Origin of the sequence: Pseudogracilibacillus sp. ICA-222130, from assembly GCF_037892545.1 — a bacterium.
GTDB lineage: Bacteria > Bacillota > Bacilli > Bacillales > Amphibacillaceae > Pseudogracilibacillus.
In genome coordinates this window covers 1-44,708 of record NZ_JBBKBG010000021.1, presented here as the reverse complement: position 1 = coordinate 44,708, position 44,708 = coordinate 1, and the positions used below count along the sequence as shown (strand labels likewise).

The 44,708-nt window shown below is 36.2% G+C and carries 50 protein-coding genes; 9 read left to right on the top strand and 41 right to left on the bottom strand.

What is annotated here, in order from left to right:
- From WKT09_RS09395 to WKT09_RS09370, 6 genes are all read right to left on the bottom strand, one after another.
- The coding region (locus WKT09_RS09395) for a hypothetical protein (protein ID WP_340415777.1) at window positions 1-854 on the bottom strand (854 nt) is incomplete at its 3' end.
- A gap of 7 nt (window positions 855-861) precedes the next feature.
- Entirely contained in the window at window positions 862-1,635 is a 774-nt protein-coding gene (locus WKT09_RS09390) for a distal tail protein Dit (protein WP_340415776.1), read from the bottom strand.
- 15 nt (window positions 1,636-1,650) lie between these two features.
- The gene (locus WKT09_RS09385; protein WP_340415775.1) at window positions 1,651-4,272 is read right to left on the bottom strand and encodes a phage tail tape measure protein; all 2,622 of its coding nucleotides are present in this window, start codon (window positions 4,270-4,272) and stop codon (window positions 1,651-1,653) included.
- Window positions 4,273-4,345: 73 nt separating this feature from the next.
- Window positions 4,346-4,801 (bottom strand): hypothetical protein, encoded by a 456-nt coding sequence (locus WKT09_RS09380; protein WP_123317347.1) that lies wholly within the window; start codon window positions 4,799-4,801, stop codon window positions 4,346-4,348.
- Window positions 4,802-4,851: 50 nt separating this feature from the next.
- The gene (locus WKT09_RS09375; RefSeq protein WP_320378185.1) at window positions 4,852-5,028 is read right to left on the bottom strand and encodes a hypothetical protein; all 177 of its coding nucleotides are present in this window, start codon (window positions 5,026-5,028) and stop codon (window positions 4,852-4,854) included.
- Window positions 5,029-5,039: 11 nt separating this feature from the next.
- The gene (locus WKT09_RS09370) at window positions 5,040-5,423 is read right to left on the bottom strand and encodes a hypothetical protein (RefSeq protein ID WP_320378184.1); all 384 of its coding nucleotides are present in this window, start codon (window positions 5,421-5,423) and stop codon (window positions 5,040-5,042) included.
- Between the two features lie 224 nt (window positions 5,424-5,647).
- Here WKT09_RS09370 and WKT09_RS09360 point away from each other — a divergent pair, with 224 nt between their 5' ends.
- From WKT09_RS09360 to WKT09_RS09345, 3 genes are all read left to right on the top strand, one after another.
- Window positions 5,648-6,301 (top strand): carbohydrate ABC transporter permease, encoded by a 654-nt coding sequence (locus tag WKT09_RS09360; RefSeq protein ID WP_390188000.1) that lies wholly within the window; start codon window positions 5,648-5,650, stop codon window positions 6,299-6,301.
- A gap of 20 nt (window positions 6,302-6,321) precedes the next feature.
- Window positions 6,322-7,164, top strand: coding sequence for a carbohydrate ABC transporter permease (locus WKT09_RS09355; RefSeq protein ID WP_340415774.1), 843 nt, complete (start codon window positions 6,322-6,324; stop codon window positions 7,162-7,164).
- A 1,199-nt stretch (window positions 7,165-8,363) separates the two neighbouring features.
- Complete coding sequence (locus WKT09_RS09345; RefSeq protein WP_340415773.1) at window positions 8,364-8,861, top strand: dihydrofolate reductase; 498 nt, start codon at window positions 8,364-8,366, stop codon at window positions 8,859-8,861.
- A gap of 337 nt (window positions 8,862-9,198) precedes the next feature.
- Here the strand turns inward: WKT09_RS09345 and WKT09_RS09340 are convergent, their stop codons facing one another.
- The 10 genes from WKT09_RS09340 to WKT09_RS09295 are packed head-to-tail and all read right to left on the bottom strand — an operon-like array spanning window position 9,199 to window position 16,070.
- The gene (locus tag WKT09_RS09340; protein WP_445324013.1) at window positions 9,199-9,624 is read right to left on the bottom strand and encodes a major tail protein; all 426 of its coding nucleotides are present in this window, start codon (window positions 9,622-9,624) and stop codon (window positions 9,199-9,201) included.
- Window positions 9,625-9,627: 3 nt separating this feature from the next.
- Window positions 9,628-9,975 carry a hypothetical protein gene (locus tag WKT09_RS09335; RefSeq protein ID WP_320378181.1) on the bottom strand — a complete coding sequence of 116 codons (348 nt, stop codon included), beginning with the start codon at window positions 9,973-9,975 and terminating at the stop codon, window positions 9,628-9,630.
- Window positions 9,972-10,403 (bottom strand): HK97-gp10 family putative phage morphogenesis protein, encoded by a 432-nt coding sequence (locus tag WKT09_RS09330; protein ID WP_285615181.1) that lies wholly within the window; start codon window positions 10,401-10,403, stop codon window positions 9,972-9,974. The genes WKT09_RS09335 and WKT09_RS09330 overlap by 4 nt, the downstream gene beginning before the upstream one ends.
- Window positions 10,396-10,731 carry a head-tail adaptor protein gene (locus WKT09_RS09325; protein ID WP_320378180.1) on the bottom strand — a complete coding sequence of 112 codons (336 nt, stop codon included), beginning with the start codon at window positions 10,729-10,731 and terminating at the stop codon, window positions 10,396-10,398. Before WKT09_RS09325 ends, WKT09_RS09330 begins: the two co-directional genes overlap by 8 nt.
- 3 nt (window positions 10,732-10,734) lie before the next feature.
- Window positions 10,735-11,055, bottom strand: a complete 321-nt coding sequence (locus WKT09_RS09320) for a head-tail connector protein (protein ID WP_442962018.1) — start codon at window positions 11,053-11,055, stop codon at window positions 10,735-10,737.
- 2 nt (window positions 11,056-11,057) lie between these two features.
- Window positions 11,058-11,285: a Head fiber protein gene (locus WKT09_RS09315; protein WP_340415772.1), complete on the bottom strand. Its 228-nt coding sequence runs from the start codon at window positions 11,283-11,285 to the stop codon at window positions 11,058-11,060.
- Window positions 11,286-11,302: 17 nt separating this feature from the next.
- Window positions 11,303-12,499, bottom strand: a complete 1,197-nt coding sequence (locus WKT09_RS09310) for a phage major capsid protein (protein ID WP_061114371.1) — start codon at window positions 12,497-12,499, stop codon at window positions 11,303-11,305.
- Between the two features lie 15 nt (window positions 12,500-12,514).
- Entirely contained in the window at window positions 12,515-13,198 is a 684-nt protein-coding gene (locus tag WKT09_RS09305) for a head maturation protease, ClpP-related (RefSeq protein ID WP_320378178.1), read from the bottom strand.
- Window positions 13,167-14,450: a phage portal protein gene (locus tag WKT09_RS09300; RefSeq protein ID WP_270897764.1), complete on the bottom strand. Its 1,284-nt coding sequence runs from the start codon at window positions 14,448-14,450 to the stop codon at window positions 13,167-13,169. The genes WKT09_RS09305 and WKT09_RS09300 overlap by 32 nt, the downstream gene beginning before the upstream one ends.
- A gap of 21 nt (window positions 14,451-14,471) precedes the next feature.
- Window positions 14,472-16,070, bottom strand: coding sequence for a terminase large subunit (locus WKT09_RS09295; RefSeq protein WP_340415778.1), 1,599 nt, complete (start codon window positions 16,068-16,070; stop codon window positions 14,472-14,474).
- Window positions 16,071-16,351: 281 nt separating this feature from the next.
- On the opposite strand from WKT09_RS09295, the gene ermCL reads away from it, so the two are divergent.
- Window positions 16,352-16,411, top strand: a complete 60-nt coding sequence (ermCL, locus tag WKT09_RS09290; RefSeq protein ID WP_123317386.1) for a 23S rRNA methylase leader peptide ErmCL — start codon at window positions 16,352-16,354, stop codon at window positions 16,409-16,411.
- Window positions 16,412-16,471: 60 nt separating this feature from the next.
- The gene (erm, locus tag WKT09_RS09285; protein ID WP_070458552.1) at window positions 16,472-17,206 is read left to right on the top strand and encodes a 23S ribosomal RNA methyltransferase Erm; all 735 of its coding nucleotides are present in this window, start codon (window positions 16,472-16,474) and stop codon (window positions 17,204-17,206) included.
- Between the two features lie 115 nt (window positions 17,207-17,321).
- On the opposite strand, the gene WKT09_RS09280 is transcribed toward erm, so the two are convergent.
- From WKT09_RS09280 to WKT09_RS09180, 21 genes are all read right to left on the bottom strand, one after another.
- A complete protein-coding gene (locus WKT09_RS09280) occupies window positions 17,322-17,804 on the bottom strand; it encodes a gamma-glutamylcyclotransferase family protein (protein ID WP_234982939.1) in 483 nt (160 codons plus the stop codon).
- Between the two features lie 45 nt (window positions 17,805-17,849).
- A complete protein-coding gene (locus WKT09_RS09275) occupies window positions 17,850-18,749 on the bottom strand; it encodes an amidoligase family protein (RefSeq protein ID WP_205178025.1) in 900 nt (299 codons plus the stop codon).
- Window positions 18,750-18,852: 103 nt separating this feature from the next.
- The gene (locus tag WKT09_RS09270; RefSeq protein WP_078756217.1) at window positions 18,853-19,080 is read right to left on the bottom strand and encodes a DUF4314 domain-containing protein; all 228 of its coding nucleotides are present in this window, start codon (window positions 19,078-19,080) and stop codon (window positions 18,853-18,855) included.
- Window positions 19,077-19,727, bottom strand: coding sequence for a virulence protein (locus WKT09_RS09265; protein WP_205178027.1), 651 nt, complete (start codon window positions 19,725-19,727; stop codon window positions 19,077-19,079). Before WKT09_RS09265 ends, WKT09_RS09270 begins: the two co-directional genes overlap by 4 nt.
- Before the next feature lie 90 nt (window positions 19,728-19,817).
- Entirely contained in the window at window positions 19,818-21,317 is a 1,500-nt protein-coding gene (locus WKT09_RS09260; protein WP_205178029.1) for a DNA cytosine methyltransferase, read from the bottom strand.
- Window positions 21,310-22,548: a site-specific DNA-methyltransferase gene (locus tag WKT09_RS09255; RefSeq protein ID WP_270897765.1), complete on the bottom strand. Its 1,239-nt coding sequence runs from the start codon at window positions 22,546-22,548 to the stop codon at window positions 21,310-21,312. The genes WKT09_RS09260 and WKT09_RS09255 overlap by 8 nt, the downstream gene beginning before the upstream one ends.
- Window positions 22,529-23,704 (bottom strand): methionine adenosyltransferase, encoded by a 1,176-nt coding sequence (metK, locus tag WKT09_RS09250; RefSeq protein ID WP_270897766.1) that lies wholly within the window; start codon window positions 23,702-23,704, stop codon window positions 22,529-22,531. Before metK ends, WKT09_RS09255 begins: the two co-directional genes overlap by 20 nt.
- An 18-nt stretch (window positions 23,705-23,722) precedes the next feature.
- Window positions 23,723-24,274, bottom strand: coding sequence for a P27 family phage terminase small subunit (locus WKT09_RS09245; protein ID WP_061114380.1), 552 nt, complete (start codon window positions 24,272-24,274; stop codon window positions 23,723-23,725).
- Between the two features lie 105 nt (window positions 24,275-24,379).
- Window positions 24,380-24,745, bottom strand: a complete 366-nt coding sequence (locus tag WKT09_RS09240) for an HNH endonuclease (protein ID WP_270897767.1) — start codon at window positions 24,743-24,745, stop codon at window positions 24,380-24,382.
- 213 nt (window positions 24,746-24,958) lie between these two features.
- Window positions 24,959-25,417 carry a hypothetical protein gene (locus WKT09_RS09235; RefSeq protein ID WP_270897768.1) on the bottom strand — a complete coding sequence of 153 codons (459 nt, stop codon included), beginning with the start codon at window positions 25,415-25,417 and terminating at the stop codon, window positions 24,959-24,961.
- Window positions 25,414-26,772: a DEAD/DEAH box helicase gene (locus WKT09_RS09230; RefSeq protein ID WP_270897769.1), complete on the bottom strand. Its 1,359-nt coding sequence runs from the start codon at window positions 26,770-26,772 to the stop codon at window positions 25,414-25,416. The genes WKT09_RS09235 and WKT09_RS09230 overlap by 4 nt, the downstream gene beginning before the upstream one ends.
- Window positions 26,753-27,034, bottom strand: a complete 282-nt coding sequence (locus WKT09_RS09225) for a VRR-NUC domain-containing protein (RefSeq protein ID WP_270897770.1) — start codon at window positions 27,032-27,034, stop codon at window positions 26,753-26,755. Before WKT09_RS09225 ends, WKT09_RS09230 begins: the two co-directional genes overlap by 20 nt.
- A 259-nt stretch (window positions 27,035-27,293) precedes the next feature.
- Window positions 27,294-29,639: a virulence-associated E family protein gene (locus tag WKT09_RS09220; RefSeq protein ID WP_340415770.1), complete on the bottom strand. Its 2,346-nt coding sequence runs from the start codon at window positions 29,637-29,639 to the stop codon at window positions 27,294-27,296.
- A gap of 18 nt (window positions 29,640-29,657) precedes the next feature.
- Window positions 29,658-30,437, bottom strand: coding sequence for a phage antirepressor (locus WKT09_RS09215; protein WP_265130123.1), 780 nt, complete (start codon window positions 30,435-30,437; stop codon window positions 29,658-29,660).
- Between the two features lie 89 nt (window positions 30,438-30,526).
- A complete protein-coding gene (locus WKT09_RS09210; RefSeq protein ID WP_340415769.1) occupies window positions 30,527-32,461 on the bottom strand; it encodes a DNA polymerase in 1,935 nt (644 codons plus the stop codon).
- Window positions 32,458-33,012, bottom strand: a complete 555-nt coding sequence (locus tag WKT09_RS09205; RefSeq protein WP_340415768.1) for a DUF2815 family protein — start codon at window positions 33,010-33,012, stop codon at window positions 32,458-32,460. The genes WKT09_RS09210 and WKT09_RS09205 overlap by 4 nt, the downstream gene beginning before the upstream one ends.
- Window positions 33,013-33,014: 2 nt before the next feature.
- Window positions 33,015-34,145, bottom strand: coding sequence for a DUF2800 domain-containing protein (locus tag WKT09_RS09200; protein ID WP_340415767.1), 1,131 nt, complete (start codon window positions 34,143-34,145; stop codon window positions 33,015-33,017).
- A complete protein-coding gene (locus WKT09_RS09195; RefSeq protein ID WP_340415766.1) occupies window positions 34,142-34,459 on the bottom strand; it encodes an rRNA biogenesis protein rrp5 in 318 nt (105 codons plus the stop codon). The genes WKT09_RS09200 and WKT09_RS09195 overlap by 4 nt, the downstream gene beginning before the upstream one ends.
- A gap of 1 nt (window position 34,460) precedes the next feature.
- The gene (locus WKT09_RS09190; RefSeq protein WP_008357760.1) at window positions 34,461-34,664 is read right to left on the bottom strand and encodes a hypothetical protein; all 204 of its coding nucleotides are present in this window, start codon (window positions 34,662-34,664) and stop codon (window positions 34,461-34,463) included.
- A gap of 104 nt (window positions 34,665-34,768) precedes the next feature.
- Window positions 34,769-35,272 carry an RNA polymerase sigma factor gene (locus tag WKT09_RS09185; protein WP_340415765.1) on the bottom strand — a complete coding sequence of 168 codons (504 nt, stop codon included), beginning with the start codon at window positions 35,270-35,272 and terminating at the stop codon, window positions 34,769-34,771.
- 134 nt (window positions 35,273-35,406) lie between these two features.
- Window positions 35,407-35,553: a hypothetical protein gene (locus WKT09_RS09180; RefSeq protein ID WP_340415764.1), complete on the bottom strand. Its 147-nt coding sequence runs from the start codon at window positions 35,551-35,553 to the stop codon at window positions 35,407-35,409.
- A 258-nt stretch (window positions 35,554-35,811) separates the two neighbouring features.
- Between WKT09_RS09180 and WKT09_RS09175 the strand changes: the two genes are divergently transcribed.
- The 4 genes from WKT09_RS09175 to WKT09_RS09160 all read left to right on the top strand — a co-directional run bounded on the left by WKT09_RS09175 (window position 35,812) and on the right by WKT09_RS09160 (window position 40,192).
- Window positions 35,812-36,837, top strand: coding sequence for an ABC-three component system protein (locus WKT09_RS09175; protein ID WP_340415763.1), 1,026 nt, complete (start codon window positions 35,812-35,814; stop codon window positions 36,835-36,837).
- The gene (locus WKT09_RS09170; protein WP_340415762.1) at window positions 36,830-37,276 is read left to right on the top strand and encodes an ABC-three component system middle component 2; all 447 of its coding nucleotides are present in this window, start codon (window positions 36,830-36,832) and stop codon (window positions 37,274-37,276) included. The genes WKT09_RS09175 and WKT09_RS09170 overlap by 8 nt, the downstream gene beginning before the upstream one ends.
- 4 nt (window positions 37,277-37,280) lie before the next feature.
- The gene (locus WKT09_RS09165; protein WP_340415761.1) at window positions 37,281-39,059 is read left to right on the top strand and encodes an AAA family ATPase; all 1,779 of its coding nucleotides are present in this window, start codon (window positions 37,281-37,283) and stop codon (window positions 39,057-39,059) included.
- An 89-nt stretch (window positions 39,060-39,148) separates the two neighbouring features.
- On the top strand, window positions 39,149-40,192 hold the full coding sequence (locus WKT09_RS09160) for a restriction endonuclease PLD domain-containing protein (protein ID WP_340415760.1): 1,044 nt from the start codon (window positions 39,149-39,151) through the stop codon (window positions 40,190-40,192).
- A gap of 17 nt (window positions 40,193-40,209) precedes the next feature.
- On the opposite strand, the gene WKT09_RS09155 is transcribed toward WKT09_RS09160, so the two are convergent.
- The 4 genes from WKT09_RS09155 to rlmD all read right to left on the bottom strand — a co-directional run bounded on the left by WKT09_RS09155 (window position 40,210) and on the right by rlmD (window position 44,450).
- Window positions 40,210-41,457 carry a DNA cytosine methyltransferase gene (locus tag WKT09_RS09155; RefSeq protein WP_340415759.1) on the bottom strand — a complete coding sequence of 416 codons (1,248 nt, stop codon included), beginning with the start codon at window positions 41,455-41,457 and terminating at the stop codon, window positions 40,210-40,212.
- The gene (locus WKT09_RS09150; RefSeq protein WP_340415758.1) at window positions 41,441-42,553 is read right to left on the bottom strand and encodes a DNA cytosine methyltransferase; all 1,113 of its coding nucleotides are present in this window, start codon (window positions 42,551-42,553) and stop codon (window positions 41,441-41,443) included. Before WKT09_RS09150 ends, WKT09_RS09155 begins: the two co-directional genes overlap by 17 nt.
- Window positions 42,546-42,767 carry a helix-turn-helix domain-containing protein gene (locus WKT09_RS09145; protein WP_340415757.1) on the bottom strand — a complete coding sequence of 74 codons (222 nt, stop codon included), beginning with the start codon at window positions 42,765-42,767 and terminating at the stop codon, window positions 42,546-42,548. Before WKT09_RS09145 ends, WKT09_RS09150 begins: the two co-directional genes overlap by 8 nt.
- Window positions 42,768-43,067: 300 nt before the next feature.
- Window positions 43,068-44,450, bottom strand: coding sequence for a 23S rRNA (uracil(1939)-C(5))-methyltransferase RlmD (rlmD, locus tag WKT09_RS09140; protein WP_340415756.1), 1,383 nt, complete (start codon window positions 44,448-44,450; stop codon window positions 43,068-43,070).
- Window positions 44,451-44,708 lie beyond the last annotated feature (258 nt).

Sequence of the window (44,708 nt, the reverse complement as noted above, 5' to 3'; positions counted from 1 at the left end):
CCTGGATACTTGTTATCTTCTTGCTTTAAAATAACAGCACCTGGTTCCGTTAATGCATCGACTTGGGATGCACTATCTGCACCATTTGCTTGAATAGAAGATTTAAAATGTAAGTGTATATCTTCCATTGTTAACTTTGAATCTTTCTCAAAAAACCAATCATCAAAACCACCAGCATAGTAATACGTATCTTGTAACATACCCACGACAATGTCAGCGGTACATTCTTCATTCAGTATACCTGTATAATTTCTTACAGGTGATTGCCAAGTTGCCCCGTTCGACCTGTCACCGATAAAGTTTTGAATTGTTTTATCAGTCCTATTAATAATGGTTGTGATAAAATACCAACCATTGTTTATAAAACTTATACTTGGTGTCTCGGATGTATCATAAATTAATGTCCCCGCGTTGTTATAAAGCATTAATCGTAGTCTTCCTTGATATAAAGATATATAGAAAATTGGTTGTCCAGGTCCATTCCTTGTACTAAATATAGGAATAAATGTTTGACCAATTGAATAGGTTGTCGGATTTATCCAGCCACCAACTACAATTTTCACCCCTAAATCAGTAAAAAAGCTACCATCATTGGTAGCGGTAAGATATGTCTTTTCACTTGTTGGATTGACAATATTCTGCCTGAAAAATCGCCCAAACTTCCCTGCCATTAAACTTGCAGATGTTCCAGACCAATTTGAAATAGTAAAATGATGATTATTCATACTGCTGTCTTTTAAGTGATTATCATCTGGTTGCGATTCGTTAAAACGCCATAATGCAACTGTTTCATCATGAATCGGAAACTCACCAGTAAAATCTGTTTGAGATGTTACAACCGATTGAATCGCCATAATAAAATCACCTCCATCTACTCTGACTTAATACATGAAGTTCCGTAAATGTTGCTCCTGTACTACTTACTTTTATTTCATTACTACCAGGATATAAAACTGGAAAATTTAACTCATCTAAAACAGATAAACCATTCCGAACCGTATTTCCACTTGAATCTGTTATTTTTGCAGTTAGTAATCCACTATCAACGATTAATATTTCATTTGATGATAATGGTCCATTGATTTTTAAACTCTCGCCATTTGTAGTAATCGTTAAGAATGTAGAACTTGAACTACTGATACTTCCTTTCATTCGATATATTGGGAAAGATTCTATATTGCCTAACTCCCTTTCAATTACATGGCTGCCAGTAGAATTAATCGTAAATTGCTCATCTGTAATCGCATATCCATAAGGATCTGGACAAACAAATGTAAGTTCAAAGGAGCCTGCACTTCTCAATATTCGTTCACAATCCACCTCTTCCACTAAACGTGCCATAAAATACCTGTTCGGAATATCATCAAGTACTAATTGTTTTAATCCCAAATTCGGATTCAACCACTCAGCCACGTCATCTAATAGATGAATCACCTCAGTGAATGAATGTTGTGGGAATATATTACAAATAACTCTAATATACTTTTCTGATGTATCCGAACCTAAATCAGCGATTCCCATTCGACCAGGTATAACTTCAAACGCATTTCTAGGAGCGGGTGAAACCTGCCAATTAACAATTCTTGCGGTGATTTTCATGTTTTTTGAATGAACCCCATCAAACGTAAACCCCAATTATCCCACTCCTTTCTAACTAGGCACGAACCTTCCTTGTGCTCGAGACCCTGTTTGAATTAAGTTATACAACTCTTGAGAAACTTTTCTAATATCATCTTCGCTTCTTACAATCATTTGTTGGATCGTAATTAATGATCCATATCCATCTTGACTTGTTGCAATACCATTTGTACCCACATTCACATTGGATTGGATGTCGAAATCTGTCGGAACAGCATCTTGAATATCTTCAGATACTTGACTCATTGCTTTATCAAAACCAACCCCTAAACCTTGAGCCATATCATCACCAATACCAGCAAATACAGTTGATGGAGATTTAATACCAAGTAAACCTTTTACTCCACTTACAATTCCACCTACAAAATTACTGATTTTATCTTTGATCCAAGTAACCATGGAGGCAATTCCATCCCAAAGACCACGTACAATATTTCGACCGATTTCGACAATTGCAATTGCTGCTTTTCCTATTCCCGTAATTAATGCCATCACAATTTGTGGTAAAGCAGCGACCAGGGAAGGTATAGCTTTAATTATGCCTACTACTAATTGCAAAATGATACGGATCCCCATATCGATAATCATCGGTAAGTTTGAGGTAATAAAGTTAATAATGGAATTTAAAATTTGTGGTAAGGCTGCAATCAATCTGGGTAATGCCGCAACAATACCCTCAGCTAATGCCATGATAATTCGTAGAGCGGCATTTAATATTTGCCCTAAATTATTGATTAACGTATCTACAATTAAAATGATTGCATCTATAACCGCTGGAATTAGCTGCGGTAAGGCATCTGCTATTCCGTTCGCTAATGCGATAACAATTTGAATAGCCGCTTCAATTAAAATAGGTAAATTTTCAATGATAAACTCCGCAACAGTTGTTACTAAATATACGACCATTTCAACTAACGGCTCGATATTCCCTACAATCGCTTCAATAATTCCTGTTAATAAAGCAATCGCACCTTCTAATAAAGGTGGCAGTAAAGTAGGCAAAAGTTCTACCAATACATTCACCAGCTCTGTTAGCATTGTGGCTATCATATCAATGGCACCCGGGATATACTCTGTAATTCGATTAATTCCTTGAATTAAAAAAGATGATATTCTCTCTCCTATAGCGGTAATATCACCTTCTTGAAATCCATCATTTAATATTTCAGTTATATCTCGAACTAATTCTGTCACATCACCAACTGCCCCTTGGGCCATTTCTGCAAACTGTTCTCCGATAACGATTTGTAGTCCTTCATAGGCTGATTTTAAACTTCGTACAGAACCCGCTAGTCCACTTTCCATCGTGTCTGACATTTGCTGCGCAGCACCATCAGCATTTTCAAGTTCCTTATAAAGGTTATTCATCTCATCGCCAGTCCCAGATAGTAATGCATTCACACCCGCTAAGTCTTGTTTATTGAAAATATTACTTAAGGCGTTCATTTTATCCGCTTCTGACAATCCATCAAGTTCTTTATTTAAATCTGTGAATATATCGTTCATATCTCGAATATTCCCTGATGAATCAGTAACGCTTATGCCTAGACTTTCTAATTCTTTTGCAGCAGCTGAAGTGGGAGATGTTAAAGACATAATGATGTTTCTAAGTTTCGTTCCACCTTCTGCGCCTTTTATCCCGCGGTTCGCTAGGACTCCCAACATCACATTCAAAGTATCTAAATCTTGCCCAGCATTTTTCATTGTCGCTCCCGCAACAAGTATTCCTTCACCTAATTGCTGTACATCTGTGTTTGACTTTTGTGACGTCTTCGCCATTTTGTCCATGTACATGTCCATATCAGCGATTTCAAGGCCTAAAGCAGCCATGGAGTCTGTAACCAAATCAGATGCTCTTGCTAAATCCATATCACCCGCGGCAGCAAGTGTAAGCACACCTGGAAGTGCTCCTATCGCCTGTTCTGTATCATATCCCGCTAAAGCAAGATAATTTAATGCTTCAGCTGATTCTGATGCTGAGAAACGTGTAGTTGCTCCCGCATCTTTTGCTGCTTGAGATAATTTATTAAAGGCTTCTTCCCCTTCTTCTCCTGTAAGTCCCATTGTTGCTTGAACTTGCTTCATGGCATCTTCATATTCGCCATATACATTTAAAGAGTCCTTTATAAACTTACCTGATGCAACCGCTCCAGTCCCAATTGCAGCCATTGCTGCGGCGGCTGCTTTTAAGCCTGCTACCAATACTTTACCCGCAATTTCACCCGCTGTTTTTAAACCATTCACAAGTTTTTCAACTTTTTCTCGGTTAAGCTTCTTTACTTCCTCTTGTGAGTCCTTCAGTTCACGTTCTAAATTATTTAATTCGGCATTCGCATTATTTAACTGAGTTTGCCATGACAATGTTCTTCTATCATTTTCTCCAAAGGATTCAGCAGCATTGGCAAGAGCCTTTTCTAGTGTTGATACTTTTTCCTTTTGTGCATCAATCTCTTTATTTAATACTGCATTTCTCGCTGTTATAGCTTTAATCGATTTATCATTTCTATCAAATTCTGATGTCACTAATTTCATTTCAGAACCTAGCACTCTGAAACTTTGGTTAATTTCCCGTAGAGATTTCTTAAATTCTCGTTCCCCTTCAACACCAATTTTAAGACCAAAATTGTCTGCCATACTGCCACCTCCTCCTAAAATAGATATAAAAAAAGAACAATCTATTGATTGCTCTCAAATCCATGTCCTTATATTAACGCTGTGTTGCAAAGCCTTCGTACTTTGGTTCATATTTGTAATGAAGTACCGCTTCAATCAAGCCCAATGTAAATATGCCAAGCTCAACATTCACTAAAATGTCAATCCTTCTGCAATTCTCTTTTATCCACACACCAACGTTTTCCTCAGTTATACCAAATTGCAACATATCCGGATCCCTTAATATTGATGCGGCTAACGTGCTTTGGGCTGATTTCGGATTGTAATGTTGACTTAAGAATCTAGGACCACTCTTAGAGCCTGCTTTGCCTATTTTTAAAAATCTGTCATTATACCAAAATGCATATACTCCCATCATTCCAATAGGAAGCGATTTTGGTTTATGTGGTAAACCTCTATCAATAATTTCATATCCTTCTACTACAATAGGTTTACCTATCGTTTTACTCACATCCTGTATTAATGAATCAATCTCGTTGATTAGTTCCATTCAATATTCCCCCACATTCAGATATTCTGAATACTATTGTATCAGAATTTTTAAATACCTAACGGAATAACATCATCAATCGATAGTTCATTTTTAGGTTTTGTGAGACCTGAGAATTGTTTGTGGATTTCCCATTGATCAAGTAAATGACCGATAGGCATCAACCAAACTTCCTGTTCAGTCCTTTTCAGCTGTGTCACGCCATAATAAATAAGTCGAGCAAACATTTCTTCATCGTTTACTCGACCACTTCGTTTTTTGTATCGGTTTCCTCCGATTCGATATGTCGTTTTGTTCCTTTAAACATTGCTTCCATAATAGCATCTTTAAAAGTTGCCATTTCAACAGGTGATGTTAACAGTTCCACATCATCTTCCATTAACAACTCTTTCTTTTCTTCATTTAATCGATTATGGATATAGATACTTTGATTGGCAAGCAGGGTAATTAACCAGACAATCTCGTCTAAAGCCATTTCAAAATTTTCAGCTTTCATTAACTTCTCACCTAAATCTTCAAGGCCACCATACCTTTTTGCAATTTCCTTTGTTGCTTTGGTTGTTAAGATTAATTCATATTCCAAACCACCAATCGTAATCTTAGCACTTCTTTCACTCGTCATAATTGATCGCTCCTTATCCTTCAGTTCCCGCAGCAAATACTGGTTCATACACTTCGCTATACCAACCGGTGATAATTTCTTGGTTTACCCCATCATCACCTTCGCTCACTTCAGCTTTCCATGGATGCTTTCCTTGTCCATCTAGCTTGTTTCTTCGTAAAACTGTACCTTCAATTGTGGGTGTAGAGAAAGTAATACTATCTCCTTTCCTTGTGGTGACAAAAGTGATTGGGATTATGGTTCTTGCCTTATTTATTGCAGTTGCTTTGACACAATTGAAAATAAAAGAAGCACCGTTTTACCGAATTGTGTTTTTCTTTCCTAATATCATGTCGATTGTCGTGATCGGGATCCTTTGGACGTTTATTTATAATCCTAGTATGGGACTTGTGAACTCTGGTTTAGAGTTTCTGGGGCTCGAGTCATTGGCAAGACCGTGGCTTGGGAGCGAAACTTGGGCATTGCCAAGTCTTGTCCTTCCATCCATATGGGCAGGAATTGGATTATTTATGTTGATCTTAATGGGTGCTATTAGCAATATCTCAAAAAGCTATTATGAAGCAGCTGAAATTGATGGGGCAAGTGAATGGCAACAGTTTTGGAAGGTAACATTACCCCTTATATGGCCACAGATAAAAATTTCCATTCTTTATATTGTCATTACAACATTAAATGGTTCTTTTATCATTGTACAGGTCATGACTGGCGGAGGACCGAATAATTCCACACATGTCATGGGTTCCTACCTTTATCAACAGGCGTTTGTTCAATATAACTTTGGTTATGGGGCGACAATTGGTGTAATGATACTCATTCTTTCATTAATTACCGTACTCATCCTGCAATTTCTGATGCGAAGTGAAAAAACAGAATACTAGTTTTGGGAGGTGGGATACACATGAAGAAAAGTGTCGGACAGATTTTAGGTCGCACAGGAATCCGAATTCCGTTGATTCTGTGGACAGTCGCGGTTCTTTATCCAATTTTTTGGATGTTCTTAGGTTCATTTAAATCAAATGCGGAAATATATAGAAATCCTTGGGGTTTCCCAGAAACCTGGAATTGGCAAAATTATGCCGAAGCATGGACAAATTTTAATATTGATACAAGTGTATTTAACAGTTTGATTGTGACAGTGCTTGGAGCAGCGTTAACTTTAGTACTTGCTATCCCAACTTCGTATGCGATTGAAAGAATGAATTTTCGTGGCAGTAAATTTCTTTTTACATTATATGTATCGGCTATGATGATTCCGATGGTACTTGGTTGGATCCCCTTGTTTTTCCTATTAAGTGAAATAAATCTGCTTGACAATATTTATGGGCTAGCAATTGTTTATGCAGTCAGTCAGCTGCCGTTTTCAATTTTTGTATTGACGAGTTTCATAAGTACGATACCTAAATCGTTAGAGGAAGCAGCTGCAATAGATGGAATGTCTCCTTATCGTATTTTGTGGAAAATCATTACACCTTTGAGTATGTCTGGTATTATCACTGTTACAATCATGAATGCCATCCAATTTTGGAATGAATATTTCATGGCGTTGATTTTCCTACAGTCACAAGAAAATTATACACTGGCATTAGCGATTGACTTTATTAGTAGTGAGGCTGAATATACAAATGCCTGGGGCACATTATTTGCGAGTCTTGTTATCGCCATCGTTCCTGTAATAGTTCTTTATGCTATTTTCCAAAAAAGGATTGCAAAAGGAATGACTGAAGGTGCGATTAAGGGGTAGGAATAGTAGAAATTGAGGAGTGGGGCTGGGACAGAAGTAAATATAGTTACCAAAAATCGAACAATACGAGCTATTAGCTCCGAGAATATACGTAGACTCCAGTGGGAAGGAAGCGATAGGTGAGACGGTGAAGTGCTATAGTACGAGCGGGCTCACCACGCGCCCACGGAAAGCGAAGTATATTCCCGGAGCTGTTTTATTCTACTATCCATCATATTGTTCAGTTTTTAGCTCATTAAAAATACTTTTGGCTTGGCCTCTTACTTACTTTTGGTAGAATAAATTGTAGCGAAGGGCTAAATGATGCTAAACTATATACAGTGTACCAAAGTAATAGAGAAAAATGGAAAGGGGAAATTTAAGATTAAATTCATACAATTAATGGAGAAAATATTAATTGGTGGGATAATTGGTGTCTCGCTAAATGTACTTGTAAATCTTTTTTTCTATTTTAAAAATGACTACCCATTATTTTCGGTTGTAAATATTAGTGTGATTGTGAGCTCTGTTTTGTTGGTCGTTATTATTCTTTTATATTTAGTTGTAAGAAGAAAGACAAAGGAAAATGAAGCTAGTTAGAAAGCTTGTCATACATAGAGCATAAACCGGACGCTATAAAAATGAAATGGCGTCTTTTTATTATGAATAAGGGGAAATGATACTGGAAAAAGAGAATATGAAGCTACGTAAAGATGTGTTTAGGAGTATTTTCAACTAATTATCGAGCAATCGCATTGTATAAGCGTATGGGTTTTATAGAAGAAGGACGCAAGGTAAATGAGGTAAAGTTAAATGAAAAGGAAGATATGGATGATATTTTGATGTTTAAGTTGATGTGCGCTTATGTTATGATGAAAAAACAATTATATTTGCTAATACACTTTAATTTTTCCATAGTAGCACATTGGATAAGAAGTGAAGACACTCAGATTGAAACCTGAGCGTTTTCATTTCTTATTTAATTTTCATTTGCTATTGTAAGATAGAATTAAATTGAAGGGCATCTCGTAAAATTATCCCAGTATAATCGTCCATAAACTGTCACTTCGAAACTTTGAGTGATATGAAGACGTTTAGGTGGGGGGGGAAGAAAACTCCCACCGATTGAAGTTTTACTTTATAGGAGGAAAGAACATTCATAGCTAAGCAAGTATTGGCTGAATAGAATGGTAAAGTAATATGAAAAGGTTGTGTAAATTATGAAGGTTTCATTAATCGTTGCAATGGATAAAAATCGTGTAATTGGAAGAAACAATGATATTCCGTGGAGAATTCCGAATGACTGGCAGTATGTTAAGAAAATGACAACGGGACACTCGATTATTTTAGGCAGGAAAAACTTTGAATCAATTGGGAGAGCGTTGCCGAATAGAAGAAATATCGTGTTGACAAGAGATAGGAGTTTTAGTTTCCCCGGCTGTGAAATTGCGCATTCTAAAGAAGAAGCACTTGCTTTATGTAGCGATGAAGCAGAAGTTTTCATATTTGGTGGAGAAGAGATATACAATATGTTTTTATCGGATGTTGAAAAGATGTACATCACAAAAATTGAGCATGTGTTTGAAGGAGATACTTTCTTTCCAGAGGTGGATTTTACTGAATGGGAGGAATGTTCCAGAGAAAAAGGAATCAAGGATGAGGCAAATCCTTATGATTATTATTTCCATGTTTATGAAAGAAGAAATAAAAACAAATAGAGCAAACCGTTTGAACTACAAGTTCAAGCGGTTTTTGATTGAGAGTCATTATCATAAGCTTTTCATCCTTCATATTTGCGAAATTTAATGAAACGCGTTATAAAAAATCAAAAAGGGAAAGCTATCTATAGATAAACCGGATTATAAAAAATTTTAAACGTCAGGATAGAAAGGGTTGGAATATGCTAAAAAAATGGAGAGTATTTTTAATTTCATTAGGGATAGTGCTTTTATTTATTATTTGGGGAGTTATTCCAGAGGATATCCTTCCTAACGGTAACTTGGATCACGTAACATCTATCATTCAAGATTTTATTGTAGCTCGTTTTGGATGGTTTTATTTGATTAGTGCATCAGGGTTTGTTGCAAGGTTTGTTGCTGGAATACCAAACTTCACTCGGTATAGCCAAAAATATCGGTATTTTCCATTTGCCTTTTTCGCTCTAAATCCAATTGCAACTGGATCCCCGCCATCTTCACTTGTTGAAATTAAGACATGGTTATCGTCAATTGTTGCACCAGTTAAATCACTAGCAGCTGATACTCCAATATCATCAATACCAAGTGACAATGTTCCGCTTTGAAATTCCTTAATCACTTCAGCAGCTCCATCATCTGCATATAATGTCGCTTCTGCTAATTCAACAGACAATTCAGCACTAATCGCCTTTGCTAAAGGAGTTGGAGTTTCATAAGTTTCATCACCATTTTCTCCTTCTGTTATTTTTGCATAATAAAGCCTATCCAATCCGATAGTTGCCATGAATCATTCCTCCATTTCAAATTCATAATATTTTGCTACATCAATAGCTAAATGATGGTAACCTGTATCATCTTCATGTCCGATATATCTTCTGTCAGTAATAACAAAGTCCGCACCCAAAAGAGTACGGACTAAGGTATTTTTTATTGATGTATAATTCTTTTTTGAAAACAATGAAACTCTAACTTCTTGAACATCGTACTTCGGGAAATTGTCCGCATGTAATTCAAACATCTCAACGATTGGTGTGATTACAATATATAAATCAGGGGCAGTATCAGAAAAGATACCTGTTTCAACTGGAATACCACATTGTTCTGCAATTAGTGTCACTTCGGCTAGTACACTCATATACTTTCCACTTCTTCTTCCAATTTTTTAATCATCGCATCCATACAAGGCTGTCTTGATGTTCTTCTTGCAGGTTTTAAAAATGGCTTTGCAGGTTGTCCAGATTTTCCATATTCGATGATGTTTGCTAATTTAGCATTGCTCACTCCGTCTTTACGCGGTTCATTAAACCCTACTTTAACATTATGGTTTCCCCTTCGATCAACTAAGGCAGGTGATACTCCTAATGCAGATACCAACTCACCAGTTGATCTACTTGGCAGTTTTGTATCTTTTCCAATTACCGAACTTAAATTGGACTTCATTTTATCTAATACCACTTCTCCCCCTGCTTCTAGAACCCTCGGAACGATTTCATCTGTTTTACTTCCCAATCTTGAAATCTTCATCAAGAATTCTTCTGGCATTTTAATATTAACTTTAGCCATCTGCTGCTACCACCTTTTTTGTTAAAACCTCGATATACATATTTCTATTTTTCACATTATCAACGCTTACTATTTCATACCGTCCGTCATCACATACAATAAACATTTTCGGTTTAATGGTTAAATCGGGAATGTTTCTAAAACGAAATAACGCATTCGCTTCAGAAAAGGCCGCCCTATTTGCCCAAGTCTTACTACCAAAGCGTTCTTCTTTGTATGCTGTCACAGATGCTAGGATTCTATCGGTTTCTTCACTGAAAGACTCTTCATCTTTTACAATTTCACGTGTGATAATGTCGATGAATGTACGCATTTTCCCAAAACTCATACACTACACCTTCCAATCTCTATCTAGCCTTAATAAAAGGTTGACTGTTTTCCAAACTTGCTCTCCAGCAAGTGCGCTATCTGCGAAAAATCCACCTGTACTGCCATCTCGACTTTCGTAAAAGTGTGATGCCAACATGATAACCGCTTGTTCCGTTGTCGCGGGCATATTCTCATCTAAATATGTGCCTTCTTTAATATGTTGATAACTCTCTGCATAAGAAATGGCGGCAGTGATGTACATTTCTATTAAAGCGTCATCTTTATCATGTTGGAGTATTAAATTAGCCTTTACTTTTTCTAGTAATGTCATCACTTTCGCCACCTTTATTCTTCTGACATATAACCAGATGTTTTTAATTTCGATAGTAATGCATTAAAATCCGCAACTAAGTCTTCTATAGTTTCTGCTGTACTATCAGATTGATTTGACATTTTTTCATTTGAAGAAGAAGGAAGGCCAGTGACCTTCGCCCCTTCTTCAATAACAAGTTCCCCGCCAATAACCGTTTTTTCTCCGCCTTGTTCTGTATAGTTTTTAGCGTTATACCCCATCGCACTCTACCCCTTTATTATTTTTGTTGTAAGACTTTGATTGCTTCTGGCAAGATTAACTTTCCATCGACACGTTGACTTGCTAAGAAACCAACTTGTCCTGTTGTTGCAAAAAGTTCATTTAAACGCTTAAATGAACGACCTTGTCTGTCTGCAATCCAATAATATCCGAAGTCACCAAAGGCAATAGACTTTGCTCCGCTTTCTAGTGTCGGTGCATAAGCTGACGTAAAAACTGGTCGATTCAATAGTGTATCTGGCGTACCAGCGGTTAATGATGGTTGCCATAAATATTGTCCTTGACCATCTTTTAATTTTCGAATTGCTTTGATTGTCGCATCGTTCATAATGAATACAGCGTTTTTACGATATGGTGCTTTTAGTGAAAAGACTAAGTCGATAATTTCATCAGCTGTAATTGCTGTAGCCGATGTCGTAGTTACACCTATTTCAGCACCACCTGTGTCATTAAATATTCCCGTTGGTTTTCCAACACCGTCACCGATAAGAAAAGCTTCCTCTTCTTTCGCTCCAATTCTTCGTGCAAATTCGGTTGAAATATAACTTTCCATATTAAATGCACTATCGTTTAATAATTCATCAGATATTTTAATCATCGTCCCTAACTTATAAGCACCGATTGAAGTCTGCCCAAACACTGAATCGCTTTCTTCAAATTCCTCTCCTTCATCAAGCCATGCCGCGGAGCCTTTCGTTGTAACAACAGGTATCTTACGATCACCACTTGATGTTTTTACAATTTTCGCTAATTTACGGAAGATGTTCTCTTCTTCCAATGTTTGGACAAGTGTACGCTCAAATTCATCTGGAACTAAAAATCCACCTTCAGAGTCTGTCCCAACTGAAAGTGAATTTACAATTTCTATTGATGGTGTTTTACTCTTCATCACTTTCCAAAAAGATTGTTTATATTCATTACTAGCTATCCCTGTTTTACTTTCCTTTTCATGTTTCGAAGGTTCTTCTACAATTCGAGTATTAATTGGTAGATTCAGCTGAGCTTCTAAAGCTTCTTGACGCTCTAATCGTTTAATCTCATTCCCTAAATTAATTACATCTTCTTCCATTCGGTCATAAACTTCTGCATCTTCTGGAGAAATAAGACCATTACTTCCACGCTTTGAATCTAAAAAGGCTTTTGCTGCCTCCCATGTTTTATTTCGCTTTTCTCTTAACTCTAAAATTTTACTCATATTAATTTCCTCCTATTATTTCAATAGATTAAGCCGCTCATAAAGCGGATCAACCGATTGTTCTTCTTGTGGTTTTTGTATCTTGTTTATTAATGAATTTGTTACTGCTCGTCTACTGAAAACAAAGCTGTTCTCAGGTTGGTTTTCATCTTTACCATTTGCGAACATAATTACATCCGCAAATCCTAGTTCAATTGCTTTATGTGCATTGAGCCACGTTTCAGCATCCATTAATTCCGATAGTTTATTTCTTGATAAACTTGTTTTAATCTCGTAAGCGTTAATGATGCTTTCTTTTACTTCGTCAAGCATATGCACTGTCTTTTTCATTTCTTCACTATCACCAATTGCGACAGTAAATGGATTATGAATCATCATTAGGGACGTTGGTGACATTTGAATTTCAGTGCCTGCCATCGCAATCACAGATGCTGCTGATGCGGCAATCCCATCAATTTTGACAGTGACATCACCTGGATATTCCATTAACATGTTATAAATTTGCGCAGCTGCAATACAATCACCCCCTGGCGAATTAATCCAAACTTCAATATCGCCTTTGCCTTGCACGAGTTCTTCCCTAAAGGCAGACGGTGTGACTTCATCATCAAACCAACTCTCTTCTGCTATTGCCCCATATAAATGAAGGGTTCGTTTATCAGTTTCATTATTCTTTGTCCAGTTCCAAAACTTCTTCATATTCGGTTTCCTCCTTTTCATATTTCTTTGCAAACACACCTGCGTCTTGGAGTTTCGTCATATTCCCATTGATTAAATATAAATCTCCCCCAAGTTCATCCGGTATCCGGTCTAAATTCTCAAGTTCACGAATGTCATTAGCACTCATCCAGCCATTTTGCCTTGCTGTTGCATAGCCACTCATTCGTGAAGCATAATCACCTCTAAGCAATCCATCCACATTAAATTTCACAAAGTACGCTTTCTTTTCACTTTTAGTAAATAGTGAACGACTAATTGCTTGTTCCCACCGAATAACCCATGGATCAAGTGTGTATTTAACGAATTCTAACGATTGTTGCTCTATATTAGAAAAACTCGACTTTTCCAAGTCACCTACCATGTGAGGTGGCACTCGGAAAATTCGAGCAATCTCGTTAATCTGAAATTTTCTTGTTTCAAGAAATTGTGCTTGATCGGGTGCAATTGCGATTTGTTGATACTTCATCCCTTCTTCTAATACAGCAACTCGATGGGCATTACTTGAACCTTGATAAGCTTTATTCCAACTATCCTTTACTCTTTGGGGGTCCTTGATAGTTCCCGGATGTTCTAAGACACCACCTGGTGCCGCTCCATTAGCAAAAAACTTTGCACCATATTCCTCAGTTGCCATTGCTAGACCCACTGCATTTTTAGCCATCGCAATTGGTGAATATCCAACTAAACCATCAAAACCAAGTCCGGGTATATGAAGTACATCTTCAGCTTTTAATGCAATAGTTGTCTTCTCTGACCCATTCATTTCCTCAAATGTTTTTGTGTATAAATAATACAGATTACCTCTCGCATCTCTTTCGACTGACATTTTATTTGGCATAAGTGGGTAAAGTGCAATAACCTCCCCTTTTCCATTGCGAATGATCTGAGCATACGCATTTCCCCATAATAAAAGATGAGTCATTAATGTTTCTCTAAACACAAATGAACTCATCTCAGGATTTGGTTCGTCATGAAGTAAAAAATATAAGGTATGGGATATTGCTTTTTCCTTCCCACCTGTATCTGTGTACTTATATAAGTGCAGTGGTAAACCAGCTACCGCTTCAGCTAATATGCGTACACACGAATATACTGCAGTCATTTGCATTGCTGTAAATTCATTAACGGATTTTCCACTACTAGAATTTCCAAAGATGAAACTATAATTGCTCCCAAATGAATAGTTTTGTGGTTTATCTCTTGCTTTAAATAAATTTGTAAACCACTGCATATGAACATCATCTCCTTAACTTTAGAACACAATCAATCCTCTATCATCATAGACGGAATCACTTGTTCCGCTTCTTCTAATTGCTCGGTCAAGTGCCATAATTGTTGCCACCGCACCATCAATCTTTTCCGTTGATTTTTCCTTGTCAGGTTTAATGTTTCCAGCTGGATCCGTTCGAACATGAATGTTATCCATCATCCAACGTAAAACTGGATGTCCGCCGTGAGCAAGTTTTTCTTCTAATGTTAATTTCATCAACTCTTTTGATGATGGGCTCATATCTTTAAAACCTTGTCCAAAAGGAACTACAGTAAAGCCTAATCCTTCGAGGTTTTGCGTCATCTGAACAGCTCCCCAACGGTCAAAGGCAATTTCCTTTATATTGTATTTCTTTCCTAATTCTTCGATGAACTTTTCAATATAAGCATAGTGAACAACGTTTCCTTCTGTTGTTTGCATGTGACCTTGTTGCTCCCACACATCGTAAGGTACTCTGTCCCTATCCACACGCTGTCTAATGTTTTCTTCAGGTATCCAAAAGTAAGGCAAAACAACATATTTATCATCTTCATATTCTGGTGGAAAGATTAAAACAAATGCTGTGATATCTGTTGTCGATGATAAGTCTAAACCCGCATAGCACTCTCTACCAATTAACCTTTTAGGGTCAACTGGCAAACCACATCTGTCCCACTTTTCCATTGGCATCCATCTGACAGATTGTTTTACCCATTGGTTCAATCGTAACTGCCTAAATAAGTTCTCCTCAGCAGGATTCTGTTTCGCACTTTCACATGCTTGTTCGACTTTCTCTATATCTACTGTAATTCCTAGTGATGGATTTGCCTTCTTCCAAACTTCAGGGTCTGTCCAATCATCATCTTCCTCTGCACCATAGATAACAGGATAAAAAGTAGGATCTATTTTTCTTCCCTCAAGTACATCTTTTGCTTTCTGATGTACTTCGTAACATATTGAATGCTGGTCATTTCCTGCAGTTGTGATTAAGAAATACAATGGTTGTTTCCTTGCGTCCCCTGAACCATGAGTCATAACATCGTATAGCCTTCGGTTCGGTTGTGCATGTAACTCATCAAAAACTACCCCATGGACGTTCAATCCATGTTTTGTATAAGCTTCCGCAGATAACACTTGATAGAAACTACCCAATGGTTTATAAATCAATCGTTTTTGTGAAAGGACGGGTTTAGATCGTGCCTTAAGTGCGGGTGATTGTTCCACCATATCAACTGCAACGTCAAATACAATCGATGCTTGTTGCCTATCCGCAGCACATCCATATACTTCTCCACCATGTTCAAAGTCACCACATGTTAAAAGTAAGGCAACCGCAGCGGCAAGTTCTGACTTTCCTTGTTTCTTAGCTATCTCAATATAGGCAGTATTAAACTGTCGATAGCCATTAGGCTTCATCGTCCCAAATACATCTCGAATAATCTGCTCCTGCCAATCTATCAAGTCAAAGTTTTTTCCAAACCATTCACCTTTTGTATGTTTTAAATAACTTATAAAGTTTACTGCCATATCAGCAGCATCCTTATCGTAGTAGGATTGTTCAGCTTTAAAGATTGTTGGTTTATAAATTTCTAGCTTTCTAATTATAACCACCCCCTTAGCAAATAAAAAAACTAAATGAATTTATAAAGTTTTGCACGACAAAAAAGCCCAGATTGCTATCTGAGCTTAAGACATCTATTTAATTGTTCCACAATCTGTACCCTTTTGCAGAACAATATTCACTGTTTAATTCACAATTTATGTGTTAAAATAACTTTAGGTTTAACAAGGAGGAATTTAAATGGGTAATTGTTCATTATTTGTAATTGACTTCTCCATTTTCGTCTAAGTTTTAACACTTAAAACGGAAGGAGAATTAGCACTTGGGTATTTTTAGCATTTTTGTAATAAATACAGTTCATTATCAACCAAATGAAAAATAATTGGTTATAATGAATTGTTAATATAGAAAATTCATTATAACCACATTGGAGTGGGTTATAATGAACAAAAAAGAGATAAAATTTAGTCAAAACTTTATTACCTCGAAACGACATATAAATAAAATTATGAGTAATTTAGAATTAAATAGCGATGATAATGTTTTTGAAATTGGTTCAGGAAAAGGCCATTTCACACTAGAACTGGTTCAAAAATGTAATTATGTAACAGCTATCGAGATAGATTCAAATTTATGTATTCAAACACAAAATAAAGTTACAAATTACGATAATTTTCGAATTATAAATAAGGATATATTACAGTTCAAGTTCCCAAACAACAGAACATATAAAATCTATGGTAATATACCTTATTATATAAGTACGGATATAGTACGAAAAATTGTCTTTGAAAGTAATGCAACAGTTAGTTACTTAATAGTCGAGGAAGGATTTGCTAAAAGGCTACTCAATACAAATCGTTCTCTAGCGTTACTTTTAATGACTGAAGTAGATATATCCATATTAAGTAAAATCCCTAAAGAATACTTTCATCCAAAACCTAAAATTAATAGTTCTTTAATTATGTTAAAAAGACACCCATCAAAAATATCACACAAAGATAAAAAAATATATAATAATTTTGTTATGAAATGGGTTAACCAAGAATACAGAGAACTATTTACTAAAAACCAGTTTAATAAAGCCTTAAGTTATGCAAAAATAAAGGATTTAAGGAACATTAACTTCGAACAATTTTTATCAGTATTTAATAGCTATAAATTGTTTAATAACTAAGTGACAAATTCCTTAGCATTTAATAAAAAGGATTGCCATCTAGGCAGTCCTTTTTTGGTATTTTCCATTCACCTAGTGTGTTCAACTTTGCTTATATATTATCATATTATTCGGACTACACTAATTTCCCTCCATTAGATTCGTTTTCTAAAGTAACACCGTCTTTTTTATATGAATTCTCAACTGCTCTACGTAAATATTCGACATCAAATCCTGCGCTTTGATAACCTTCTAAAATGGTTGAGTAATAGTAACAACTCGGCTGCTCAAGTGGTCTGCCTTCATTCATAATATAGACCATCGCATTTACTGTCTTTTTATCTACTTTAACTTTCATCATTTCTTTTCTATACAGATGTGGCCATCCTTCATAACGATCAAGTGCCTTTTCGTCACTAGAGGTAATCTGCCACACAAGGACCGGAACGCTTTCTCCCTTGCATGGTTCAACCGTTGCAACTGCATGCGCGTGTGGCCCCCTAAAAACGAGTTTGTGCCCCTTTATTTCACTTGGTCCTACTACTTTTGCAGTCGGACATCTATTTGCCATTTGTTCTAGATTTAAATTTGATCCGTAAGCAATATATAATTTACCCATCATGTCAATCCTTTCACAATTTATTTTTGAATGATTCCGGGTAGCTTATCCAACCCGGAACCTCCACGCTGCTGAGCCTGACAAAGGCTTGGTTAAGTGTGCCCTACAGTTTGCGAACTCTTCTCCAATCAATCCGATTCGATTGAGGTATGTTCGCATGGCAAATTTTTCATTTTCAACTTGCGGTTTTTTCGATGAAGCGCTTTTCTGTGTTAATGCTTGATTGTTGATTGCTAGGGATAAAACTATGAAGCTTCTTATTTTCCCTGCGTGAAGGACACTGTTAAAGCCTCGTAACTCAACCGTTCGGTTTCTTCTAAAAAAGCTATGTAGATTTAAGAAATGGTATCGGCTATTATGATAGTGTCTACTTCTGCTTTCGCTGTATCCTTCATACCAAATGTCTTCAATTTCCCGCATTGTCTTTGGCTTTTTCCGATTCATCTTTTCTACTAAAATGTCATCCATCCGTTTGCAATAACGCATTCTCTCATTCTTGATTTCTAGTGCCTTGTAAAACAAATCGTTCCTACTTGCGATGATGTTTACAAAGTTTCGTATGCTCCTTGGTGTATGTGGGCTCCCATCTAAGTGAATGTGAATTCCACAAGATGAATTGGTAAAGGCTCCCGCTTTCCGTATCCTTCGAACAAGCTCCTGTAAAGTGTCAATGTCTTTTCGGTAGGTTAGAATTGGGCTTACAATCTCAACGCTATAATCTCTGTTTGCATTAACCCTTCTACCGTTTCGACTAACTTGCGTCCGAATACTTCCATCATAAACAAATTCCCATATCCGTCCGTCTGGAACTTTCACTTTCTTTACATCGTAGTATGTTCCACCTTCGATGTATTTCCCCTCAAGAAACTTTGCTGCTACCTTCGCTGCTTTTTCTCTTGTGATTCCTGTGAATTCAATTTCAATTCCAAACTTTGCGTTTAACATTTCATCATCCCCTTTTAGAGTGTATGTGTGTTTTTGTTACATACATATATCACTCTAAAAGCCTTATATATCAAGTGTTATCTACAGTTATTTGAATGTATTTTTATTGTTCGATGATTAGACACTTATCAACTCCAAATACAATTCCGAGTGAACTTCCTTTATCCCATTTTATGTGTATTGTTCCTATATCATCGACATAAGAAACAGTTCCTTCATCACCTGGGATAAGATTTGAATATGGATCATCCATTTCAATCAAACGTACTCTTGTTCCAGGCTGATATTGTTTTTTTAACTTGGTCAGCGATTCTTTCGTTATATTGTTCATGAAGCTTCCACCATTTTTTTCGTTCTTTTAAATGAAGAATCACCTGACAGTTTTGACATCAAGAGCTTTCTGTCGGATTTATATTCATCGCCTATAAAATTTAGCTTTAACAGGAAACATCGAAATGCATATTTTTCGTTTTCGACTTGTTTTTCAACTGCCGTCACTCGTTTTTGCTTTAGAGCTGTTTCGCATAATGCGACAATAAACTTTGTGTATGTTTCTAATTCCTCTGGTGTCAATTTTCTTTCAAACCAAGGGAATATGATACGGTCGTCTTCTAGTGCAATTTTAGTTGTTTCAATAGCTAGTGCCAGTTTAATTAATGTGGTTTTACTCTGAATCAGTTTTTCTAAATTCTCTATTGTTTGCTCATCGAAGGGGTCTCGGGGATATTCAATGGAAAGTATGAACGTTTCCTTTGACTCATCCCGATCCGCTCCAAAGTTATATTTACTTTCTAATGTATGGATTAACTCTTCATTAGTCGGGCCTTCCAAAGTTCCAACCCTATCAACTACATACTCTCCAATCTCGTAAGCAAAGCTTGGTGTTCCTTTATACTCAAAAGGAATATTCAAATGTTCGCTGATTGCTTCCACTAACTTTTTCCGTTCTTTTCCCTTCACATTAAATTTTACAATCATTTTTTATTCCACCTTTCAATTTTGGTACATACATATATCACTCTAAAAGGTGTTTATATCAAGTGTTTTGAACAGATTCCATCTGACTTCCTAATCTTTATTTAATTGTATGGCAATTCCAGTTAAAACATATATAACACAAGGAAGTGCGACTCCATTTCCCCACATTTTATATTCAGCAGTATCAGAATGTGGCTGGCTTAACCATTTGACGATTTGCTTTCGAGTTTTAGGTCGCTTATTTTTACTAATCAATTGTCGGTGCGTTTCCCACACTTTCTCCCAAAAGTTAATCTCTTCATCCGATGGGTTGTCTTCACTTAAGTTATCGCACCATCCATCTGGGAAACCTTGCAATCTACCACATTCAGTAGGGGTGAGCCTCCTCACAATTAAATCTTCAACATTTACAAGTGGGGGATCCTTATAATCAGTAGCAACAAGCGTACTAGCGAGTTCTTTTTCGGCACTTGTAAAATGTGAGTTTTTACTAGATGAATAGGTTGATTGTTTTCCTTTTCTTAATTCATCTTTACTACTCACAATTGCAATTCCGCCTTGATTACTGTTTGGTGAGTTACCAGATGTATCTATTGTTCTTGACACATCACTTTCATAAATATTTGCTCGAACGTTAACCGTTCCTTCAGATGTCAAACGAATATCAAAGGTTCTCGGTTTCTCTAAAACAAATGGCTGATTGTTTCCACCAGTTCCATATAAAGACACAACGGTCTGGGCAACATCAACCGGTCCTTTAATTCTTGCATCCCTTCCATGGTTATCGAATACAAGTGGAGGATGATTTGATTTTGCTCGTAAAGTTGCTGTTACCCCTTTGGTTACATCCATTCGGCTACCACCTTGGTCATTTAAGCAGATATTGCTTGTTTCTTTAGCACTTTTTGAAGTATCTCCGGTAGTTCCTTGCTCCGCTGTTTTGCTCTGCGTAAAATACCCTCGCAAGCTCTCTGACTCAAATAATATTTTGGATGCACTTCTTCCATTAAAATCTGCGACAAGAAAGATTCGTTTTCTTCGCTGGGGTACTCCCCAATATTGCGCATCAAGGACTCGCCAGGCAATTGAGTAGTTATCTCCCAACACTTCTCCTGCATTTTCCCATTTATCTGGTTTAGGGATATCAACTTTCTCGGCCTTGACCTTACAGAATTTCTCGATGACACTTTTGAAGTCTTCTCCTTTATTTGAGGAGAAGGCTCCACAGACATTTTCCCACACTGCATATCTTGGATATTCACCATTTGTTTTACACCTCATTTCCTTTATAATTCGCATCGCTTCATAAAATAAAGAGGACTGACTTCCGTCTAGTCCTGCACGTTTTCCTGCAATTGATAGATCAGTACATGGTGAACCAAAAGTGATAATATTAACTGGTTCAACCTCTGCACCGTTGATTGAACTAATGTCCCCTAAATGTTTCATTTGAGGAATTCGTTTTGATGTAACACGAATTGGAAATGGTTCAACTTCAGATGCCCACTTTGGTTCAATTCCGCAAATGATACCTGCAAGTGGAAATCCTCCAGAACCATCAAAAAGCGAACCTAAAGTAAGTTTACGCACTTTCACTCACCTCAAGTTCGCTATAAGCAATCTTTTTATTATTTCGAATAACATACACACCTTCATCTGTTCCAACTTGTTCAATGTATCTTTTCGCAATCACATCACAAAACTTTTCATCTAATTCAATCATATAACATATTCGGTCGGTTTGTTCCGATGCAATTAAAGTCGAACCAGAACCACCAAATGGATCGAGTACAATACTGTTTGTTAAACTTGAATTCATAATTGGATAGGCAATTAAGGCAATTGGTTTCATCGTTGGATGGTCGGCATTTCGTTTAGGTTTATCAAACTCCCAAATAGTCGATTGCTTTCTATCTGAATACCAGCGGTGTCTACCATTCTTTTTCCAGCCAAATAATATCGGTTCGTGTTTCCACTGATAAGGTGAACGGCCAAGTACAAGTGATTGTTTCTTCCATATACAAGTTCCAGATAAATAAAAACCAGCTTCTTCAAATGCTCTGCGGAAATTAAGACCTTCTGTATCCGCATGAAACACATAAATGCTGCCATCTTTCGCAAGCGCATCTTCTGTGTTCTTAAAAGCATCCAATAAAAACTGGTAAAATGTATCATTATTCATATTGTCGTTTTTAATTTTCCCCGCACTGCCTTCATAATCAACATTATAAGGTGGATCAGTGACAACCAAGTTTGCTTTTTTATCCTCCATTAACTTTTCAAAAGTTTCTTTTTTCGTACTGTCCCCGCATACGAGTCGATGTCTACCTAAAAGCCACACATCACCTTGCATCGTTATTGGTGGATTTTGAAGTTCTTCTTCGACATCAAAGTCATCATCTTCTACTCGATCTCGAAGTGTATCTTTAAACAAATCATCAATTTCAGCAGCGTCAAAACCTGTGAGTGAAACATCAAAGTCTGCTGCATCTAAATCTGTCATAAGTACAGCTAATTTTTCTTTATCCCAATCACCGCTAATTTTATTTAAAGCAACGTTTAATGCTTTCTCTTTTTCTTCATTTAATTCAACCACGACACACTCGACTTCAGTTCTTCCCATACTTGCCAAAACTTTCAACCGTTGATGCCCACCAACTACTCTGCCAGTTGTCTTGTTCCAAATGACTGGATCAACATATCCAAACTCCTCGAGTGAACGTTTTATTTTTTCATATTCGCTATCGCCTGGTTGTAAATCTTTTCTCGGATTATAATCAGCGGGAATAAGCTTTTTAACTTCAATCTTCTCTATTATCATATTTACTCACCGCCTGATTAAATTCTTTATACCTTTTCACGTCTTCCCATGGGAATAACCAACTATCGAAATGGCCATAAACTGCTGTATCGGCATACTGAACATCTCGCAACTGTAAGTATTCAATAATCGCTGCTGGTTTTAAGTTAAATACTGCTAGAGCTGCTTGTTCAAGTATTGAATCAGAAACTTTTCCCGTCCCAAATGTATTTATTGAAAATGCGACAGGATTCGCCTTTCCGATAGCATATGAAATACTTACCTCACATTTCTCTGCGTAATCGCACCACACGATGTGCTTGGCAATATGCCTTGCCATATAAGCACCACTTCTATCAACTTTGGTAGGATCCTTTCCTGAAAATGCCCCGCCACCATGCGCTGTAAAACCTCCGTAAGTGTCAACCATCAGTTTTCTTCCAGTTAATCCTGTATCAGCTGTTGGTCCTCCAACAACAAATCGCCCTGATGGATTGATTAAAATATCTGTATTTTCATCAAACGGGAAGTCTTCAAAAACCTGCCATAAGACATTTTCAATAATATCTCTTTCAATTTCTGTTTGTCTTTTATAAGCAAGATGTTGAACAGATACAACAATTGTTTTAACTCTGATTGGTTGATTATTTCTATATTCAATTGTGACCTGGGCTTTCCCATCTGGAAAATATCCTTTAATAATTTTTCCTTTGCGGACTTCATCTAATCGTTTTACAATTTTATGTGAAAGCACTAATGGTAATGGCAGCATTTCCTTTGTTTCATTTGTCGCATAACCATACATTGTTCCTTGGTCACCTGCGCCAATTGTTCCGTAAGGCTCTTTGATTCTCTGACGAGCTTCAAGTGCTGTATCTACCGCTTGTGCAATATCTGTACTTTGTTTCTGTACATATACAGATATTTTAAAATCTGTAGGTTTGTAACCCACATCAACTAATACACTTTTTACAACATCTTTAAGATTAAGTTTTTCGCTACAGGAGATTTCGCCCGCCACGATGATTCTTCCTTTTGTCGCAAGCACCTCACATGCCATACGTGAAGCTTTGTCTTTTGTTAAACAAGCATCCAAAATACTATCTGATATTAAATCACAAAGTTTATCCGGATGACCCGCACATACACTTTCAGCTGTTAAATATTTAATCGTCATCACATTACCTCGTTTCAGTTATTTGCCTTTACGCATCGTTAATAAACGCTCCATCATATCATCTTGTGGATTCGCACCAATGAATTCTGTTGCACTGTTTTCTCTTATAATTTGATAAATTTCTAACCAGAGTCGATTGGTTTGTGTCATGAAGTTTTGACTCATAGCAACATACGGGCTTTGCATAGCATTTCCCGTTGTTGGATGTTTTGCTAAAAAGCCAAACTCTGTCACAGCTGCCTCGCACTGCATCCATCTTGCTGCACTCATAGCATACCTTTCTAAAAGTTGCGGCATGATTAAATGAGCACAGTCCCTTTCATTTAACCAATTCCACGTTTCTTCATAAATTTCTGCCGCTTCAAGAGTTGAACCGTCCTTTTCAGTGGCAGATAGCATCTCTCTTGGCGGTGGCATTTCTTGTCCTTGAAGGTCAGGTGCATGTGTAAATTCGAGCACTTCTAATTTTCGTCTACCTGGATTTCCATCTTCTAATTTTTCGTATAATGGCTTTCTTTTACGTCCAGAACCAACCCGAGCACCGCCCCTATTTGTTCCATCCTTGGCCATTTCAACACCTCATTTCTGCTCGCCCCCTATATACCCTCTTTGAAATCGCGACTTTTTGCGTGACGTTCCCCGCCCGTTGTCCACATGATAAGCTGTAGAGATTGATTACCCCCTACTCCTTCGCCAACGATCGCCATCTCGTGCGGTAATCGATGAGTGACAGGGTGTGCAAACAGACATCAGATTGCTTTCGTCATGCGTTCCACCACGTGACAGCGGTAGGATGTGATGTACTTCTTGCACTGGAGTTAGCTTCCCGTTTCGCTTACACTCCTCGCAGAGCGGGTTCTTTGCAACATAACGGTCACGTATCCTTTTCCAGGCACGTCCGTATCGCTTTGCGGTGTTTGGATCACGTTGATACCTTTCATATCTTCTTGCCTCAGCCTTCCGGTGTTCATCACAAAAGCGTTCATGCGTTAACTCAGGACATCCTGGCTGTGAACAAGGTCGCTTTGGTTTTCTCGGCATAACTTTCACCTCCAAACAAAAAAGCCCCCGTAGGATTTCTCCCACGAAGGCTTGCGATATTTCGTCTATATTAATACCATAACATGCTCAAAGTCAAAAAGCGTCCGCAATATTACTCACTTGAAAATTCAAAGAGTATTTTGATTCACTTTGATACTTTTTCCATACTACCACTATAACCTGCGTAATATCTAAATGCATCCAAGATTTTACTCACTTGCCATAAAGCAGTAGTGTCAACCTATCCAACGCTCTATTCTTTTTGTTGTAGGCAGATGACCTCTCAATCTTAAAGTAATCACAAATTGTATGCACAGCTTCGGTTCGTCTTTGGTCTTCCACCATATAAAATTCATACAGAACAAACTGTTCATCTTCAGTTAACTCATCCCAAGCAGGCTGGAACCAATTCATATATTCGATGGCCTGTCTTAATCTTTCTTTCAGCACATCAATTTTATCTATGCTAAAGACAATCCGACTTTCATTGGCTTTAGGATTGTGTACGGAAGGCATGCCATCATTCACTGGTGCACTTGGGGACAACATTCCGTCATGAAGGATTGCAATGTCGTCATCGGTATTATCTATAATGTGTTTCATACTATTATAATCTTTTATCACATCAATCGTTGCTGCTCGTTTATCTAGGTAGTGCCATACAATATTCATACAGGAATTCCCCCTTTTAACGTTGCTTTCACCGCATCAATGAGTGCTGACTGAGTATTATTCTTTTTATTTAAAGCATCCATCACACGCTCGTCCATTGTTTCTTTAGCGATTAAATGATGGATAATCACTGTGTCTGTTTGTCCTTGCCTGTACAGCCTTGCATTTGTTTGTTGGTATAACTCCAAGCTCCAAGTTAGTCCAAACCATACGAGTGTTGAACCACCCGCTTGTAAATTTAAACCATGTCCTGCGGATGCGGGATGAATGGCTGCAATTTGAATCTTTCCCTCGTTCCATTTTTTAATGGAATCACTACTTGTTAAAACTTCTACCTTAAATCGGTTTTGTATGCGGAGCAGGTCGTGTTTAAACCAATAAGCAATTAATACAGGTTTACCGTTTGCCGCTTCAATGATATCTTCTAACTTTTCGAGTTTTCGATCATGTATTTGAGTGACAGAACCGTTATCATCGTAAACTGCACCATTTGCCATTTGAAGAAGTTTATTTGATAAAGCCGCTGCATTTGAAGCGGTTATATCCTCGCCTTTTATCGTTGTAATCAAATCACGTTTCATGACATCAAGCGTTTCTTTTTCTTTCTGATTTAACGAAACAGGCATTTCATTCATGACTAAATCGGGTAGTTTTAAATAGTCCGTCCCTTTCATACTGATAGTGATATCGCTTATTTTTTCATATATCGCTTCTTCTGCCCCTGGTTTTGGTTTATATGAGAAAATCATATGTTGATTTCTTTTGTCAGGATCGAAGTATGATTCTCTGAAACGTCCGATGAACTTCCCTAATCTTTCACCCATATCAAGTAATCGGTACTCCGCCCATAAGTCCATTAAGCCATTCGATGAAGGTGTTCCTGTTAAACCAACTATTCTTTTAATGTTAGGTCTCACTTTCATTAAACTTTTAAAGCGTTTTGATTGATGAGATTTAAACGATGATAATTCATCAATAACAACCATATCAAAATTAAAATCGATACCGCTTCTAGCAATCAACCATTCTACATTTTCTCGGTTAATGATATAAATGTGCGCGTCTGAATATAATGCTTCTAAGCGCTCTTTTTCTGTTCCAACAGCAACTGCATAAGTTAATCCTTTCAAGTGACTCCATTTTTCAATTTCTTCTGGCCACGTATTTCTAGCAACCCTGAGTGGTGCGATTACTAAAACCCTATCAACTTCAAATCGTTCTAACATCAATTCATAAATAGCAGTCAGTGTAATCACACTTTTACCGAGACCCATTTCAAGAAATATTGCCGTTATAGGATTTTCTATAATAAAATTTGTTGCAAACTCCTGATATTTATGTGGCTTGAATTTCATCCAACATCCCTCCAATACTTTCAGGATCATCTAGACAAAAGACTATAAAACCTAGTGATTCTAACTGCTGTTTTCTTTTCTGCTGAAGCGGTCTGAGTTTATTTCCTGGGGCTTTCACTTCAATAAAGCCAATTTTCCCGTTTGGTAGTAACACTAACCGATCGGGCAATCCATCAAAACCTGGTGATGTTAGTTTAATAGATAAACCCTTCATATTTTTGACCGCTTCGCTTAATTTTAACTCGATAGATTTTTCTCGCATTCCAAACTCTCCTGTTCCAAACGTTTTTAAACTTTCTTACGCGCGTATATGCGTATTTGCGTGATTTCATCCTATATTCTTATATTTTCCTAATATCATATTTTTCTTGGAACATTGGAACATGTTTTTTACAAACCCTTATACGACATAGGTTGATTGCTGTTCCTAACTATGTGACGAACTTCTTTTATTTTGTTCCAGGAACATAATATTCTGTTCCAATGTGATGTTTTTGTTCCAAACTCGATTTTTTGGAACGTCACTTTTTTAATTCATACACCCACTGCGTTCCGTAAATGGGAAGTCTCTTTTTCTTTGATAAACCTGTCCAGCCACCAATGCTGGCCATAATGGTTGATATTTCGTTACCATCTATCCGTCTTAAATTGGAACGTTCCTTTTGGAAACATTCACACCAAATCTCCATATTAGAAACATGCTCCCGTTTCCAAACACCTTGTTTTGGACTATCACCAAATTCAGTGCCATTGATAAATGCTCTACGTTCAAATAAGTCCATATCGTCCCAATCGTCAGGAAGTAGCGTTTCTAAATATTCACGAACCAACCCTTCTCGCTCGTCCGATTCCATCGCCATTCGCTGTTCTTCTTTTGCTAACTGATCAATATCATGTTCAAGGTACAGCTTTTCACCCTGCTTCACGTATTCGAGTGTTTCTGCCCATATTTGCAGCACTTCTTCTTCAGTTACTTCCCACGATTTCTTTACTCCATCGCCTGGAGTTTTCACAGGCCAAAATCGTCTGTTACCTGTCGTATCCCTTAAATAACCTTTTTCAGCATTAGTTGTTCCAAAGAATACACATTGCCTTAAATGTGGTGTAACTCTTTTTGCAAAACTCGCTCGATAAATGTCGTTTTGTCGTGAAAGGAAACTCCTCAGTGTTTCTACTTCTGCTTTTTTAAGTCCAGCAAGTTCTCCGATTTCAATGATCCAGTAACCTTGTAATTTCTCAGCAGCTGTCTTATCTTTTGTGTCCGATAAACTTAAGCTGTCCGAAAACCATTCACCACCAAGCCTTGCAATAAGCGTACTTTTACCGACTCCTTGCGGACCATTTAAAACGAGCATTGAATCAAATTTAATGCCAGGTGTGAGAACTCTAGATATTGCCGCACATAATGTTTTCCTTGTTACAGCACGAACGTATGGATTATCATCCGCTCCTAAATAATCAATTAATAACGTATCGATTCGTGGCACTTTATCCCACTCAGGCAATTCATCAAGGTAATCTCGAATCGGATGATACGACCTATCATCAGCTACTTTCGCAATTGCAATATCATAATTTCTAGCTGAAAATGTTCCATAGTGCGTATCGATATAACTAACTAACTGAGCATCATCCGCATCCCGCCAATATTTAGATGGGTGCGACCAAGGTACAGGACTAACAATCTCCAAGTTGTCTGATAGCTCATTAAAAACAATACCTTGAAGGTTTTCATCATGTTCCAATATTAAGGTAAGATTTCTAAGTGTATTTTTAACTGCGCCTGTTTTATCAAGCTCAAGCTGTCCTTCCCAGTCATCTTCCGTAAACTCGATTTCTGCTTGTTCTTTTCGTTCTTCTGCAAACTGCACTTTCACTAGCTCATCCTTTAAGGCAAAATCAGTCATAGCCTTAAAAGATGGAAGTTTTGTTACTGCGGTTGAATAAGATGTTTTGTCATCTAAATCTTGAAACAAATGCAATCGAACGAGGTCAAATGCATTCAATAAGTTTCCTGAAGCAGGATCTGTTGCATGATGGCTATAAGCAAATTTTCCGTTATATACAACGACTCCCGCAGACGAATCAGCTGGGATATAATCAAATCTACCTTCCATCAAACTTGGTTCATACACATGTGATAAAAAACTTTCTATAGCTTCCTCAATAGAATAAGTCCTACAAAAAGCACCAATAATGCCATCCTTCTCTAATGGATCAGCTTGTTTTTTTATGTTTCGTTGTACAACCTCAGATTGCCTTGATGATACTGGCCATGTTGTCGTATCACGCCAATCGTCATATTTCGACAAATAGAAATCGGGATCTAATAACTCACCATCTTTTTTCTCAAAAAAGAACTCACCATTTGATGGTGTCGATGGCCAGTACATTAATCTTGAGGGTTCATATGTGGTATCATCAAAATAATCAATACCGATTTCTTTTGCGACCATTCTTGCGACCGCTGGATATTCATCTTCCGAAACATCACGTTTAAACGGAATAATTAAACGTAGCCTTGGTTTTTCAGGAATGTGTTTATGTGTTGAATATACGCAGCATTTAAAGTCATAAAGAAGTTCAATTTGATCCCAAATACCAGGTACTGCATAGTCCATATCAAGGGTAAGAAGTGAACGAGACAAAACATGTCCGTTCCTTCTTTTCCCCTGCTTTAAAGCACCGCCAACAAAGCCGCCAACATCCTTTGTTGCATCTTGTTTTGCACGATTCATTTTTCTATATTCAGCTACCGTTTCAGTTGTACGGATTGTCTGATTTACAAGATTAATAAACTCGTCCCACGTTACATCTTTGTTCTTCCACTTTCTGTCCATTCGACTATTTCCGACAGCTATTTTCATATTGATTACCTCCAATGTTTAACTGTCCATTTCAATTTTAGGTAAGATTCCTTTTGCTTTTAGTAAGTCATAGATAAACAATCGACCTTTTTGCGTCCAGTACGTATGAACTTTTGAACGATCATATCCATTACTATCTTTAAACGTATGTGTTTTAGTTGTCGTATAACCGAACTCGGCATGGTTTTGATAGAGCAACCAAATCTTCCCCTGTTTATATTGAACACCTTGTTCGTGTAAGTATTTATTTAACCAGCGAGCAGATTTTCCATAATCTTTTGCAATAACCGAAATCGCAACTGCATCCTTACAATTTAAAACAACATCGTAATAACTAGCTTTTGGTTTCATTTCAACAATTTGCTGTTCCTGGACTTTCACTGTTTCTGATAATTGATTATTTTTTAAACGCTCTGCCTTTAATTCTTCCAGTGCTTTAATCAAAATATCTGGATTAGCTAATACTTCATCCACTGCGTACAATCCATGTTTTCGAATTGACGGAAGGACGTCATGTGTAATCCATCTTCTGAATTTTTTAGCATTTGGCTTTCTTGAAAGAAAAACAATATTATAAAGTCCGCTTTCATTTACAATTGACAATTTCTGTTTTCCGCCAAGGGTGTCGAACAGACCGACACCTTTTTCATCTCCTTCTAAACGTGCAACAACATCCCTATTATTCTTGATTTCTAATGCATCACACACATCTTTTGCAACCCACCAAACACTGCCATCTTTCACAATAGTTCTTACTTCGTTCCCTTCGAAGTTAAAAGTTTTAATATTGTTCATCATATAAATGAACCTCCCACAAATAGTTGTAGAGTAAATAAATTTACCCTCACCTATATGCGAAGAAAAAGGGGGATTCGAACCCCCTAAAATTAATCTTTTCTATAAAAACTTGTATCAAATCCGTCCGCACGTAATTCCAACGTTTCTGCCCAAGGTGGAGATACGCTCATTAAATCACTGATATATTCGACCGTTACATCATTTGGTGCTTCAATCACAATTTCATCATGTACGTGCATGACAATACGAAAACCTTCATCATGAACACGTTGCAAAGCAAAACACAATAAATCTCTTGAGACAGCCTGGACAATGTTCTCGACAAACTTGGGACCATAGCTAAAAATCCGCTCCCACTTCTTTGTTGCACCAATACCTTCATAAGAAACAGATTCATTTCCAAATGTGTTTATACCAATACGTGGCTTTACATATGAAAGCCATCTGCCCGAAGGTAAACCTATGAGTAACATGCCACTCTGATATTCAAATTTTATTCCATGAGTTGCGTGGGACTTTCTTTTACGCACAGTTTCCTTTGCTGCCCGGTCAACATCCCACCAAAACTTAACAATCCTTGAATTCGACTGCCGCCAAACATCAACAAGGGGCTTCAATTCCGATTCTTCCAAACCCATATTGGTTGCTCCCATTGACATCAATGCACCAACTGAACCGCCATAACCAAGTGCCAATTCGGCAATTTTCCCTTTCTGTCTTAATGGACTGTCCTTTGTAATTTCATCTATCGGTACTTTAAACATTTGTGCAGCTGAAGCCTCGTAAATTTTTCCATGTGATGCAAACACTTCATTTCGCCAAGTTTCGCCTGCAAGCCAGGCAATCACACGTGCTTCAATCGCACTAAAGTCAACGATTATGAAGCGATTGTTCTGAATAGGAACAAATGCGGACCTTATAAGCTGAGAAAGTACACTCGGAACTGAATCATATAAAATTTGCAAAGCTTCAAAGTTCCCTTGTTTCAATAAAGCACGTGCTTCATCTAAATCAGATATATGGTTTTGTGGTAGGTTTTGAACTTGAATTAACCTTCCTGCAAATCTCCCCGTACGATTTGCACCGTAAAACTGAATCAATCCCCTCGCTCGTCCATCACGACAAACGACATTTTCCATGGCTGCGTATTTTTTCACGCTGGATTTTGCCAGTTGTTTTCTCAATTGAAGTACTTCTTTAATTTCACCTTCATTGGTTTCAATTAAATGAGTTACAGCTGCCTTATTTAAACTATCTGTTTCTACACCTTTTGTTTGTAACCATTCACGCATTTGCTTTACAGAGTTCGGGTTTTCTAGCTTAGTAATTTCCTTCATACGACTGATTAACTCGCTGCGAATTAAGTCATCACACTTAATCGCCTGAGTAACTAACTTCAAATCTAGCTTTATTCCCCTATCATTTATCAGTTGATCCAAGTAGTAGTTATCCCATTCGGCTTCAGGCATCGGAAATTTAGATAGCTTATCTTGTATCGCAATTTCCGTTTCTACATCACGTTTGTTATATGCTTTAAAATTTTCCCATCGATTTGGATCATGTTCTTTTAAATTCCTTGTCCGACCACCATTTGTTTTTGTTGGTCTACAAGGAATAGAGAAAAACCGAATTAAATCTTTACCTTCCGACATTTTTTGTATATCCGCTCCTGTTACCATTGCAGCACCTTCTAAAGATAGCGGTAAACCTAAATAAGCAGACCACACCATAGTGCATCGCCAATCGACAGGTGATAAACGTTGCTTAAAATGTTTACTTAAACAAATCCGTTCAAACTGAGCATTAAAGGCCCATTTTGTTATATCTTTATTAAATATTGCTTGTTCAATTTCAGATGGGATAGTCTCACCATTCGCTAAATCAATGACATGAACAGGTCCACTATCCACACTGTAAGCAAATAACATCACTTCGAAATCTTCTGCCTCCACATAGCGATAGACCCCGCTTTTAGCGAGGTCCACACTACTATATGTTTCAATATCAATATTTAATGTTTTCATGATAAGAAGTCATCTTCCACATCAGTAGCAAAATCTACCGATGCATCTGTTCGACCACCTAATGGCTCCCCATCACGAATCTTTTGAATGTTACCAAGGCCACAAGCAATCCCTCGGTTACCATTTGAGTTAAAAGCGTAGAAATTAATACTTACTCGAGCATATATACCTGAATAAACTTCTGAACGCTCCAAAATCGGATTAATATCGGCATCTACAATCTGTGGCGGTGTAATGCTGTTTGCATTTACAAAGAAACTATCCGCATACGCTTCATCATCTGAACGGTCAATATCTCCATCACGAAGCGGTAATTTTAACGACTGCTTGTTTGGAATCTTTCCACCAAACTTTCCACGACCTTCTTCAATTGCAGCATCTACTGCATTTTCAATCGCTTCTAATGTTTTTGTATCACTTTTTGGAATAATCACACTCACGCTATATTTTTCTTTTCCACCATTGATTGACTTTGGCTCCCACACATTTGCATAAGATAAACGCACTACCCCTGTAATTACTTTTGTTGGATTTTTTACTGTTTTCGACATAATTATTTCTCCTCCATAAATTCATTTTTTGCTGTTGATATATTTATTTCTGGACGCTTATCCGTTATTGGAACAAGCGTTGGTTTCCCTCTTGGCTTAGTAATGAAATCACCAAGTAGTTCATTAAACTTCTTTTTCCCCATCAATTTTTCCATGTTGGTTACCGTTAGCAGACTTTGCTTATAAATATCTTCATAGCCTGCTTTCTTTGCGGCTTCAGCTACCGCTTCTTCATCTGCATATTTACGATTTGACCTACCTTCTACGACTTTAAAACCTTTCCACTGTTTTCCTTGCTGAATAGCAGCATTCGTTGCATAAGCAAATATTTCATTTGCCCATTTAGTAAGGTCATTGACATGAAGTAAAATTTCAGCTATTTCATCATCTGTTAATAAAGGCGGCTTTTTAAATTCAAATTTTGCTACCTTCAAATTTTCTTCCGCCCTTGCTCTGCACTCCGCAGATGCCCTACAAAATCTACACCAGTCACCAGGGTTAAATTCACCATCTCCATTAAATGCTAAATCAGCTTTTGGTTTAAGTGTGCCTTCCGCCCATTCTATTAGACTAGTTTTGGTTATTTCAAAGGTTGAGATGTTTTCACGTCTTGGTTGATAGATGGTCATTTTCACTGCATCGATATCATAAATTGCATCAAATAGATTAAGTGCCCCTAATGCATAAAGCATCATTTGCGGGTTATTTTCTGCTTCAACTAAAACACCTTGTCCATATTTAAAATCAATAACATGAACCACATCATCTGCAACAATGACACAGTCACCTGTCCCAAAACCTTCTGGGACATAGTTCGAAAAGTCCAATCGCTGTTCAATAAGAAGAAGTGGATCTTTTGTTATTTGCTTTACTGCCGCTAATTCTTCTAAAATGAACTGGACATATTCATCGGTATAACGTTCCATCTCTTCAGAATCATAAACCGATGTTGGTTTTTCCGTTGGAATCTTTAGTGCAGTTCTAAGTTTATGTTCCCCTAGTTCATGAGCCGCTGTCCCTTCCTTAGCCGCTTCACCACTAGAATCTTCAAACTCTAATTCAAGGCGAGCCGATGGAGTACAATTCATCCATCGATGTGCCCCTGAAGCGGATAAAATAGCATGTTTCGTCATTGCAATTCCTCCGCATCTTTCATCAATGCTTCATAGTCTTGCTCTTCAATCTCACTTAGCTTGGTTGCACCGTATTTTTCAAGTAACTTTTTAATGTCAGCTGTATAACCTGCTTGGCTTTTTTGTGCAAGTAATGTACGAACTTCTTCAAGCGATATTTTTTTCTTTTCCGGCTTCGCTTTTTTAACTGGTGCTTTTTCTTCCGTTCGTGGTGATTCTTCATTACTCGCCAACACTTCAGCAATCGTCTGAAGTGAGCCAGCTAAATTTTGTAAATCAGTGACTACATCAAGAAGTAATTTTGTTCTGCTCATCTTAAGCTTCACCGCCTTTCCGAGTTTCTTTTATTTCTACTGTTTCAACCGAGTCTCCAGGTGTTATCACGAGTAGATTTACTTTCTTACCAAACAGTAAATCTAGCATTCGGCTACGTACTGTTTTTCGCTTACCTTCAACCACTCTCGTTTTTTCACCATTTTCATCTTTGACATTGATGATTACTTTGTGTTTTAGACTCATCTGGAAACACTCCTTTCTGAGAGTAATTTATTAACCTCTCACCTATAAGCGATTTTTTCGTCCTATTCGAACCCTTTTTTATGAATTAATTTTTAAAGACTCAATTAAGAGCCTTTTTGTAGTTCTTTTTTAAGCGTTTGTAACGCACCCTTTAATCTTTTTCGTATCGCCGCTTCCGAAACATTTTCTTCTTTTGCTATTTCAACATTTGATTTATTTTCAAAAAAACTTTTTTGAACAACTATCAATTGCTTTTCAGTTAAGTTCTTCATTTCATCATTTAGAGTATTTTTTATTTCATTCATTGTTTCTCCTGATTCAGCTTCTAATAAAACATTCAACGGATCACTATGAATATCCATTAAGATAGAATTACAATCAGGTTCTACAATACTCTCAAAATCTTCTATATAATGATTAGTCTTATAAACATCCCTATTCCAAGCTCGAACTTCTTCATCATCAAACGAATGATTTAATTGAATATCGATTTCAGTTACTCCATTTTCACCTGGGCGAATAACCGTTCGTTCCCCATTAGCAAACTCATAGATATACTCATTACGCTTCTTTTGACTTGTTTTGTACTTTTTTTCGATTTTTTTCATAGTTTGGCTCCTTTGGTTTTCAAAATTGAAATCCGCGAGAGCCAACTTTTTATATCCGAAAGACACAAAAAGACGACAGTGAAATACCTATAATAGGTATATGCACTGCCGTCTAGCGGTCTCGCGGACTATATTTAATTTTTCGTATTTATAACATTGGCACTGCCATCAGATAATAATTCAATCTGGGTAAGGCAATTTTTAATTTTTATTTCTATGATCTTTCTTTTTTTATTAATTCGACAAACTAATTTACCATCTAAATTCCTTACTTCTTTCAATTTCTTCCTCCAACCTTTCCTAACAGTCTTTGAACTGTGTATTAAATTGAATTACCAACATTCAATCGATATAATAATTAATAAGGATTACTGAATTTTCAAAGTTATTTTAGTAGATATAAACAAAGGAAGTTGGGGCTTCAATGTTTACTTCTTATATATCCAGATTACTAACAAATCATTAAAATGTATTTCCCATATAGTTGACATCTCTTTGATATGAATTTGACTTGTGATTATTATAGGAGGTTGGTTTAGTTGAAAAATATATTATGTTTTGGATCCTATGCAAAAATTGTAAAAAAGCATATTAATCCACCACAAACCCAAGGTAGAGTTACTGAACTTTTGCTGAATCTGGTTTTAGACAATGAAACTATTTTAACTAAAATAAATACACCTTATGTTATAACTCCTAAAATCACTAGTGAATTATTCAATCACAAAGAAAATGTTCAAACAGATATCAGAAGGGCTGCAACAACCCCCAAAATAATCGACCTATCCGAAGATTATTTTGAAGACGTTTTTTGGCCTGAAATTACTCCTACAGTTCAAAAAGTAATAATCGGTGATATTGTAAATTTAATAAAAAACGATAATAGTATAATAGGTTCGAAAAAAGAGGAATTTTTTAATACTCTAAATAATTCAAGTACCTACAAATTTCTTGCTGATACTTTCTTATATGCTTTACAGGTAGATAATCGAAACAATTCAAATAAAGAAGTGGAAACGGATATTCAAAATTTAGATACTGAAATTATCAATAGTATCGAGGAATTAGAAGTTCTCTTGGAAAGAATAGGGAATTCATTTGTACATTTCATTACTCCACCCAAACAATTAGATAAAGGTGAGTTAACATACACTAATAAACTTTTAGAAGCTTATGCTAGTGCTGAAAACAGAAAAATGTTATCTAAAAGTGAAATTGAAACGATACCAAAATACAAAAAGGATTTTAATAGAAGAAGAGAAGATTATTATGCTGCTGAAAGCGTAAGACGTGGAGCTAGAGATGCATTTTCAAACATCAGCCCCGATCCGTTCGAAGTATTAAAGGAAGAAACATATAATGGAATAGTAGATATATATGAAGATGATCACTTACATGGATTAGCTCGCTTAAGAAAAGTTATGTCTCATGTAACAACAATCAATATAGATGCATGTATCTTTAGTAAAATTCCAAATGTGATCGGACAAAAGGAAAAAAAAGGGGTTTGTCACTTATTAATAAATGATGGTGTTTTGAAAGGTTGGGTGAATATTGATGAATAAGATTTTTAACACTCCATTTGAAACATCATTGAGAATTTTAATCATTCTGGAAAGTGAACAAAGTATCTTCTCAACCGATAAGCTTGCCGCTATTGATTTTATTTCTACTTATGGTTCTGAATTCAACTTAAGTAAACAAAATTTACACGGAGAAAACACTTTTAAATTTGCAGAGTTTTCATATCGAAGAGAAATGGTTCATGATGCAATTAAAGAATTGGTTTTAAAAGACCTAATTTCCATTGAATTAACGAATAATGGATTTTACTATTACATAAATAATACTGGTATAAGCTTTATAACTAAACTAAACAGTTCCTATGCAAACCAATATAGAAGTACACTAAAAAAATGTACTGATTATATTAAGCAAAAAAATGAGCAAGAGCTCTTAAATATACTGGCTTCACATTCTTTAACTTCACTGAAGGAGGTTTAGTAAATTGACAAAATTCCATATTAAAGAACTAATCGTTTCGGGAAAACAAAAACAAACATCCACGATTAGTTTTAAAAAAGGACTAAATATAATCTGCGGCCCCTCCAACACAGGAAAAAGCTATATATTGGAATGTATTGACTATTTTTTTGGAAGTAGTGAAATCCGTTTTGATAAAAACACTGGCTATGACACATTTAAATTAATCGTTGCAACTGAAAAAGGAGATATATCTTTTGAAAGAAAAATCGATTCAAATCCGATAGAGGTACTAAGTGAAAATCCTTTAATTGAATCAAGAACATATATACGTGACGGTAAATATGACATTAATGATGTGTGGCTAAAATTAATTGGAATTACAGAAAAACATAGGATTCTCAGAACACAAGGTCTAGCTAAACAAAGGCTTACATGGCGAACTTTTCAACATATATTATTAATCAAGGAAGATGATGTGTTTATAGAAAGGTCACCATTATTGTCTACTCAAAACACTGCTAAAACACCGGCACTCGCAGCAATTTATTTTTTAATTACAGGTGAGGATTTCTCGGATTTTGATTTTGAAAAAGAAACATTAATAAGTAATGTTAAAAAGAAGGCACTGGAAGAGTACATAAATAATCAACTCAAAAGTATTGCAAAAAGAAAACAAGCCTTAAGTAATATAAAAATTCAAGATGAAAAGTATATACAAAATGAAGTGAACAAAATAGTGACGAAAATTCAAAGTACAGAAGAACAAATAAATGATGCGGTGTCTAATAGCAAAATTATATTAAATCAAATTTATACATTGAATGAAAAGTTAGCTGAAGCTAATACATTACATAATAGATATAATGCTTTGAAGACCCAATACATCTCCGATATTCAACGTTTAACGTTTATCATAGAAGGTGAGTTTCATGATCATTCCAATGACAACATTTCAAATTGTCCTTTCTGTAACGGAGCTATTACTTCTTCAGATAAACAATTGAAGTATCTGAAGGCTTCACAATCTGAATTATCAAGAATAAAAGTACAACTTGAAGACTTAAGTGAAGCAGAAAAAAACTTGTTACAAGATAAAGAGTACATAGAAATAAGATTAAAAGATCTCACCAATAAACGAGATAATGTCGAAAAACTAATAGAAGATGAATTAACCCCAAAACTAACAAAACTGAATGAGCAGTTGGAAAAATATAAAGAAACAATCGAAATTAAAAATGAAGCTAATATTATTAAACAATTAGAATCAACTTTAATAGACGATTTGAAAGAAACTTTGATTGTAGAAGAAGAAATCAAAGAAATAAAAATTAAAACATACTATGATAAAAATGTAGTTACTGATTTCGAAAACAAAATTTCTCATATATTAAAAGAATGTATGGGTGAAAACCTTAGCTCTGTATATTTTGATACAAACAAATATGATATAGTTATTAATGGAAAAGCAAAGCGATTCTTTGGTAAAGGATATCGTGCATTCTTTAATACAATATTGTCACTTTCCTTGCTAGAGTATATAAAAGAACATGGTAAATACTCACCAGGTTTTTTAGCCATCGATTCACCAATATTATCATTAAAAGAAAAAGACGATGACGTAACACCTGACACAATGAAAAATGCCTTATTCGAATATTTCAATAACCACCAACAGCTAGACCAAATTATTATCATAGAGAACGAAATTCCTAATGTTGACTACAGTAGAGCGAATATTATTGAATTTTCTAAAGACAAAAACAAAGGCAGATATGGTTTTTTATATGGAGTTCATGATTAATGTATGATTTGAGATCCTATTTATTTTTGATTTAAATCGTTAATATGTTTGTTTTTTTCTACAAACATTGCTTTGAAGGAGTAGATAAAGTGCTTTATTACACTGGAATTGAAGAGGTTATATTTTCTAAACATGAATTACTTTCAGAAGAACCTGATGAATTAATAATAATTAGCGGGTATTTAGGACCTGCTCCAATCGAACGCTTATCCGAACTTAAAAATATGAAAATAACAGTAATAGGAGGTATGTACTCTTCTGGAATTGACGCTCGATTACTATCATCATTAGAAAAAATAAAAAATGAAAATAAATCTTTAACTATTAGATTTACCAATCAAGAAATTCATTCCAAAATATATATCTGGAAATTCAAAGGTAAAATTCTTTCAGCACTTATCGGTTCAGCTAACTTCTCTTCCAACGGTTTACGAACTGATTATAGGGAGTCTTTAGCTGATGCGACAAGAGACACATTCAATCCTTTGAATATTTATTGTGATTTTATACTTGAACAGTCATCCGATACACCCCCTATTAAATCTAAGCAAAATGTAATTGATATCACAACACCAAAAGTCGCTGAAGCTGCGGAAATTTATAACATAAAACATAGCGTTGATATCCCTTTATACAGTGTTAGAGGTGGGAAAAAACAAGTGGCTAAATCAAGCGGTTTAAATTGGGGACGTGCTCGACTCACTAGCAATGCTCACGTTGCAGCGGGCGATGCATATATTAGATTACCAAAGAAAATATTAAAAAATAATCAAGCTTTATTAAAGCCCTTTGATCCAGATTTCACAACACCTGATGGAAAGCGAAAAAGAAATTCAGATCCAATTGAATTAATTTGGGATGATGGAACAGTTATGGAAGCTTCCTTGGAAGGAGTTCAGAATTTTAACGAAAAGAAGTATCCTAAACAATTAGCTTCCTTTTCATCTAAACAACCAATATTAAACGGAGAGCGTATTTCTAGAAAAAGTATCCTCGGTCGATATTTAAGAAATAGACTAGGTGTTGGTGTAGATGAAGAAATTACCATTGAAACACTTCAAAATTATGGACGCGATACAATTACACTTTCTTTAATTGAGGAAGGACTATATTATGCGGATTTTTCCATTTAAAACAACAACAAGAACCCCTAACTAACTGGTTCTTGTTGTTGTCTCTCTATTTTTTCTGTTAAATTTAATAAAGTTGGTATAACCTCGCCTAATTTTTTAGCAAACAATGGTGGTACTGCATTACCGATCATCTCAAAATTTGCTCCTTGGGATTCGTTGAACTCAAAATCATCATCAAATGTTTGTAATCTTGCAGCCTCACGAACTGTTATTGAACGTCTTTGTCTAGAGTCTGGATGTATATGTCGTAACCCATCCTTTTTTAAATGAGCGGGTATCGTATTACTTGGTTCATCCCAACGTAACACATGATACTTATGCACATTAGTTTTTTTTCCGGTCTTTTGGTAATATAACTCTATTAGTGCTTCAGATGACTTGTAAACAAAATTACCATCTTCAATGTCTTTTGCAAGACTATAAAATATTTCTTGATCTCTCTTGCTGTGAAAACGTGATGTGTGTCCGTTTATTCCACTATTATTTTCATATGCTACTCTTTTAATCGGTTCTTTTAAGGGATATATAGGCGGTAAATCAGCGATTGCATCTCTTACTGTATATTTTCGGTCGCTTTTTTTCTTCGGTAATAGCTTGTTATAAAATATTTTTAAAATCTTTTGGTAGTCCACATTATTAGAATCTTTACGAATGCCAACAATAATAACTCTTTTTCTGTTTTGTGGAACTCCATACTCTGTTAAATCTAATAGTGCGTATTTTCTCAAATCATCAATAATTTCATAGCCCTCTTTTTGTAAAGAGTTTCTTATTAAGTCAGTAATAAGCTCCCCCGTTGGAATAGCTGACAATATACCCTCAACATTTTCAAAAACTATTAATTTCGGTTTATATCGACTAACAATTTTTATATACGATTCAAATAAGTAGTTTCTATAGTCATTTCTCATACCATTTTCATCACGAATACGACCAGCCAAAGAATAAGCTTGACAGGGAGGTCCTCCTGAAATGACATCTACCTGTTGTGATTCTATAAATGTGTCAAGCCCTTCACCATCGCCAAAATTCGGATCATTTTTCCAACCAACAAATAATTCTTCTGTACGTTGCACATCAAAATGTAATACTTTACTTGAAGCTTCTCTGTCTCCATATTTACTTTCTAATCTTCTAACTAAAGTTCTAACTTGAGGTTCTAACCATTCCACAGCTGCTAATAGGTTAAAGTTTCCAGTTTGTTCGAATCCATCTACCAAACCGCCTGCACCTGCAAATAGTTCTATATTATTCAGCCTTTTCATTGAGCACCTCTCTAGCCCCTACATTTAAATGCTGATTCATCTTTTCACCAATAACCTGAGCTAATAAAGGAGGTACCGCATTGCCTACCTGTCTATATTGTTGTGTTTTTGTACCCAAAAACTCGAAACAATCTGGAAATGACTGTAATCTTGCATTCTCCCTAACTGTTGGAACTCGATTCCATTTATAATGGAAATGGTTTCTATGCCCAGTATCAATCGTTTTTGATGGCTTTTGGCTATGATAACGTGTCCAAGCTTCATTAAATTTACGAGATTCTCCGACGCCAGGAGGTAAATCTTTGTGATTTCCACCTTCCGGAACTTGACTAATTACCCATTTCACTTCATCAGTATGATTTGTTCCTATATGATTATATATCGCATCAGAATTTTCCCGCATCATCTTTTGATACTCACTTAATGGCTTTGTGGGATAATCCATAATATTTTCTCCAAGAGTATCTTCTAATGAAGGTAAATCAGATATTGCTTCAAATGTTGTAATATGCTCTTCAACATCTAAAAGCGGATCTGGGAACTTAAAATAATCGTATCCTAAATCCTTACGATACCCTACAAAGAACATTCTCTTTCTATTTTGTGGAACACCATAATCAGAAGCAAGCAAGGGTGGATCTGTTACACTAACAGCATATCCAAGATCTTCAAATGTATTAATAATTTGTTGCTTTACTCTCCCTTTATATAAAGTTGCCATACCCGGTACATTTTCTATTAAAAATGCTTTAGGTCGAAAATATTCAACTGCATGTACTACGGCAACATATAGTTTATTTCGAGAATCGTTTATATCACGTGAACCAGTTAAGCTAAATCCCTGGCATGGGGGTCCAGCAATGATAACATCTATATCTTTCCCACCTATTGCTTTTTGAATATTGTTTATAGATTTTTCTTCTTCAAACAAATCTTCCTTTAACGCTTTTGCCCCTTTAAAGTTATGGGCATATGTAAGTAAGGCTGCATCATCAAAGTCAATTCCAGCTAAAATTTTATAGCCTGCTTGTAAAAATCCCTGGCTTAATCCTCCTGCGCCAGAGAATAAATCAATTACAGTATATTCATTACTCATCAACAATCACCTTATTTTCTCTAAATTCAACAATATCTCCAATTTCACAGTCTAATGCTCGACATATTCGTTCAAGCGCCTCTAGGGACACTCCTTGATTTTTACTCAATCTCGATAAGGTAGAAGAAGTAATACCAGAGCAATCGCGAAGTTCGGTCTTATTCATTTTTTTATCAATTGTTAATTTCCATAGTTTATCGTATGAAATGGACATTTTACAATCCCCCTATATTCTTCATATGCAGAATATTTTTCTTCATATATAGAAAACACTAACGTAATAGTATCATAAATAATGATAACAGTAAAATTAATGAACTATACAATCATTACTTCCTAATAACTAAAAAAATCTTTCCTGTCAACTCCCCTACCCTAAAGCCATTCTATCAACTCAACCCCACTTCTAGCTAACATATCGTTTCATTTCTGTTCAAATAAAAATAAGATTTCCCAGTCTGGACACTCTCCAAAATAACTGAAAAACCTTATTCTATCAACACTTCAACTCTTCTTATTCATCCACCCTAGACATCAATGCTACCAACTCGACATGATTTGTATGAGCAAACATTTCTACTGGTTGCACTTCTTGTGTACGGTAACCGCCATCTTCCAAAATACGTAAATCCCGCGCTAATGTTGATGGGTTACATGATACATATACAATTCGTTTCGGATTCATCTCTAACATCGTTTGTAAAAATGTTTCATCACACCCTTTACGAGGTGGATCAACGACGATGACATCTGGTTCAATTCCAGCTTTTTTCCACTCTGGCATAACCGTTTCTGCTTCTCCAACGACGAATTCCGTATTCGTTAAACCATTTAATGCAGCATTTTCTTTCGCATCACGAATTGCATCAGGAACAATTTCTACTCCATATACTTTTTTCGCTTTTTGCGCTAAAAATAATGATATAGACCCAATACCACAATATGCATCTATAACTACATCATGCTCATTAATATCTGCATATTCAAGCGCTTTGTCGTACAGCACTTTCGTTTGTGTTGGATTCACTTGGAAAAAGGACTTGGGAGAAATCTTAAATTTTATATCACCGATAGAGTCAATAATATGATCTTCCCCATAAATCGTTGTTGTTTTCTTCCCTAAAATGACATTCGTTTTATCTAGATTTACATTATGGACGATAGATTTCACTTCTGGATATTGTGCTGTAATACGTGCAATAAGTGCATCTTTGTTTGGAAGTTTTGCTGTTTTTGTCACAAAAATGAGCATCGTATCATTCGTTTCATAAGCCGTTCGTAAAACGACATGTCGTAACACTCCACGATGTGATTTTTCATCATATGCTTCCATTCCTAGTTCATTTAAAAGTTTGCGTAAACCTTGAACGAGCTTATCCCCTGTTTTATTTTGTATTAAACATGTTTCCATATCATCAATAATGCGGTGGCTGCGTTGTTGATAAAATCCTAAAATGATTTCTCCATCTTTTTCTCCAACAGGCAATTGTATTTTATTGCGGTAATGCCAAGGGTCTTCCATTCCTAATACAGGGTGGACTGGTACATCTGGTAAATGAGCAACCTTGTGCATCACATTGGTAACTTGGCTACGCTTCATATCTAATTGCATCTCATAAGACATATGTTGCAATTGACATCCGCCACATTTATAAAACACCGGACACGGTGGAGTTGTTCTTCCTTCACTTTGTTTTTTTAGTTCGATTAATTTTCCAAAACCAAATTTTTTGTTTGCTTTCACGATACGAATTTCTGCGGTTTCGTCTGGAAGTGCCTCAGGTACAAAAATAGGATACCCGCCTATTTTTGCGACACCATTTCCTTCATGTGTTAAATCGGTAAACATAACCGTATAATGTTCGTTCTTTTTAACTGGAGCATTTGTCTTTGCCATTATATTATCTTCCTTTATTTATTATCTATGATTTATTTTAACATACAAAAGACCTCTAGAGTTAGCTTTTAAAGGCTCTATGTTAAATGGTGTTGGTGGAAAAAATACACTGGCACCTTTTTTATGCATAAAAATAGAAAACAAGTGAATTTCCCTTTAGAATGAAAGTCGTCGAAAACCTAATCCAGGAGGGAAATCACTTGTCTCATTCTAATGATATAAAATTACTGCTTGATATACAAGATAAGAACATGGAAG

Excerpts from the sequence above, each read along its gene's own strand:
- WKT09_RS09385 (WP_340415775.1), bottom strand. The coding sequence starts at position 4,272 with ATGGCAGACAATTTTGGTCTTAAAATTGGTGTTGAAGGGGAACGAGAA.
- WKT09_RS09380 (WP_123317347.1), bottom strand. The coding sequence starts at position 4,801 with ATGGAACTAATCAACGAGATTGATTCATTAATACAGGATGTGAGTAAA.
- WKT09_RS09375 (WP_320378185.1), bottom strand. The coding sequence starts at position 5,028 with ATGTTTGCTCGACTTATTTATTATGGCGTGACACAGCTGAAAAGGACT.
- WKT09_RS09370 (WP_320378184.1), bottom strand. The coding sequence starts at position 5,423 with ATGACGAGTGAAAGAAGTGCTAAGATTACGATTGGTGGTTTGGAATAT.
- WKT09_RS09355 (WP_340415774.1), top strand. The coding sequence starts at position 6,322 with ATGAAGAAAAGTGTCGGACAGATTTTAGGTCGCACAGGAATCCGAATT.
- WKT09_RS09345 (WP_340415773.1), top strand. The coding sequence starts at position 8,364 with ATGAAGGTTTCATTAATCGTTGCAATGGATAAAAATCGTGTAATTGGA.
- WKT09_RS09340 (WP_445324013.1), bottom strand. The coding sequence starts at position 9,624 with ATGGCAACTATCGGATTGGATAGGCTTTATTATGCAAAAATAACAGAA.
- WKT09_RS09335 (WP_320378181.1), bottom strand. The coding sequence starts at position 9,975 with ATGAGTGTACTAGCCGAAGTGACACTAATTGCAGAACAATGTGGTATT.
- WKT09_RS09330 (WP_285615181.1), bottom strand. The coding sequence starts at position 10,403 with ATGGCTAAAGTTAATATTAAAATGCCAGAAGAATTCTTGATGAAGATT.
- WKT09_RS09325 (WP_320378180.1), bottom strand. The coding sequence starts at position 10,731 with ATGAGTTTTGGGAAAATGCGTACATTCATCGACATTATCACACGTGAA.
- WKT09_RS09315 (WP_340415772.1), bottom strand. The coding sequence starts at position 11,285 with ATGGGGTATAACGCTAAAAACTATACAGAACAAGGCGGAGAAAAAACG.
- WKT09_RS09310 (WP_061114371.1), bottom strand. The coding sequence starts at position 12,499 with ATGAGTAAAATTTTAGAGTTAAGAGAAAAGCGAAATAAAACATGGGAG.
- WKT09_RS09305 (WP_320378178.1), bottom strand. The coding sequence starts at position 13,198 with ATGAAGAAGTTTTGGAACTGGACAAAGAATAATGAAACTGATAAACGA.
- WKT09_RS09300 (WP_270897764.1), bottom strand. The coding sequence starts at position 14,450 with ATGCAGTGGTTTACAAATTTATTTAAAGCAAGAGATAAACCACAAAAC.
- erm (WP_070458552.1), top strand. The coding sequence starts at position 16,472 with ATGAACAAAAAAGAGATAAAATTTAGTCAAAACTTTATTACCTCGAAA.
- WKT09_RS09280 (WP_234982939.1), bottom strand. The coding sequence starts at position 17,804 with ATGGGTAAATTATATATTGCTTACGGATCAAATTTAAATCTAGAACAA.
- WKT09_RS09275 (WP_205178025.1), bottom strand. The coding sequence starts at position 18,749 with ATGTTAAACGCAAAGTTTGGAATTGAAATTGAATTCACAGGAATCACA.
- WKT09_RS09270 (WP_078756217.1), bottom strand. The coding sequence starts at position 19,080 with ATGAACAATATAACGAAAGAATCGCTGACCAAGTTAAAAAAACAATAT.
- WKT09_RS09265 (WP_205178027.1), bottom strand. The coding sequence starts at position 19,727 with ATGATTGTAAAATTTAATGTGAAGGGAAAAGAACGGAAAAAGTTAGTG.
- WKT09_RS09255 (WP_270897765.1), bottom strand. The coding sequence starts at position 22,548 with ATGATAATAGAGAAGATTGAAGTTAAAAAGCTTATTCCCGCTGATTAT.
- metK (WP_270897766.1), bottom strand. The coding sequence starts at position 23,704 with ATGACGATTAAATATTTAACAGCTGAAAGTGTATGTGCGGGTCATCCG.
- WKT09_RS09245 (WP_061114380.1), bottom strand. The coding sequence starts at position 24,274 with ATGGCCAAGGATGGAACAAATAGGGGCGGTGCTCGGGTTGGTTCTGGA.
- WKT09_RS09240 (WP_270897767.1), bottom strand. The coding sequence starts at position 24,745 with ATGCCGAGAAAACCAAAGCGACCTTGTTCACAGCCAGGATGTCCTGAG.
- WKT09_RS09235 (WP_270897768.1), bottom strand. The coding sequence starts at position 25,417 with ATGAATATTGTATGGCACTACCTAGATAAACGAGCAGCAACGATTGAT.
- WKT09_RS09230 (WP_270897769.1), bottom strand. The coding sequence starts at position 26,772 with ATGAAATTCAAGCCACATAAATATCAGGAGTTTGCAACAAATTTTATT.
- WKT09_RS09225 (WP_270897770.1), bottom strand. The coding sequence starts at position 27,034 with ATGCGAGAAAAATCTATCGAGTTAAAATTAAGCGAAGCGGTCAAAAAT.
- WKT09_RS09220 (WP_340415770.1), bottom strand. The coding sequence starts at position 29,639 with ATGAAAATAGCTGTCGGAAATAGTCGAATGGACAGAAAGTGGAAGAAC.
- WKT09_RS09215 (WP_265130123.1), bottom strand. The coding sequence starts at position 30,437 with ATGATGAACAATATTAAAACTTTTAACTTCGAAGGGAACGAAGTAAGA.
- WKT09_RS09210 (WP_340415769.1), bottom strand. The coding sequence starts at position 32,461 with ATGAAAACATTAAATATTGATATTGAAACATATAGTAGTGTGGACCTC.
- WKT09_RS09205 (WP_340415768.1), bottom strand. The coding sequence starts at position 33,012 with ATGTCGAAAACAGTAAAAAATCCAACAAAAGTAATTACAGGGGTAGTG.
- WKT09_RS09200 (WP_340415767.1), bottom strand. The coding sequence starts at position 34,145 with ATGACGAAACATGCTATTTTATCCGCTTCAGGGGCACATCGATGGATG.
- WKT09_RS09195 (WP_340415766.1), bottom strand. The coding sequence starts at position 34,459 with ATGAGCAGAACAAAATTACTTCTTGATGTAGTCACTGATTTACAAAAT.
- WKT09_RS09190 (WP_008357760.1), bottom strand. The coding sequence starts at position 34,664 with ATGAGTCTAAAACACAAAGTAATCATCAATGTCAAAGATGAAAATGGT.
- WKT09_RS09185 (WP_340415765.1), bottom strand. The coding sequence starts at position 35,272 with ATGAAAAAAATCGAAAAAAAGTACAAAACAAGTCAAAAGAAGCGTAAT.
- WKT09_RS09170 (WP_340415762.1), top strand. The coding sequence starts at position 36,830 with ATGAATAAGATTTTTAACACTCCATTTGAAACATCATTGAGAATTTTA.
- WKT09_RS09155 (WP_340415759.1), bottom strand. The coding sequence starts at position 41,457 with ATGAAAAGGCTGAATAATATAGAACTATTTGCAGGTGCAGGCGGTTTG.
- WKT09_RS09150 (WP_340415758.1), bottom strand. The coding sequence starts at position 42,553 with ATGAGTAATGAATATACTGTAATTGATTTATTCTCTGGCGCAGGAGGA.
- WKT09_RS09145 (WP_340415757.1), bottom strand. The coding sequence starts at position 42,767 with ATGTCCATTTCATACGATAAACTATGGAAATTAACAATTGATAAAAAA.
- rlmD (WP_340415756.1), bottom strand. The coding sequence starts at position 44,450 with ATGGCAAAGACAAATGCTCCAGTTAAAAAGAACGAACATTATACGGTT.